Source organism: Mesorhizobium sp. LSHC412B00 (genome assembly GCF_000503035.1).
Classification (GTDB): domain Bacteria; phylum Pseudomonadota; class Alphaproteobacteria; order Rhizobiales; family Rhizobiaceae; genus Mesorhizobium.
The window spans coordinates 1-55,932 of sequence record NZ_AYWB01000018.1; the positions used below are offsets into that span (position 1 = coordinate 1).

Here is a 55,932-nt window from a genome sequence, read left to right on the forward strand (position 1 = left end):
ATCAACATGGATGATCTGCGCGAGCACAAGAAGCTCGCTCTACGCCAAGCCGCATGACCAGTTTCATGATCGCCCCATTTTGCAGAACTTGACGCACACAACCAGTCAGCGGTACGCATGGTAGGTTACCTGCTATGCTGTGATCCTGCCCCCCCTGATTCCACCGTACAAATGTCTGGAATCCTTCGTCTGGTTCACTTCCGGGAGCCCCCTTGAAAATCGGCATCGACGGCAGGAACCTCGGATCGGCCACGGATGGAATCGGCAGGTTTGTCCACAAGTCGATCGAGGCCTTGTCGGCGCTCGGTGCCGAGGTATCTGTCTATGCTCCGGCCCAGATCAACGCCAACTACGAGTTGCCGCCCGGCGTCGTCTTGCGCACTGCCAGCTTCAAAGCCCTGCCCGGGCGCGTGCTGTGGGGGCAAGCCATCCTGCCCTCATGGGCCGCGCGCGGCCGGCTGGATGTCTTCTGGGGGCCGGCTCACCGGTTGCCCCTTCGACTGGATGAGCGGATCGCTCGGGTGGTCACCATTCATGATCTTGTCTGGGTGCACGCGCCGGAAACCATGCGCGTCCAAACCCGGATGGGCGACCGCATCATGATGAAGCCGGCATTGAAGAGCGCCGATGTCGTGGTTACGGATTCGGCGGCTATGGCCACTGACTTGGTGGCCGAGTTTCCCTGGCTGAAATCGCCGATCAGGACCGCCCCCCCAGGTACGACCGCCCTGCCCGCTCCATCTGGCCTTTCAAGCCTAGAGCCTCTCGGCATCACCAGCCCCTACGCGCTGTTCGTCGGCACGCTGGAACCCAGAAAGAACCTGCGCAATTTGATAAACGCGTACGGTTTGTTGCCGGCAAGCACGCGGCTGCACTGCGATCTGGTCATCGTCGGCGGCAGCGGCTGGAAGCAGACCAGCCTGGCCGACGAGGTGCGGCTTGCCGGGCTCGAGAAAAATGTCATCTTCACCGGCTTTGTCGACGACGCAACGCTTGCCACGCTCTATTCAAACTGCCTTTTTCTGGCGATGCCGTCGCTCTATGAAGGTTTTGGCTTTCCGATCGTCGAGGCGCAGTCTTTCGGCAAGCCGGTGCTGACCTCGAACACATCGTCGATGCCGGAAGTCGCTGGCGACAGTGCAATTCTTGTCGACCCCAACGATCCCGAGGCAATGGCCAGCGCGTTCGGCCGGCTTTGCGTCGACGCGCAATTTCGGCAAAAAATCGCGGCAGGCGCGCGCCGGAATGCGGAGCGCTTCACCTGGGAAAATCACGGGAAGGGCATGCTTGGCATTTTTGAGCAGGCCATCGGGCAGAGACGAAAGACCTTCGCTTGAAAGTCCTGCACTTCTTCAAGACCTACTGGCCGGATACATTTGGCGGCATAGAGCGGACGATCCATGCCATCGCGCAAAGCACTGCAAGGCACGGCATCGAAACGGAAGTGCTGTCGCTGAGCCGCAATCCGCGCGAGGCCACGCAGCGCCTGGACGAACACATGGTCACAAAAGCCAGGCTGGATTTCGAAGTGGCCTCGACCGGGTTTTCACGGGAGGCTTTCCGCACGTTCAAGGCTCTCGCCGGCAAAGCCGACCTGATCCACTATCATTTTCCATGGCCGTTCATGGACATCGTGCATTTTCAATCCCGCCACGGCAAGCCGAGCGTCGTCACTTATCATTCCGACATCGTCAAACAGAGGCTCGTCCTGCCTTTCTACCGACCGTTGATGATGCGTTTCCTTGGGGACGTCGATGCGATCGTGGCGACGTCGCCGAACTATCTGGAGTCGAGCCCTGCCCTCAGGGCATTTAAGGCCAAGTCGGAGATCATCCCCATCGGCATCGACGAAAATGCCTATCCTGCGCCAACCGAGGCCGACAACAACTGGTGCCGATCGACAGTCACGGAACCGTTCGTGCTGTTCGTCGGTGTCCTGCGCTACTATAAGGGGTTGGATGTCCTGATCCAGGCCGCGGACCGGATCCGCTGCAAGATCGTCGTCGCCGGCTCTGGGCCCATTGAGCGGCAACTCAAGGCTCAGGCCGAAACGCTGCGCCGCGACAATCTGATTTTCCTTGGCGACGTTGCCGAGCCGCGCAAAATGGCGCTGCTTCACAGCTGCCTCGGGTTTGTTTTTCCCTCGAACCAAAGGTCGGAAGCATACGGGCTTTCGCTCGTCGAGGCCGCGATGTGCGGCAAGCCGATGATTTCGTGCGAAATCGGAACAGGCACAAGCTATGTGAACGAAGCCGGTATAACCGGGCTGGTGGTTCCGCCTTCGAACCCGGCGCGCCTTGCCGAAGCCGTCAACCGGTTCGTCGATTCACCGGTCGACATGGCCAAATGGGGCCGCGCTGCGCGGGACCGCTACATCAGCCTCTTCACCGCCGACAGAATGGGTACGTCCTATGCCGATCTTTATCACCAACTCGACAGCCGCCGACGCTGAAAGCGGCCTCGCTTCTGCAAGGACCCGTGGGGGCATCACCTTTCACGTCTAGGCATACCGACCACCCCCGCCAAGGCGTTTGCAACGTTCTGTAGCGATTATTCTGTAGCAAGATGAGCCCGCTCTCGTTCTCTCTGAAGATCTTTGATGCCCAATGACCTACCTGGAAAGGCGATCTTGCCGGCCATGTTTAGTCGCAAGGCGCGTCGATGTCGTAGTCGGAAAACTTTGGCACGATATCTCTCTCGCGGCATTATGAGCTCGCCATAAAGTCTGATTTCAGTGACGATCTTGATCTTGCCTAGGCGACCGGACGCTGTTGAGCGATCGACGTTTTTTCCAGCTCACGGCAACCACTTTTGGCCCTATGCCGACACATGACTAAAAACTTGTCCGGGGTCACTTCAAAAAAGCATGCAAAATCCGTATTTTCCTTTTAATATCATTATGATAGCTATACTCTCCGTAAAAAGCCGTACCCGATTTTACATTCTTTTATTCACGTAAAATTCGGTGGAAAAAACCTCCGGTTTCAGGGCTGCTTGGGCAGCAGCGACCATACCGCCGGCACCAGGCTGGCGGCGAGCGCAACCTTGATCAGGTCGCCGAGGACGAACGGCAAAACGCCGAACTGCCACGCCTTTTCCGCGCCGATGAGGGTGGCCAGCCAGGCAAAGCCCATGGCCATCATGACGATTTCGGCGACCAGCATGGCGTTGAACAACTTGATCGGGTGGCGGTCCCAGCCGCGGTCGGCGGCCCAGCCGACAATGGCCGCCATGACGACGAAGCCGGCGAGATAACCGCCGGTGCCGCCGATCATGTAGGCGATGCCGATGCCCTTTTCAGGCGTGCTCTGGAAGACCGGGAAGCCCATGGCGCCTTCGGCCATGTAGAGAAGCAGGGTAGCGACGCCAAGCCGCAGGCCAAATGCGGTGGCGATCAGCAGGACGGCCAGCGTCTGCATCGAGATGTCGACCGGCCCGAGCACGACTTTCGTCTTGGCCGACAGGGTCAAAAGCAGCGTTCCGGCGATCGCCAGCAAAAGCTGGGTTGCCAGGCGCTGCGCGCCCTCCTGGGGCAAAGCGAGAGAAACAAGCGGGCGCATCGTCGTTGCAAGTGCCATGGTCTTCCCCAATCCGGATTGCCGCAGATCGCGGCCTTGCGTTTTTCTATATTGGCTTCCGTGTTATGCGGCAATCAGTTTTGCCGTCTTCCTGAACAGAGATTCAACGACACCGCCATGGCGCTCAAATTCGACACCAGCTTCGATCCGGCCTATGGCGAGGGCGTCACCGTTGCGCCGGACGTCTTGCGCGTTACCGCCAAAAACCCCAGCCCGTTCACCTTTCACGGCACCAACAGCTACATCGTCGGGCGCGATACGCTGGCGGTGATCGATCCCGGCCCCGATGACGAGGCGCATTTCCAGACGCTGCTCAACGTGATCGCAAACCGGCCGGTCAGCCATATCTTCGTCAGCCACACGCATCGCGACCATTCTCCGCTGGCCGCCCGGCTGAAAGCGCACACCGGCGCTATTGTACTGGCCGAAGGCCCGCACCGCCCGGCAAGGCCGCTGCGGATCGGCGAGATCAACCCGCTCGACGCCAGCGCCGACACGGTTTTCGTCCCGGAGATCGCGTTGCCCGACAATGCGCTGGTCGAGGGCGATGACTGGACGATCCGGACGGTGCTGACGCCGGGCCACACCGCCAATCACGCGGCATTTGCGCTCGAAGGCACCGGCATCCTGTTTTCAGCCGACCATGTGATGGCGTGGGCGACATCGATCGTGGCGCCGCCGGACGGAGCGATGGCCGACTACATGGCCTCGCTCGACAGGCTGATCGCGCGCGGCGATCGCCTGCTGCTGCCCGGCCATGGCGGCCCGGTGACCGCGCCGCGCAGCTTCATGCGCGGCCTCAAGACCCATCGCAAGATGCGCGAACGGGCGATCCTCGAGCGGATCCGCGACAGCGACCGGACGATCCCGGACATGGTCAAGGCTATCTACCGGGACACCGACCCACGCCTGCATGGCGCCGCCGGCCTGTCGGTGCTTGCCCATCTCGAAGACCTGGTGGCGCGCGGCCTGGTTGCTACCCAGGGTGACCCGGCCATCGACGGCGTTTTTGTGCCGGTGGGGTAGAGAACTATTCAGCCGGCGCGGCACCCACCTGCCCCGCGACCTCCCGGTCGAGCTCGGCCAGAAACTCCACAATCCGCGCGGCGTTGTCGCCGAGGTCGTAGCGGCCGTAGCGGGAGGCTGAGCGCATGTCGACGACGATCGTGTCGCCGTCATTGCTGACCCGGATGGCGACGTCGGCGGGCAGGCCGACGACGAAGCTCCTGGCCACCGCCGATATCGTCACCTCGTCCTGACCGTCCGTCACCGGGTATGGCGCGGTGAGTTGCCAGTCGCGGCGGTCGAGCACGGTTTCGACGGCGTCGACGACGGTCTCGAACGGCAGATTGTAGCTGTGCCCGGTGACCAGCGAATAGGCGTCGGCCTGCAGGCGCGCCTCGCCGGGCGTTGGCGGCGAAAGCACGTTCATGTCCTTGGTGCGGTCGCTGGTGTCGAGCACCGGCGGATTGTCAAGGTCCGTCGAAATGTCCCTCAGGGGCGGCGTGGTCGCCGCCAAATAGGTGGCAAAGCCGTAGGGCGTCAGCACCAGCAGCGCCAGCAGGGCGCCGACCGAGAGGTCGCGGCCGCCACGGTCGCCGAAATGCCACAGCCTGGACAAAGCGAGGCCCGCAAACAGCAAAGCGAATGCAGCCAGCAAGGCGACGATCGCCAGCACCCACAGGAAGGCCGGCGTTTCCACCAGTTCGAAATGATGGCCGGCCAGCACGGTCAGCAGCAGGACCAGGGCAAAAGCGCCCGTGCGCCGCGACCAGCCGGCCGCCTTCGATGTCTGCCGCTCGTCAATTTCCATTGTCTTCAGCACCGCCCCAACCCGCACAGACGCTTAGAGCAAAGGATGCTCAAATTGAACATCCCCTGCCCTAACGTTTTTGCCGCCGGTAGCTTGAAGGTCAAGGAAACGCACGGTCCCGGTCAATCCGTCGGCAGGCGGTAGTCGCTGAACTGCTTGCGCAAGGTGATCTTCTGGATCTTGCCGGTGGCGGTGTGCGGGATTTCACTGACGAAAGCGACGTCGTCGGGCATCCACCATTTCGGCACCTTGCCGTCCATGAACGCCAGTATATCGGCCTTGCTCGGCTCCTTGCCGGGCTTGGCGACCACGACCAGCAAGGGCCGCTCGCCCCATTTCGAATGATGGACGCCGATCGCCGCGGCCTCGGCGACATCGGGATGGCCGACGGCGAGGTTCTCCAGGTCGATGGTCGATATCCACTCGCCGCCCGACTTGATGACGTCCTTGGCGCGATCGGTGATCTGCATGTAGCCGCCGGAATCGATATGGGCGACATCGCCAGTGTCGAACCAGCCGTCCTTGTCGAACTGCTCGGCGCCGACGCCGCCATAATAGGCGCTGGCGACGGCTGGACCGCGCACCTTCAGCCGGCCGAAGGTCTTGCCGTCCCAAGGCAGTTCCTTGTCGTCGTCATCCGTCACCTTCATCTCGACCCCGAAGGGCGGGTAGCCCTGCTTGCCCTGGATATCGAGCCGGTCCTCGCCCTCGAGCGCTTGATACTGCGGCTTCATGGTGCACAGCGTGCCGAGCGGCGACATTTCGGTCATGCCCCAGGCGTGGATGACTTCGACACCATAATTGTCCTGGAATTTCCTGATGATGGCGCGCGGGCAGGACGAGCCGCCGATGACGACTTTGCTGAGATAGGGAAGGTTCTTGCCGGTCTCTTCCAGATGCTGCAGCAGCATCATCCAGACGGTCGGCACGGCGGCGCTGAAGGTCACCTTCTCGGTGTCGAGCAGCTCGTAGATCGAGGCGCCGTCCATCTTGCAACCGGGCATGACCAGCTTGGCGCCGATCATCGGCGCGCTCTGGCCAAGGCCCCAGGCATTGGCATGAAACATCGGCACGACGGGGAGGATCGTGTCCCGCGCGGAGAGGCCCATGGCGTCGGGCATGGCGGCGATCATGGCATGCAGCACATTCGAGCGGTGGCTGTAGAGCACGCCTTTGGGATCGCCCGTCGTGCCGGAGGTGTAGCACATGCCGGCTGCGGTGTTTTCGCCGAAAACCTTCCAGGCGAAGTCGCCATCGGCCTCGTTCAACCAGTCCTCATAGGCAACCACATTCGGCAGCGTCGTTTCAGGCAGATGCGCCTTGTCGGTCAGGACGATCACCTTTTTCAGCGATTTGACGGCGCCGGCGATCTTTTCCAGCAGCGGCATGAAGGTCAGGTCGACGAAGATCCCTCTATCCTGCGCATTGTTCATGATCCAGACGATCTGCTCGGGGAACAAACGCGGGTTAAGCGTATGGTAGATGGCGCCGATGCCCATGATGCCGTACCAGGCCTCTATGTGGCGCGCCGTGTTCCAGGCCAGGGTCGCGATGCGGTCGCCGAGCACAAAGCCATCGCGCTCCAACCGTTGAGCGACCTTGAGCGCGCGGGGATGAACTTCAGCATAGGTGGTGCGAACGACAGGACCTTCGATCGAGCGCGAGACGATCTCGCGCGTCCCGTGCTGCCGCTCGGCATTGTCGATCAGCTTGTGGCAGAGCAGCGGCCATTCCTGCATCAGTCCGAGCATCTGGTTCCTCCCATTGCTTCCTCGTTTTTCCCGTCTTTTGTTCCATTGTGGGACGAACGGACGGATTGTCCAGCCATGACGTCTCCAACCGTTAACGGCTGAAGCAAGCAGTGATCGAAAGGCGGGGAAAACCGCCACAATCCGGCCATCGTCGACGTTAAGGTTCGTTAACGGGGTAGGGTGCGGATTGGCGACTGAAAGAGGTTCGCATGGACACGCAGCTCGACGACAAGCAGATCGACGGCAAGCAGATCGACGACAGGCAGATCGGCGACAGGCAGATCGACGACAGGCAGATCGACGACAGGCAGCTGGATGACAGCGGGGCCCAAGACGTGCAGTTGGACGATATTCAACTCGACGACAAAGAGCTTGAAGACACGCTTGCCGCAAGTCTGGCCGATCTCGTGCCGGAGGCCAACAAGGTCTCCGAAGACGAATTTGTCGAGGTGGTCGGCGGCGCCCTGGAAGCGGTCGGCGGCACGCTGCTGTTCAAAATGTGCGTCCAGAACGAAGGCGAAGGCCAGCATGTCGCCGCCGCATCGATCGGCGACGGCGGCAATCGCCAGTTCCTGCTGCTCACCTTGCCGACCGGCGGCGGCCCGCTGAAGGTCGAGACGACGTCAAGAAGCACCAACCCGGTAGCCGGTATTGCCGCGGCCTATGCCGGCCTCATGGACGTGTTCAAGACCGCAGCCTGAGCATTCCACGCGGGATCGTTTTTAGTGATCGGAAGGCCAGCTCTGGCCTACTGGCGAAGGCTTGCGCAACGAGTTCTCCAGACACATTTTAGGGACATGGGAAGCAACCCCGCACTCTCTCAATCGGACTGTGCTCCCAATGGAACAAGGAGAACCCCGCATGGACCAGATCGCCAACCCCGCCCCCGGCTTTCGGAGCAATCCCGGCAAGGTCATCACCCTCGAACCCTATCGGGGTACCGTGGTCGTGCGTGCCGGCGATACGGTGATCGCCTCATCGAGGCGGGCGAAGCTTCTGTCCGAACCGCCCTACCCCCAGGCATTCTACATCCCCTTCGAAGACATCGACTTCACCCAGCTCGGCAAAACCACCCTGTCGACCCACTGCCCCTACAAGGGCGACGCCAGCTACTGGAGCGTGCTGCCGGCCGGCGAGACCGGCAAGGACGCGATGTGGGGCTATGAGCAGCCCTTCGACGAAATGGCTGAGATTCGCGACCACGGCGCCTTCTATCCCAACAGGGTGACGATCGAAGCAGCACCGGCCTGAGCAAGCGACTCAAGCCGCCGTTGCTCGCTTCGTCATCCCAGGGTCTTGGCGACGGAGCTTCGCTCCTGTTTCACCCTGGGATGACGAAGTTTAGAGGCCTCGGCTAATCTCAAACGTCGGCGACGTCAGTCCAAAGGCGATGAAACTGCCTGCCGCCGCCCAATCCTAATCAGTCGTCCCGTCGTTGCCGACACCGTCGGCGTCATCCAGCCGCACGAACATCAGCCCCTTGGCCTTCAGCGCGAGCAGACCTTGCACGACGCCCTCGCCGGCGGCGTGGGTCGGCTGGTTGATGTGGGCGATGATGACATCGCCATCCTTGGCGGCGGCGATGCGCCGGGCAGTTTCTTTTGCGCCGAGCAACGAGCCGCCATCGCCGTTGATCGAAAAGCCGGCGACCTTGAAGCCAAGCTTGCGGATCATGGCGATAGCCGACGGGCTGTATTCGGCGGTCGCGCCGCGAAACCATTTCGGCGCCGGCTCGCCGGTGCCAGCGAGAGCGGCAGCGCCCGATTCGACTTCGGCCTGCACCGCTTCCGGGCTGCCGGCGCTGCGGATGCCATAGATCTTGCGCAGCGTGTCGACGGCCGGGATGTGATGGCCGCCATGGTTTTCCAGTTCGAACAGGTCCGGATGCGCGCGCATGATCTCGACGGCGGCGGCGTTGCGCTTCAGCCAGATACCGGTGACGAAGATCGTCGCCGGAATCCGGTTCTCCACAAGCGCCGACAGGATCCTCGTATCGGTCTGGCCGCCGCAGGCGTCGAGCGTAAGCGCGACGCGGCCGACACTGCTACCGTCCTCAGCCTTCAGATGCAGCGTCGGCTCGACAAGCGGCGCGGCCTGGGCCGAGGACACGGCCAGGATAGATAGCGCCAAGGCGCAAAACAGCTTTTGCAAGGGAGCCTGTCGTCTGAGAATCGGCGCTGTCATAGCCGCATCCCAGGACCCGCAACAAGGCGGAAATTGGGATAGTGGCCGTGAGAAAGCTGATATCCCGACAATGTGACCGCCGCGCACCGTCAGACGGCGTGTTCCAGTTCCACATGCGTGCGTGACAGGACTTCGCGCACGGCCGCGACGACCGGTCCGACCTCGAGGCGCCAGACGCAGCAGGCCTTGCTGGGATCGAGCGGATTGCACAGGCTGCCCGCCACGCAATTGCACGGCATGGATGGCTGCAAGGCGAGGCTGGGCACGCCGACCGGTCCCCAGACGGCCGGGCTGGTCAGGCCGAAAAGGCCAACAACCGGCGTTCCGGCCGCTGCTGCCATGTGCATGGGGCCGCTCTCATTGCCGACAAACAGCCGCGCCTGCTGCAACACCGCCAGCAGCGTTTCCAGCGACAGCGCGCCGACGAGGTTGACGATCGACGCGGCACTGGCGAGGATCTGCTCGGCCGGCTTGCGCTCGTCAGGGCCGCCGACGAGTACGAAATCCAGTCCGGTTTCGCGCGAAATCGTGTCGATCACGGCGGCAAAGCGTTCATGCTGCCAGCGCCGGCCGTGAAAACTGGCGCCGGCATGCACCGCGACAAAGCCGTTTGGCCGCAAATGGTGTTTGTCCAGCAATGCCTGGGCCCTCGCCGTCTCCATCGGCAATGGCCGAATCGACGGCACCCGCACGCGCAGGCCGACGCCGAGCGGCTCGAGCGGCGAAAGGTAGCGGTAGAGATAGTGACGTTCGCCAAAACCGAATGGCTCGGCAAAGACATTGGCGGGCTGGCGCTCATGCCAGCGCAGCGGCCTTTCCGGAGGATTGTAGCCGATGCGGGTGCTGGCGTTGAGGAACCTGACGATGAGCCGCGATGTCTTTGAATCGGTCAGGTCGATGGTCAGGTCGAAACGGAATTGGCGCAGCTGGCTGATCATCGAATAGAGTTCGCGTCCACGCTCCAGCGGGGTGCCGCGCATGGCGGCGCGGCGGAAGGTCACGACTTCCGAGGCGATGCCGTGGGCGGTCACAAAACTGGCCAGGCGCGCCTCGCAGAGAAAGACGATCCTGACACCGGGATATTCGAGCTGCAGGTTCTTGGCGAGCGTGGAGGACAGAACAACATCGCCGATGAACTTGGTCTGGATAATCAGGATCGAGCGGAAGGGTCTGGGCGAAATCTGTAACATCTTTTTCTCGGCACCGGGCGGGTTGGGGGGGCCGTGAAATTGGGCGGAAACGATGTCGGGATTGCGTGTTGAGCCGCGCACATCAGCGTGAATTTGCTTACAAAATCGTAAGCTTAGCGCCAAACGGCCACCCAGGGGTGGCCGTTTCATCGATACCGAAAGGACTATGTCGAAATCAGGATGCCGCGGCGCTCTTTTTGGGGCGCGGCACTGCTGTTTTGGGAATCTGCACCGCGGCTTGGGCTGCGGCCAATCTTGCGATCGGCACCCGGTAGGGCGAGCACGACACATAGTCGAGGCCGACCTCTTCGCAGAAGCGGATCGAGGCCGGATCGCCGCCATGTTCGCCGCATATGCCGAGCTTGATGTCGGGCCGCGTCGCCCTGCCCTTCTCGGCAGCCATGCGCACCAGTTCGCCGACGCCCTCGATGTCGAGCGAGACGAACGGGTCCTGCTCGATGATGCCTTTCTGCCGATAGGTGTCGAGGAAGGATGCCGCATCGTCGCGCGAGATGCCGAAGGTGGTCTGGGTGAGATCGTTGGTGCCGAAGGAGAAGAACTCGGCCGTAGCGGCGATGACGTGGGCGCGGATCGCCGCGCGCGGAAGCTCGATCATCGTGCCGGTGAGATAGTCGATCTTGACGCCGGTCTCGTCCATGACAGCCTTGGCGACCGCATCGATGCGCGCCTTGACGTAGTCGAGCTCCTTCACCAGGCCGACCAGCGGCACCATGATCTCGGGAACGACCAGCGCGCCGGCTTTCTTGCCGGCCTCGACGGCTGCCTCGAAAATGGCGCGCGCCTGCATCTCGGCGATCTCGGGATAGGAGACGGCGAGACGGCAGCCGCGATGGCCGAGCATCGGGTTGAACTCGTGCAAGGCTTCGGTGCGCTGCCTGAGCTTGTCGGGCGAGACGTTCATGGCGGCGGCGACCTCCGCCACCTCCGCTTCCGTCTTGGGCAGGAATTCGTGCAGCGGCGGATCGAGCAGCCGGATCGTCACCGGCAGGCCGGCCATGATCTCGAACAGTTCGAGGAAATCCGAGCGCTGCATCGGCAACAGCTTGGCAAGTGCGGTGCGGCGGTCCTTCTCGGTATCGGCCAGGATCATCTCGCGCATGGCGACGATACGCTCGCCGTCGAAGAACATGTGCTCGGTGCGGCAGAGACCGATGCCTTCGGCGCCGAAGGAGCGCGCCATGCGCGCATCGAGCGGCGTCTCGGCATTGGTGCGCACCTTCATGCGGCGCACCGCATCGGCCCATTCCATGATGGCGGCGAAATCGCCCGACAGTTCCGGCTGCAGCATCGACACGGCGCCCTTCAGCACCTGGCCGTTGCTGCCATCGATGGTGATGATGTCGCCCTTGCGGAAGGTCTGGCCCATCGACATCAGCGTGCCGGCCTTGTAGTCGACACGCAGCGAGCCGGCGCCCGAAACGCAAGGCTTGCCCATGCCGCGCGCGACCACGGCGGCGTGGCTGGTCATGCCGCCGCGCGTGGTCAGGATGCCTTCCGAAGCATGCATCCCATGAATGTCTTCGGGGCTGGTTTCGATGCGCACCAGGATTGCCTTGCGACCTTGCGTCTTCAGATCCTCGGCATCGCTCGAGGAGAAAACAATCTCGCCGGTCGCCGCGCCCGGAGAAGCCGGCAGGCCGACGCCGATGACATCGCGCGCGGCCTTGGGGTCGATGGTCGGATGCAACAGCTGATCGAGCGAGGCCGGATCGATGCGGGCGACCGCCTCCTCCGTCGTGATCAGCTTGTCGCGCGCCATTTCGACGGCGATCTTCAGCGCCGCCTTGGCGGTGCGCTTGCCGGAACGCGTCTGCAGCATCCACAATTTGCCGCGCTCGATGGTGAATTCGAGATCCTGCATGTCGCGGTAGTGCTGTTCCAGGCGGTCGGAGATGTCGACGAAGGAGCGGAACGCGTCCGGCATCAATTTCTGCAGCGACGGCTTGTCCGAGCCGGCGGCGATGCGCGCCGCCTCGGTGATGTTTTGCGGCGTGCGGATGCCGGCCACGACATCCTCGCCCTGCGCGTTCACCAGGAACTCGCCGTAGAGCATCTTTTCGCCGGTCGAGGGGTTGCGAGTGAAGGCGACGCCGGTGGCCGACGTCTCGCCCATGTTACCGAACACCATGGCCTGGACATTGACCGCCGTGCCCCAGCTTTCCGGGATATCGTGCAGGCGCCGGTAGGTGATGGCGCGGTTGTTCATCCAGCTGGAAAACACCGCGCCGATCGCCCCCCACAGCTGCTCGTGCGGGTCCTGTGGAAACGGCCTGTCGAGCTCCTCCTCGACCTTGGCCTTGTAGAGGGCGATGACGCTCTGCCATTCCTGCGCTGTCAGTTCGGTGTCGAGCTCGTGGCCGAGGCTCGCCTTCTGGTCCTCCAGGATTTCCTCGAACACTTCGTGGTCGAGACCCATGACGACATCGGAATACATCTGGATGAAGCGGCGGTAGCTGTCATAGGCAAAGCGGGCATCGCCGGAATCGGCTGCCAGCGCCTCGACCGTCTCGTCATTGAGGCCGAGATTGAGCACGGTGTCCATCATGCCCGGCATCGAGGCCCTGGCCCCGGAGCGGACCGAGACCAGAAGCAGCTTCGACGGATCGCCGAAACGGCGCCCGGTCAGTTGCCCGATATGGTCCAGCGCCTTGACGACATCGGCCTGCAACGCGGCCGGATAGCTGTTGCCGTTGGCGTAATAGGCGTTGCAGACTTCGGTGGTGAGGGTGAAGCCCGGCGGCACGGGCAGGCCAAGACTGCACATCTCGGCCAGATTGGCGCCTTTGCCACCGAGAAGGTTGCGGTCGCCCGCACGTCCTTCCGCGGCGCCATCGCCGAAGGTGTAGACCCATTTGGTCATGCTCGCCCTCCAAGTTCTCGGAAGATTAGAACCCCGGGGCCAAGACCCGGTTCCCCCCGCGCTCCGACCCGAGCGTTATTATGCTGCAGTGCGAAAGGCAAGGCGTGGCCGGCCAGGCGCGCCAACTACAATCGATTAAGGAAAGCCGCATCAAAAAGACTTGCCGTATCGCTGCCCAGGATATAGAACATATAGGGAACAAGTTGGGAGCAGCGTGATGAAACTCAACGGAAAACTCGACTATCTCGAACTGCCCGCGACCGGCGCGACGCTGGACAGCGTCAAGGCTTTCTACAGCGCCGCCTTCTCGTGGTCGTTCACCGATTACGGGCCGGCCTATTCAGCCTTCGGCGAAGGGCTCGATGGCGGCTTCCAGGCCGATGCAGGCGAGGCTCCGGCGAAACCATTGCCGGTGCTCTATTCGCAGGATCTGGAAGCAACCCTCGACGTTGTCGAAAGCGCCGGCGGCACGATCGTCAAGCCGATATTCTCGTTCCCGGGCGGCAGGCGGTTCCATTTCACCGATCCCGCCGGCAACGAGTTGGCGGTCTGGGGCGAATAGCGCTTCCCCGCGCGAAGCGGTGGATCAGTTTTGCACAGTGGCCAACTCGGCATTGAGCTTTCGTGCCGCTCGTCTTATAAGGCCGCGCGCAACGGGCAAAGCTCGCTTGCTGGGGCGTCGCCAAGTGGTAAGGCATCGGTTTTTGGTACCGACATTCCCAGGTTCGAATCCTGGCGCCCCAGCCAAATCACATGCCTTTGGAATCAATGATTTACCGACCTTGTCGATGGCTGCCGTCAGGAGCTATCTGACTCCCACGCGACCCCGACTCCGTTGACAGAGCCGGGGCCGTGCGGAGAGGATCAGTAATCGTTGTCGTCCTGGATGACGACGGGATGATGCCGATGATGTCGATAATAGCGATGATGGCTGCGCTCGATCGAGCCGGTCACGATGACCGTATCCCGGCGATGATGTCTGCGGCCGTGGTCGTAGAAGGCAACCGTGCCGTGTCTGCGGTGATGAAGGCGTTGACCCTGGTCATTGATGACCTTTACGCTCCTGTGATGATGTCGATGGTGGGTCGTGATGACCACGTCAGCTTCGGCTGCCGGAGCTATCGTCGGCATGGCAATGAACAGCGCCAAGGCGCTCACGATCATTGTTTTCATTGTAATATCTCCACCTGCTAATTATCCCTTCGCGGGGATAACCGCGTCCCATACCTTTGGTTCCGAGTAGCGTCGTCGGTCCACGGGCGCGATCAGTGACGGCTGCTCCCGTGCAACACGGCGTATCGAAAGAAGAAGTTGCGACAGCAGCTCCTGTTGGCAACTTCTGGCAAAGGCGCTCTTTCAAGCCGACCACCAGGGTTACGCCACTCGACAAAGCAGCGCTGCACAGGACCCTTCTATGTCGTCGCGTTCGATCTCCTGATCTGTGACGGGAAACACTTGTCTTGCGAGGAAGACCATCGGCACAATTTGTGAGATTTACGAGACCAATCAGGCCATTTCAGATCCCATAGGTCGGGCCGTCTCAGATCCCGTAAGAAAGTGCAAGGTAAACCACCGGCGCCAAGATCAGCAGAACCGCGATTCCGATAACCACTGCGATTGCCAGGCGCTCTGTTCGCCTGACAAGCTCAGCGACCTTGTCGTCGTCAGCCGATGGTATGAGGTCAAGAACGGAAGAAACTTCCGCAGGACTGTCGTTGTCGTTTGCGGGTCGGGTTGCGCCGTCACGCACAGATCTCTGGACAAAGGTCACTGTTAGCCTCGCTATTGAAACGCACGCCGTGGCGGTGTCACGACAATCGGGTGCCCGCTAACCTCTCAGGAATGGCGGGCACCCGATTGACCACCGATGAAGGGACTCATGCTCGGCAGCCCGGTTCCAATGTATCGGGAGGGCATAGGTTGCCCGCCTTCAGGCCTATGGCTCCGACGTCAGGACTTCAGTCATACCCTGTTCGGACCTTGGTCTGGCAATCGACGAAGCGATGGCCGCCATTTTGTTTCGACGCAGAAAATGCGGGAACATTAGTAGGCTCTTACGAGTTCACTCCCAGCAACTAATTCGGGAGAGATACGGTGAACAACATAATCTGGCTCATCGGAGCAGTCGTTATCGTGATTGCGATACTGAGCTTCCTGGGCTTCCGATAAACGTGGCAGCTGAATTGCGGTGGGAGCCTATTGCCATCTGCGCCTTGTAGGCATCGCTTTCGCGTTGGCCGGGCGCTTTGCATGTGGGCTTTGGCGTTCGCTCTCAGGTGGCGCTTAAATTCCTTCTCTTCGAACCTTACAGAATGCGCGTCGCAAGCAGGTCGCAAGGGCGACGGTCCTGTTGCAACAGTCGGATCGAGGCCATCGCCGACGAAATCAACAAAGCATGCTGCGTCAGCTCGCCTCGCGCATCGCCTCGGCGGCCTGCAGATCGACCGACACCAGTTGGCTGACGCCCTGCTCGGCCATGGTCACGCCGAACAGGCGGTTCATGCGCGCCATGGTGATCGGGTTGTGGGTGATGATGACGAAGCGCGTCTCGGTGGTCGCGGCCATTTCGTCCATAAGGTTGCAGAAGCGTTCGACATTGTGATCGTCGAGCGGCGCGTCGACTTCGTCGAGCACGCAGATCGGCGCCGGATTGGTCAGGAACACGGCAAAGATCAGCGACATCGCCGTCAGTGCCTGCTCGCCGCCGGACAGCAGCGTCATGGTCTGCGGCTTCTTGCCGGGCGGACGTGCCAGGATTTCGAGCCCGGCTTCGAGCGGGTCGTCGGATTCGATCAGCTGCAGTTCGGCCGTGCCGCCACCGAACAGATGCGAGAACAGCCGCTGGAAATGGCCGTTGACCACCTCGAAAGCGGCAAGCAGCCGTTCGCGGCCTTCGCGGTTCAGGCTCTGGATCGCTTGCCTGAGCTTGCGGATCGCCTCGATGATGTCCTCGCGCTCGGAGACGATGGTCTCCAGCCGGTCCGACAATTCCTTCTGCTCTTCCTCGGCGCGCAGATTGACGGCGCCGAGCCGCTCGCGCTCAACCTTCAGCCGGTCGAGCTGGCGCTCGATCTCGGCCATTTCCGGCATCGGGCTGTCGGCTTCCAGGCCAGTATGGCGAATGACCAGATGCGGCGGCGTGTTCAGCGTTTCCTGGATGCGCGCCTCGACCTCGAGCCGGCGCTCATCGGCGGCGGTCAATCGCTCTTCGGCGCGGACGCGGGTTTCGCGGGAATCGGCCAGCGACTGGATGGCCGCGGTGGCGGCCTTGTCCAGCTCGGCCTGCTTGTTCTCGGCCTCCTGCAAACGGTCGGCGGCCGCCTTGCGCAAGGTCTCGGCCTCGGTCAGCTGCGACAGCAGCGCGCGCCGCCTGGCGTCGATCTCGTCGGGGGCGTCGGCCAGCGTTTCGCGCTCGGCCTCGGCCTCGGCCCTGCGCTCGCCCAGCGAGGCAATCTGCGTCGAGGCGTTTTCGGCCCGCTGCAACCAGTTGCTGCGCTCGGCGCCGATGGCGTCGAGCCGGCGCGTGCGCGCCTCGGCTTCGCGGCGCAGGCCTTCATGGACGGCGCGCGCGTCGGCCAAGGTTGCGCGATCGCGGCTGACATTGGCGGCGGATTGTTCAAGCTGCAATTGCAGGTCGCCGAGATCGGGGGCGTCCTGCAGCAGCATTTCGGCCTCGGCGAAGGCGGCGGCCGTTTCTTCATGGCTGTCGACGATTCGCGCGCGCGCCTCGTCCAGGGCGGCGCGGCGGCTTGCCAGCTCGCCACCGGCCTTTTCGGCCTCGGCCAGCGCGCTGCGGGCGGCGTCCAGGCCGTGCTGGGCATCGCGCCCGGCCTGGCGGGCGTTGCGTTCGGCCTCGCTCGCCTGGCGGAGTGCCTGTTCGGCCTGGGCAAGGGCGGCTTCGGCCTCGCGCACGATCTGCGTCGCCTGTACCGCCTCGGCATCGAGCTCGGCCAGCCGGTTCTTCTGCGCCAGCCTTTGCGCGGCCGCGGTCGGTGCATCGGCGCTGGCGGTCAGCCCGTCCCAGCGCCACAGCGCGCCGTCACGGCTGACCAGCCGCTGGCCGGGGGCAAGCAGCGTCTGCAGGCGTTTGCCGTCGGCGGCATCGACGATGCCGATCTGCGCCAACCGGCGGGCAAGCTGCGAAGGCGCGCGCACCACGCTGGCGAGGCTCTTGATGCCTTCCGGCAAGGCCGCATCGCCTGGTTGAACCTGGCTTTCGCCCCAATGCACCGGCGCGCTGCGGTCGAGCGGCACGTCGAGGTCCTCACCAAGCGCAGCGCCAAGCGCCGTCTCATAGCCACGTTCGACGCTGAGCTGCTCAAGCACCGACGGGAAAAGATCGCCGCTGGCGGCATTGAGGATCTTGGCCAGCGTGCGCGCTTCGGTCTCGATGCCGGCGAGCTCCGACCTGGCGTCCTGCAGCGGCGGACGAGCGGCACTCTCGGTGGCGCGCGCCTCGGCGACCGCCTGTTCGGCAGCAATGGCGCCGGCCTCCGCTTCCTCCAACCGGGCGAGCGCGTCCTCGACCAGAGCACGTTTTTCGGCCGGGTCAGGCAAGCCCGCAACCTTCGACACAATCTCGGACAATTCGCGGTCGACGTCGGCCAGCTGGCGGGCAAAGCGGTCGCGGCGTTCGGCGTTTTCGCGCAGCGTGCGTTCGATCTGATTGCGCGCGGCGGCGGCCTCCGCTCGTTCTGCGGTCAGCGCAGCGAGCTTTGCTTCGCTCTGCGACAGCGTTGCGCCGGCCTGCTCGAAAGCGGCCCGCGTCGTGGCCTCGCGTTCGGCGGCGCCGGCATTTTCGGAGTTGAGCGTGGCTTCTTCCTCGCGCAGGCGCTCAAGAATATCCGCATTGTCGCGGACCATGCGCTCCTCGCGGGCGATGTCGCCGTCGAGCTGCTGCAGCCGGCGCTCGAGTTCGGCCTGGCGGGCGCGGATGCGGCCTGCCTCCTCCTCGATCTGCGCCTTGGCGATCGACAGCCGCTGGAAGGCGGCGGCAGCCGCGGCCTCGGCGTCACGCAGATCGGGCAGCCGGTGGGCGCCGATGCCTTGCTCCCGGGCGGCAGCCATCTGGGCGGCGGCGCGGTCGCCGACCAGAGCTGTGGCAACCGCCAGCGCCGACCGCGCATCGCCCTCCTGGGTCTTGGCCAGCGTCCAGCGCAGATGCAAGAGCGTGGCTTCCGCCTTGCGGATATCGGCCGACAGGTTCTTGAAGCGCGATGCCTGGCGCGCCTGGCGCTTAAGGCTTTCGATCTGGCTCTCCAGTTCGCCGACGACATCGTCCAGCCGTTCCAGATTCTGTTCGGCCGCCTTCAGCCGAAGCTCGGCCTCATGGCGGCGGGTGTGCAGGCCGGAAATGCCGGCGGCTTCTTCGAGCAGCGCGCGGCGCGCCTGCGGCTTGGCCTGGATCAGTTCGCCGATGCGGCCCTGTCCGACCATGGATGGCGAGCGCGCGCCGGTCGACTGGTCGGCGAACAGAAGCTGCACGTCCTTGGCGCGGGCTTCCTTGCCGTTGATGCGGTAGAGCGAGCCGGCTTCGCGCTCGATTCGGCGCGACACTTGCAATTCATCGGCGTCGTTGAAGGCGGCGGGCGCGGTCCGGTCGCTATTGTCGAGGAACAGCGTGACTTCGGCGGTGTTGCGGGCCGGGCGCGTTCCCGAGCCGGAAAAGATCACGTCGTCCATGCCGGACGCGCGCATGTTCTTGTATGAGCTTTCGCCCATCACCCAGCGCATCGCCTCGACAAGGTTCGACTTGCCGCAGCCATTCGGCCCGACAATGCCGGTCAGGCCGCGTTCGATGACGAACTCGCCGGGTTCGACGAAGGACTTGAAGCCGAGGAGGCGAAGGCGCGAAAACTTCATTCGCGCCTGCCTGGAAGGCACAAAGGTGCGCTGACGCCGAAGCGCAGTCGCTCCGGCGCCGCCTGGACGTCAGAGCAGAGGGTCGATGATGGCCGATATTTCCTCAATCGACATCGCACCTTTGTAGGTTTTCCCGTTGATGAAGAAGGTCGGTGTCGAGTCGACCTTGAATTCATCGGCGCCGCGCTTCTGGACTGATCTCACATCGTCCAGAAGTTTCTGGTCCGTCAAGCAGGCCTCGAAGGACTCCTGTGTAAAACCGGCGAGCTTGGAGATCTGCAGCAGCGCATCCTTGGTATTGTTGACGCCCACCCAGTTGGCCTGCTGCTTGAACAGCACGTCGACCATCGGGAAATAATTGTCCTTCGAACAGCGCGCCAGCATGAAACCGGCCTCGGCGCTCGGATCGAACGGGAATTCGCGCAGGATGTAACGCGCCTTGCCGGTGTCGATGTATTTGGTCTTCAACTCAGGGAAGGTGGTCGCGGCGAAATGCGCACAATGCGGGCAGGTCATCGAAGCATATTCGACGATGGTGACCTTGGCGTCATCCTTGCCGAGCTGCTTGTCGGGCAAAGCGCCGGGCTTCAGCAGTTCGGCCATGTCGACATTGCCGGAAGACTCCGGGACCTTGACGGCGGCCGGAGTGGCAGGCGTCGAAGCAGGCGCGGGAGCCGCAGGCTTCACATCCGCTGCTTTGGCATCCTCGCCTGAATCGCTGCATGCGGCGAGCATAGCCACTGCCGGAATGACGGCCAGCGAAGACAGGAGGTTTCTGCGGGACAAGCTACGGTTCATGCGAATCACCTGACTGTGGTTTGATTTTGCAACGCAAAGGCTAGAAAAGGCGAGAGTTGGCGGGAATTAAGGCATCGCCGTCCCCATTCCAATCGCCAAACTCTACATGCAGGATCACGAATGCGCGAGATAGATGACGCGTTCATGACCGACTGATTACCGGTTGATTACCTTGGCAGCTTCCTTTGGCCAAGAATTGTGGCGCCAAGACGCTCCAGCGAGGCGCGCAAGCCTTCATCCTCGATCTTGCCGACGGTATCCGACAATTTGGCCTTTTCGACAGAAGTCAGTGCTCTCGGCGTCGGTTTCGGCCGGGCTTTGTCCCTCAGCACCGGCTTTTGCACGATCCGGATCCTGCCGATCGCGTTGAAGCCGAGAAAGGCATTGACGCGGTTGATGATCTCGCCGGTCTCGTGCTGTAGGTGCAGCGCGGCCATGCCCTCGCAGGCGATGACCAGCACCGCCGGCTCGAACGGATCGTCCTCATGCATGCGGCGCGGCCACTGGATTTTTTCGGGGCGCGAATGGCCGGCGAGCCTGGGGCCGGCGATCTCTTCCCATGACTGCACCAGCCCGATCGAAATGCCGGCCCGCTTGCGCAGCACGGGGTCGAGGATCGCGGTCGCGAGATCGCTCACCGGAACGGGATTGCCGTAAGGCGTTCTCCCTGCCATGTACGTTCTCCAGCCACGCTCCTCACCAGCCTAGAGCCAGCCCGCGATCAATGGCACTGCACGAACAGACCCGCAAGGCCGCATCCGAACCAACTCTATCAGGAGAGATCGCCGCGCGTCTGCTTGCCTGGTATGACGCGCACCATCGCGAACTGCCGTGGCGGATCACGCCGCACGCGGCGGCCGGCGGTGCACGGCCGGACCCCTATCGCATCTGGCTGTCGGAAGTGATGCTGCAGCAGACCACGGTCGAAGCGGTAAAATCCTATTTTCGCGCCTTTGTCGAGAAATGGCCTGATGTGAAGGCGCTGGCGGCTGCGCCGGCCGAGGATGTGATGAAGGCCTGGGCCGGGCTCGGCTATTATTCACGGGCGCGCAACCTCAAGGCCTGCGCCGATCTGGTTGCGAGCCAGGGCGGCCGTTTTCCCGACAAAGAAACGGGATTGAGGGAATTGCCGGGGATCGGCGCCTATACGGCGGCGGCGATCGCGGCGATCGCCTTCGACCGTCCGGCGGCGGTCGTCGACGGCAATGTCGAACGTGTCATCTCGCGGCTCTACTCGATCGCAACGCCGCTCAGCGAGGCAAAGCCCGAGATCCGCGCGCTCGTCGAAAGACTGGTTCCGCAGACAAGGCCGGGCGACTTCGCCCAGGCAATGATGGACCTTGGCGCCACGATCTGCACGCCAAGACGGCCGCGCTGCATGCTGTGCCCGGTGCGCGAGGATTGCAGCGCCATCCTGTCCGGCGACCCCGAGCGCTTTCCGGTCCGCCTGCCCAAGGTCGACAAACCACTCAGGCGGGGTGCCGCCTTCGTCGTCGAGCGAGGCGACGGCGCCATCCTGCTGCGCAAGCGGCCTGACAAGGGCCTGCTCGGCGGCATGACCGAGGTGCCGACCACAGGTTGGACAGCCCGGATAGACGGCGCAACCACTTCGGAGGCAGCGCCCTTCGCTGCGGACTGGCGGCGCGCCGGAGAGATCGCGCATGTCTTCACCCATTTCGCGCTCGAGCTCGAAGTTTTTCACGCTCAAGTGAAAAGTGATGCGCCGGAAGGGCATTTCTGGTCGCTGGCCCATGACATTTCCGGTGAAGCGCTGCCGACGGTCATGAAAAAGGTCATCGAAGCAGCGATACCGGGCGCAACCAAAAAACACCGCCCAATTGACTAGCATTCGCTTTGAAAGGCCAGAAATGACTGAAATCCGCCATATCGTGTTCGACATCGGCCGCGTCTTGCTCCACTACGATCCGAACATTCCGTTCAGCCGCCTCATTCCCGATGCCGAAGAGCGCAAGTGGTTCTTCGACAATGTCTGCACGCATGACTGGAACATCGAGCAGGATCGTGGCCGGACGTGGGAAGAGGCGGAAGCGCTGCTGATCGCGGATTACCCGGATCATGCTGAAAACATTCGCAATTTCCGGCGCTATTGGAACGACATGGTGCCGCATGCCTATGAGGACAGCGTCGCCATCATGCTCGGCCTGATCGAGAGCGGCCGCGACGTGACCATGCTGACGAACTTCGCCGCCGACACGCTTGCCGAGGCAAGACTGCGCTTCGATTTCCTTAGCCGCCCGCGCGGCGTGACCGTGTCGGCCGATATCCGTGAGATCAAGCCCGACCGCGCCATCTACGACCATCACGTGGTCGCGTTCGGCCTGGAGCCCTCCGCCACGCTGTTCATCGACGACAGCCCCAGGAATGTCGACGGAGCCAGGGCGGCTGGCTGGAATGCTGTGCTGTTCACAGATGCAAAAACGCTCAAGGCGGACCTTGAGCGGTATGGCATCGCGACCTGAGCTACGCAGAGGGGTCGAGGTAGCGCTTTATGGCGCCCCCCTCTGCCCTGCCGGGCATCTCCCCCACGAGGGGGGAGATTGGCAGCCTCGCCGACGGCTCTTTCTTACAACGTTGAAGGTTGGCGAAAACAATGAAGCGCGCGATCTCCCCCCTCGTGGGGGAGATGGCCGGCAGGCCAGAGGGGGGCGCCGTAGGGCGCCGACCTTTATGTGGTAGCGTCAGGCCCCTGCCCGCTCCATGCCGAGCCTGGCGATGCGGCGCAGTTCGTCGATCGGGGTCAGGCCGCCCGAGCGCTCATAGTGCCAGAAGGTCCAGCCGTTGCAGGCGTCCAGGCCCTGCACTTCGGCGCCGATCTTGTGGATCGAGCCGGCGCTGTCACCGATGGCAACCGTGCCGTCGGCGCGTACCTTGGCCGACCAGCGCTTCTTGGCATCGTAAAGCGTGGCGCCGGGCTGCATAAGCCCGGTATCGATGAGGCTGACAAAGGCGACGCGCGGCTCGGCGCGCTTGCCGGTGAGCACGGCGAGATCGGCGCTTTCCAGCGGCCGCACCGCATCGATGCGCTCGTTGGCGGCGTCGATATAGGCCTGTTCGCGCTCGATGCCGACGAAATGGCGGCCAAGCCGCTTGGCCACGGCGCCGGTGGTGCCGGAGCCGAAAAACGGGTCGAGCACGATGTCGCCCGGCTTGGTCGAGGCCATCATGATGCGGGCGAGCAGCGCTTCCGGCTTCTGCGTCGGATGCAGCTTGTCGCCATTGTCGTTCTTCAGCCGCTCGCCGCCAGTGCAGATCGGGAACAGCCAGTCGGAGCGCATCTGGATGTCGTCGTTCGATGCCTTCATGGCTTCGTAATTGAAGGTATAGCCCTTGCCCTTCTGGTCGCGCGAGGCCCAGATCATGGTCTCATGCGCGTTCTGGAAGCGGCGACCGCGGAAATTCGGCATTGGGTTGGTCTTGCGCCAGACGACATCGTTGAGAATCCAGAAGCCGAGATCCTGCATCTTGGCGCCGACGCGGAAGATGTTGTGGTAGGAGCCGATGACCCAGATGGTGCCATTCGGCTTCAGCACGCGGCGTGCCGCCAGGAGCCAGGCGCGGGTGAAGGCGTCATAGGCCTCGAAACTCTCGAACTGGTCCCAGTCATCGTCGACGGCGTCGACCTTGGACTGGTCGGGCCGGTGCAAATCGCCGTCGAGCTGCAGATTGTAAGGCGGATCGGCGAAGATGACGTCGATGGATTTTTCCGGCAGCCGATCGAGCGCGGCGACACAATCGCCCTTGAGGATCGTGTCCAGCCACTCGGATTGCTGGGGGGCGTGGGAGAGGTCGGCGACAAGACGCACGGCAGACATTTTTACACCCAAGGCACGCGTTACTGTTTACTCCCCGTTATGGTTACCGATCAGCGTAAATATTCGGTGAAGGACGCAACGGGCCAAGCAGCCCTGACGTCGTCAATTTGCGCAGCCCGGCCCGTTGGTGTATGTCGCGCCGCTTGAGCCTTGCCGGGCCTCTCATCACCCTCCCTCGTTCGGATTGCCATGCCCCAGCCAGACCTTGTCATCTTCGATTGCGACGGCGTGCTCGTCGATTCCGAAATCATCGCAGCCCGCGTCGAGGCCGAATTGCTGACCTTGGCCGGATATGAAATCTCGGCCGAGGAATACGCCGAAACCTATGCCGGACTGACCTTCAAGGACATCATGATGCGGGTCGAGGCAAAATCCGCGATCCCGTTCCAGGCCTCGATGATCGACCGGGCCGAAGAGCTGGTTGACCACAAACTGCGCAGCGACGTGCGCGCCATCGACGGCGTGCGCGAGGCGGTCGCCGCGGTCACCGCGCCGCGCTGCGTCTGCTCGAACTCACGCTTGGAGCGGATCGAGTTCATGCTGGAGAAAGTGGCCCTGCTGCCGTTCTTCGCCGGCCGGATTTTTTCAGCGCTGGAAATACCAAGCAAGAAAACCAAGCCCGCGCCGGATGTGTTCCTGATTGCGGCGGAGCAACTCAACGCCAATCCGGCAAACACCTTCGTCATCGAGGATTCGGTGCACGGCGTTACCGGCGCCAGGGCCGCTGGCATGCGCGTGATCGGCTTCACCGGCGCCGCGCACAGCTATCCCGGCCATGCCGATGTGCTGACCGAAGCCGGCGCCGAAACCGTCATCCGCCGCTGGGCCGAACTGAAAAGTGTGATTGCCGCTCTGTCGGAGTGGTCGGACGCCTGAACCGATCAGTCCTTGGCTTTGGCCGACTGAGCCGGTTTCTTCTTAGCCCTGTTGTAGGCAATCGCGGCGCGGACGAGCGCTTTCAGCGCATCCGCATCGATCACGTCGCCCTCCGACACATCGATGGCGCGCCACACCTTGCCGTTGAGCCCGTTGTTGAACAGCCTGTCGGGATCCGGCAGGCTGGCGCCGTGAGAAAAGGTCAGCTTCACCTTGTCCTTGTGAGCGTTGCCGACGGCGATCATGCCGTCGCGTGACCATACCGGGCTGCCCATCCACTTCAACTCCTCGATGATTTCCGGGTCGGCGTCGAGGATGGTCTTGCGCAGGCTGGCCAACGTCTTGCCCCGCCAATCGTCCAGCTCCCGGATTCGGGCATCTATCCGCTCGGAGGCAGAGGCGCCTCCCTCATCCTTGCTCGACATGCTGATCTTCATGGTCTGCCTCCGTTCGCATCTTATTGCCGGGCATTCGGCTGGCCTGCTTCACCCAGGAGGCGAAGCGGGCTTCGTCGATCTCTTCGCCTTCATGGATGTCGAGATAGCGCACTTCCTTTTGCCTGGAACCGCCGGGAGGCACAGGATCGAGCGACGTGCCGCGAAAGAAGGCGACTTTGACGTATCTGGTGAAGCAATGCAGGCTGAGGAACCAACCCTCGCCCTCGATGCCATAGAACGGTGAGTTCCACTTCACCGCCTTGTAGACGCCGGGGACGGCGCTGACGATAAGTGCGTCGATCCAGCGCCCGACATCGCTTTTCCAGCCCGGCATGGCAGCAATATATGCCTGCACCGGAGCGTCCCCATAGGCCTTCGGGATCTGCGGGTTGCCGCCCGAAAGCAGGACCGGCTTTTCCGGCTTGTCTGGGGCCGGTTTTGCGACCTTCGATTTTCCCGGCGCCTTGGCCATGTCCTACCCTTGCGCGCCCTGCTCGCCACGCGATCTCGCGACGTAAGGCAGCACGAACATATAGAGGCCGCTGAACAGCAGCAGGAATAGCGGCAGCAGCGGCGAATAGACCACCCAGGCCGGAGGTTGCCCGAACGCCATGGTGATGAAATTGGCTGCCACGGTCAGCGTGAAGATGATCGACAGCCAACGATGGGTTTGACGTATCCATTTGCTCAAGTTCATTGCAACTTCCTCTTGAAACCAGCGCCTACCAACGCGCCAGTTGGGTGATCTGGATGAGATTGCCGCAGCTGTCGTTGAGCTGGGCGATAGTCGAGCCGGTCACTTCTGTCGGCGCCATGGCGAACGCACCGCCGCGTCCCTTGATGCGCTCGTAATCACCCTTGACGTCGTCGGTGAACAGCATGAGCGCGGGCTGCCCCTGCTTGAAGATGGCCTGCTGGTAGGCCTTGGCGGCCGGGTTGTCGTTGAGCGCCAGCTGTAGCTCGGCTCCCTCGGGCTCATCGGGTGAGATGACGGTCAGCCAACGAAAAGGCCCATTGCTGAAGTCGACCTTCACGGCAAAGCCCAGCACGTCGGTGTAGAAGCGCAGTGCGTTGTCCTGGTTGTCCACATAGACGCTGGTCAGCTTGATCTTCATCGATTTCCTCCTTTTTGCATTCGGTGCCCCGCGATCAGGGCATGGTACCGGCAGGCTTCAATCCGGCTTCGCCAGGACCTGCTCCAGCTTGGTGAGGAATTGCTGCCACCCGGCCCTGGCGCCGCCATAGGCCTGCTTCTGGCTCGGATGGAAGCCCGACTGCTCGACGCGCAGATGGGTTCCCGAGCTCGTGGGTGTGAGCGTGAACGTCACCACGCTCTTCAGATTGTAGGCGGCATCCTCATGCGCAAAATCCCAGCTGTAGGACAGCGTCCTGTTTTGCTCGATGGCCAGCACCTCGCAGTCGAGCACGCCGCCCCAGTCGCCGCGAAGATTGAAGCTGTGGCCGACGACAGGCTTGAAATCGTTCTTCATGAGCCATTCCTCAATCAGATGCGGCTGCGTCAACGCGCGCCAGATCTTCTCCGCCGGCCAGGATATTTCACGTTCGACGACGACGGTGCGCAGCTCGGGATTGCTCACTGGTCCATCCTTTTCAGCAGGCTCTCGAGATCATCGAAGCGGCTCTCCCAGAATCCAGTCATTTGAACTGTCCAGTCGGTCAGCGGGCCAAGTGCCGCGGGCTGGGCGCTGTAGTGGGTCTGGCGTCCGGCGTGGCGGTCACGCACCAGGCCGGCCAGCTTCAGGACGCCGAGATGCTTCGACACCGCTGGTTGCGAGACCCCGGACTGCGCCGTCAGCGCCCCCACGGTCTGCTCACCTTGGCGGCACAAGCGCTCGAAGATGGCCCGCCGAGTCGGGTCGGCAAGCGTTCTGAACAAAGTATCGTGGGCGTCCGGCATCGGGATCAATAACCTGCGAGCTATTGATTGACGTATAACCGCCGGGATATGGATGAGTCAAGTGCGCTGGCGGAATGGATCGAGATTAAAGCGCAGACGCGACCTGCCGCAGGCGCACGCCTGCAGGATTACGATCGGATCGTTTGGATCTTTCAAAGAGTTGACCGGCACCGTCGCAGCAGCGACGGCGCCCAGGCGCTTAGTTCGTCGCGGGAGCGCGCTTCTTTTTCTTGCCGGACTTCTTGTCCGCCGCCGCCGGCGCGGTGTCGTCATAGCCGGCATAGACAGTGTAATCCCGGGCGGAGGGTTCGGGCACGACGACGTTGGGATCGGTGAACACGAATTGGGTGGCGGTCGAGGGATCGCTGACCTGGATCTGATAGGGGTGAATTTGCGAATAAAGCACGTCGGGGCCGTGCATGACGGCAATGCGGATCGGCATGGTGATGGTGCCGGGGGCGAACAGCGGTCCCGGCACGATCTTGCCGGCAACGCCAACCTTCATCGTCAACTGGCCGTTGGCACGGCTGCAATCGCGGCTCACATCGCTGATCGAGGCCTGGTAGATGATCTTGGCCGGATCCTTGTTCGGATCGACGATGGAGCCGTCAGGCGCCGTCTGCGCGGCGGCAGCGGCCTCGGCATCCTGTGCCGCATCAGCCTTTTTCTTTCTCGGCTGCGGCGCGCCCTTGGCGTAGGTATTGAAGTAGGCGGTGCCATCGCGCACCGTCACTTTCGGGCAGTAGGCCTGCAACTGGCTGGCGAGAACCTTGGGATCCTGCGGCGGTATTGGCGCATTCGGGTCGGTCTTCTTGCCGAAACCGAGATTGAGGATGCCATTGTCGCTCGATTGGCAACCGGCGGCGGCAAGCATAAAGCCGGTGAGCGCCAGACCCGCGACAAAGCGACGGTTGAACTTGTGAAACGCCATGAAACTGCACTTCCCTCTCGCAAAGTTGGTGACGTATAGCAACGCCACGGCAAAAATGCGACTGAGCCGGCTCGGAAAATTAACCAATTGCCGTGGATGAACCGGCGGCAGCAATGGACCTTGACGATGCGCTATGTGAGTACCCGCGGGGATGCACCCGTGCTTGGATTTGCCGACGCGGTGCTGGCGGGGCTGGCCCGCGACGGCGGGCTTTATGTGCCGCAGACATGGCCGCAGTTTTCGGCAGCCGAGATCCGCGCCATGCGCGGCCTGCCCTATGCGGACCTCGCCATCCGCGTGCTGACGCCGTTCCTCGGCGGCGAGATCGCCGCACCCGTCTTCGAGCGCCTGGTGCGAGAAGCCTATGCCACCTTCCGCCACCAGGCCGTCTGCCCGCTGGTGCAGACCGGCGCCAACACGTTCATCCTTGAACTCTTCCACGGTCCGACGCTGGCCTTCAAGGACGTTGCCATGCAGCTGCTTGCCCGGCTGATGGACCATGTACTGACTGAGCGCGGCCAGCGCGCAACCATCGTCGGCGCGACCTCGGGTGACACCGGCGGCGCCGCCATCGATGCCTTCGCCGGCCGCGACCGAACTGACATTTTCGTGATGTTTCCGCATGGCCGCGTCTCGCCGGTGCAGCAGCGGCAGATGACGACATCGACGGCCACCAACGTCCAGGCGCTGGCCATCGAAGGCAATTTCGACGATTGCCAGGGCCTGCTGAAGGATATGTTCAACGATCATGGTTTTCGTGATCGCGTGTCGCTGTCGGGCGTCAATTCGATCAACTGGGCCCGCATCATGGCCCAGATCGTCTATTATTTTTCCTCGGCGCTTTCGCTCGGCGCGCCGGACAGGCCGGTCTCCTTTACCGTGCCGACCGGCAATTTCGGCGATATTTTCGCCGGTTACGCCGCCAAGAAGATGGGCCTGCCGATCGAGCGGCTGATCGTCGCCACCAACGACAACGACATATTGGCGCGCACTTTCGCGACCGGTGAATACCGCACCAAGGGTGTGTTTGCGACGACGTCGCCATCGATGGACATCCAGGTATCGTCGAACTTCGAGCGACTGCTGTTCGAGGCCTGCGACCGTAACGCAGAGACGGTGCGGCGTTACATGGCCGGCCTCAAGCAATCCGGCGCCTTCACCATCGAGACCGCAGAAATCGACCGGATGCGGTCCGAATTCGACGCCGGACGCGCTGATATGGACGAGGTTGCCGCCACCATCCGTTCAACGCTCGAATCCAGCAATTATCTGCTCGATCCGCACACGGCCGCGGCCGTGCATGTCGCCGCCGGCAAGGCTGACGGTGCAGTGCCGATGGTGGTGCTGGGCACGGCGCACCCGGCCAAGTTCCCGGCCGCGGTCGAAGCCGCCTGCGGCGTGTCGCCGGCCCTGCCCGCATGGCTGGGGTCCTTGATGTCAGCCGACGAAAAGTACACGGTACTTCCATCCGACCTGAAAATGGTGGAAGATTACGTGAGCCGCCACTCAAGGGCAGCGCGTTAGGGAGTACTTGCCATATGGGTGTTGAGGTAAGCCGTCTGTCGAACGGCCTGACAGTCGCCACCGAAACCCTTCCAAGCCTCGAATCCGTTGCCCTTGGCGCCTGGGTCAAGTCCGGCGCCCGCAATGAGCGTGACGACGAGCACGGAATGGCCCATCTGCTCGAGCATATGGCCTTCAAGGGTACGAAAAGGCGGACGGCCTTCGAGATCGCCTCGGAAATCGAGGATGTCGGCGGCGAGATCAATGCCGCCACATCAGTCGAGACGACGTCCTATTACGCCAGGGTGCTGTCCGACGATGTGCCGCTGGCGGTGGATATCCTTGCCGATATCCTGCAGGAGTCCGAATTCGACCCAGAGGAACTGGAGCGCGAGCAGCATGTGATCCTGCAGGAGATCGGCGCCGCGCACGACACGCCCGACGACATCGTCTTCGACCGTTTCACCGAGACCGCCTTCCGCCACCAGACGATCGGCCGCTCGATCCTCGGCACGCCGGAAACCGTCAAATCCTTCACCTCCAAACAGCTGCATGATTTCATAGAGCGCCAGTATGGCGCCGAGAAGATGGTGATCGTGGCGGCAGGCGACATTAAGCACGACAATTTCGTGCGCGAGGTCGAAAAGCAGCTCGGCGGTTTCCGTAGCAAGTCCGACAGCACGATGCCGCAATATGCGCAGTATGTCGGCGGCGATTTCCGCGAGGATCGCGACCTGATGGACGCGCAGATCGTGCTNCCGCAATATGCGCAGTATGTCGGCGGCGATTTCCGCGAGGATCGCGACCTGATGGACGCGCAGATCGTGCTCGGCTTCGAAGGCCGAGCCTATCATGTGCGCGATTTCTACGCTTCGCAGGTGCTGTCGATGATCCTCGGCGGCGGCATGTCGTCCCGGCTGTTCCAGGAGGTCCGCGAAAAGCGTGGCCTGTGCTATTCGGTCTATGCCTTCCACTGGGGTTTTTCCGATACCGGCATCTTCGGCGTTCATGCCGCGACCGGGCAGAGCGACATTGCCGAACTGGTGCCGGTCATTATCGACGAGCTGCAGAAGGCCGGCGAGAATATCCTTCAGGAAGAGCTCGACCGCGCCCGCGCGCAATATCGCGCCGGCCTGATCATGTCGGCTGAAAGCCCGGCCAGCCGCGCCTCGCAGATCGCCAGGCAGCTGCTTCTGTTCGGCCGGCCGATCGCCAAGGAGGAATTGATGGAACGGCTGTCGGCGCTGACCGTCGAGCGGCTGACCGACCTTTCGTCCCGGCTGTTTTCGACCAAGCCGACGCTGACCGCGGTTGGACCGGTGGGTACGCTCGCGCCCTATGAGGCGATTCTCGATTCGCTTGCGGGCACGCACACCACGGCCCGCAAGCTCGCCGTCTAAGCCTTCAAGCGCCGGTGTTCGCGCTCCCTTTCTTTCGCCGTGACCTGCCGGCACTGAAAGGCGACCGGGTCATGCTGCGCGTGCCCTACACCAACGACTATCGCGAATGGTCAGCGGTGCGCGGCGAAAGCCGTGCCTTCCTCGAACCGTGGGAGCCGCGCTGGACGCCCGATGAACTCGACCGCACCGCCTGGCGGCTGCGCATCGGCCGCTACCGCGAAGACTATGCGCAGGGGACAGCCATCGCCTTCTTCATCTTCGAGAAGGCGAGCGGCAAGCTTGCCGGCGGCATTACGCTCGGCAATATACGCCACGGCGTCTCGCAAAGCGGCCATGTCGGGTACTGGATCGGGGAGCGGTTTGGCGGCCGCGGCCTGATGACCGACGCGGTCAAGGTGGTCTGCCGCTTCGCCTTCGATACGCTGAGGTTGCACCGGATCGAAGCTGCCTGTATTCCCGACAATATCCGGTCGATCCGCGTGCTTGAAAAAGCCGGATTCCGGCGCGAAGGACTTCTGCGATCCTACCTCAGGATCAACGGCATCTGGCAGGACCACTACCTCTACGCCCGGATCGCGGACGATCCACCGGGCGCTGGAACGAAGGACTGATTTTTGACGAATTTCCTGCGAAACGGGTCGCTGTTGGCCTTTGTTCTGGCGGCTGTCGTCACGCTTTGCGCGGCGCTACCGGCCTTCGCCGTCGAACCGATCAAGATTGCCCGCGACGACGTAGCGCTCGACCTGTCGCGCGCCGTCCAGATCTACGTCAATCAGGGCGAAAACTTCCAGGTGTCGACCGCGCCCGGTCCCGACGGCATCGTGCGGCGCATCGAGGTCGAGGCCAATGACGCGCGCTCGAGCGGCGACTGGGCGGTGTTCGCGCTCGCCAACACCACCGACCAGCAGCTCGACCGGCTGATCGTGGCGCCGCATTTCCGGCTGGTGAATTCCGGCATCTTCTGGCCCGATCTCGGCGCCACCCGCATCGCCGCGATCACCCCCAGCGAGGGATTCGCGCTCGACCGCCAGTCAAGCTCCGACGCCGACGTGTTCCGGGTGACGCTGAACCCGGGAACGGTGATCACCTTCATCGCCGAACTCGCCTCGCCGAAGCTGCCGCAGGTCTATCTATGGGAGCCGGAAGCCTACAAGGACTCGGTCAATTCCTATACGCTGTTCCGCGGCATCGTCATCGGCATCGCCGGGCTGCTGGCGCTCTTCCTGACCATCCTTTTCGTCGTCAAGGGAACCTCGATGTTTCCGGCGACAGCCGCACTTGCGTGGGCGGTACTTGCCTATATCTGCGTCGATTTCGGCTTTCTAAACAAGATCATAGAGATATCGCCCGGGAACGAGCAGATGTGGCGGGCGGGAACGGAGGTGGCGCTTGCGGCGACCTTCGTGGTGTTCCTGTTCGCCTATCTCAACCTCAACCGGTGGCACGGCCATTTCAGCTATGGCGCGCTGGTCTGGATCCTCGGCCTGGTGCTGATTGCCGGTGTGGCCATCATCGATCCGGCCGTCGCCGCCGGTATTGCCCGGCTGTCCTTTGCCGCCACCGCGCTGACCGGGCTCGGCCTCATCATCCTGCTCGGTCTTCGTGGTTACGACCGTGCGATCATGCTGGTGCCCAGTTGGGTGATGGTGCTGCTATGGCTGTGCGGGTCGTGGATGGCGATCACCGGCATGCTCGACAACGACATCGCCCAGCCGGCATTGGGCGGCGGGCTGATCCTGATCATCCTTTTGATCGGCTTCACCGTCATGCAGCATGCCTTTGCCGGCGGCGCGCTGCATCAGGGCCTGTTCTCCGATCTCGAGCGCCAGGCGCTGGCCGTGGCCGGCTCCGGCGACACGGTGTGGGACTGGGACGTGCTGCGCGACCGCGTCGTCACCAAGCCCGACGTCAGCATCCAGCTTGGCCTGGCGCCCAACAGCCTGGGGGGTGCGGCCCGCAACTGGCTGCCGGTGCTGCATGCCGACGACCGCGACACGTTCCGCACCACCCTCGACGTGGTGCTCGAACATCGGCGCGGCCGGGTCTCGCAGAATTTCCGCCTGCGCGGCGCCGACGGGCACTACCACTGGTTCTTGCTTCGGGCGCGGCCGGTGATCGGCTCGGACGGCGAAGTGATTCGCTGCGTCGGCACCATGGTCGACGTCACCGAGCAGAAAAAGTCCGAGGAAAGGCTGCTGCACGATGCCGTTCACGACAATCTGACCGGCCTGCCCAACCGCGAACTTCTGATGAACCGGCTGGAAGCCATCATCTCGATCGCGCGCACCGAAGAGAAGGTGCGCCCGACCGTCTTCGTCATCGACATCGACCGTTTCAAGCAGGTCAATGACGGGCTTGGCATCTCGGCCGGCGACACCATCCTGCTCACCATTGCGCGCCGTTTGCACCGGCTGTTGAAACCGAAGGATTCGCTGTCGCGCTTTGCCGGTGACCAGTTCGCCCTGATGCTGCTCTCCGAACAGGAACCCTCCCGCATCGCGGCGGTGGCAGACGCCATCAAGCACGCCATCAACAACCCGATCACCTTCGCCAAGCGCGAGATCGTGCTGACTGCCTCGATCGGCCTGATCACCTGGACCTCGGCGCAGACTTCGGCAGAAGACATGGTCAAGGACGCCGAGCTTGCCATGCACCAGGCCAAGCGCTTCGGCGGTGACAGGATCGAGCCGTTCCGGCCGGCCTTCCGCACCGTCGGCACCGACCGGCTGCAATTCGAATCCGATCTGCGCCGCGCCATCGAGCGGCGTGAGTTCACCCTTGCCTACCAGCCGATCGTACGGCTGGAGGACGGCAGCATTGCCGGCTTCGAGGCGCTGCTGAGGTGGGACCATCCGCGCCGCGGCATGATCCCGCCGGGCGATTTCATCCCGGTCGCCGAAAGCTGTGGCCTGATCGTGCAGCTTGGGCTGTTTGCCATGCAGCAGGCGGCCGAAGACCTCGCCGGTTGGCAAAAGCAGATCGGCGACACGCCGCTGTCGGTGTCGGTCAATCTGTCCAGTCGCCAGCTGATCCGCCGCGACCTGGTCAGCGATGTCCGCTCGGTCATCGCGCGCGCCAATCTGAAGCCGCGCTGCTTCCGGCTCGAACTTACCGAATCGCTGGTGATGGACAATCCAGAGCAAACCTCGCATGTGCTGACCAAGCTCAAGCAGCTCGGCATCGGCCTGTCGCTGGACGATTTCGGCACCGGCTATTCCTCGCTCGCCTATCTGACCCGCTTCCCCTTCGACACCATCAAGATCGACAAGAGCTTCGTCGACGACGCGACGCCGAAGCGGGCGGTGCTGCTCAAATCCATGGTCAACATGGCGCATGAACTCGGCCTGTCGGTGGTGGCCGAGGGCATTTCCGACGAAAGCGATGCGCTGGAACTGCGCCAGATGGGCTGCGAATATGTGCAAAGCTTCATGTTCGGCGCGCCGATGCCAGGCGACCAGGTGCTGAAGGCGTTGAAAGAGCAGTACCCGATGACGCAGGCGTGACGGGTGAGGCATGCGTCGTGCAGGCGCGTGGTTACATTGGAATGAACCCCGAAAATTAGCTGAAGCGACCGCGCCTTCGTCATCCTAGGGCGAAGCAAGGAGCGCAGCGACGCGGCGCAGACCCTAGGATGACGAAAGTGGCGGGCGGCTTCGGCTAGTCGCGAAGGTTCGGCGGAACGTCGGCGAGGCGAGGCCTCAGGCGTGCCCCGCGGCCAGGCTCAAATGCGCCAGATCAATCCCGATCGATGCCAGGATGCGGTCGTATTTGCGCTCGATGTCGGCGTCGAACAGAAGCTCCGGCGTGGCCGGACAGGTCAGCCAGCCATTCTCGGCGATCTCGGTTTCCAGCTGGCCGGCGCCCCAGCCGGAATAGCCGAGCGCCATCAACGCGCGCCGCGGGCCGCGGCCGGACGAGATGGCGCGCAATATGTCGACCGTCGCGGTCAGGCAGATATCGTCGGAGACGGTGAGCGAGGATTCCACCCGGTAGTCGCCCGAGTGCAGGACGAAGCCGCGGCTACGGTCGACGGGGCCGCCATTGCGCACGACGAAGTCGCGAGCCTGCGCCGGCAGCCTGATCGCCTCCTGCTCGTTCATGATGCCGAGCTGCACCAGAAGATCGGGAAACAGCATCTGTTGCGTCTGGTTGATGATCAGGCCCATGGCGCCTTCATCGCTGTGCGCGCAGATGTAGATGACCGAGCGCGTGAAGCGATCGTCCTTCATGCCGGGCATGGCAATCAGGAACTGGTCGTCAAGAAAGCCGCGTCCACCGGCTGTCTTTTTGTGGCGCAACAAGTCCATGCACTGGAGCGTAACGCGTTTCCGGGACGCCGAAAAGATGCGCCGCGTGCGATTCGGCCAAAGCCCAACGGTTGAAACAACGGAGTCTTGACTGCGAACTTCACTCGGCCGATTGCTTGAAGCCAACTGTTCCTTGCCCGAAGGTCACGCAAATATGATACGCAGAGCGCCATGAAAACATTGCGCGGCCATGAACTGACGATCAAATCAACGCCATGCAAAGCTTGAAAATCCTGCTGCTCGGCGCCGCCATCGGATGCGGAGCAGCTATTCCCGCCGCCGCCTCGTCTTCCGACTGGTACAACAGCGAAGGCGGTAAGGTGCGGCTGGTGACATCAGGCAAGGCCGACGAGGCCGGTCGCATCCATGGCGTGCTCGACATCGCGCTCAAGCCCGGCTGGAAGACCTATTGGCGTGATCCGGGCGACGCCGGCGTGCCGCCGCAGATCGACGTTTCGGCCAGCACCAACATCACCGATGCGGCGTTTTCCTTCCCGCCGCCGCAGCGCCATGACGACGGCTACGGCAAATGGGCCGGCTACGACCATCCGGTCTCGCTGCCGGTGACGTTCACTTTGTCGTCGCCTGGGGATGCGGCCGTCATCGACGCCGACATCTTTCTTGGCATCTGCGAGACGATCTGTATTCCGGTGCAGACGCGGCTGAGCGTCGATCCCGCCGCCGATCCCGACAATGCCGAGGATGCGGCGCTGGTGAAGGCTGCACTCGCCACCTTGCCCGCGCCTGCCAAGCCCGATTTCGGGATCAAGGTGCTGCCGGGCGACCATGAGACGCTGATCGTCGAGGCGACTTTTCCCGGCGATCCGGAGGCGGCGGATTTATTCGTCGCCGGGGGACGCGATTATATGTTCGGGGCGCCTGCACGCAGCGAAAAGGACGGCCGGCTGGTATTTACCATTCCGATCCTCGACCGGCCGTCGACGACACCGACCGATGGCGAGTTGTATTACACCCTGACAAGTGCCGAAGGCGCAGTCGAGGGCGTTCTGCCGTTCCCCTGATACCGAACCCGATCAGGGCTTTCCCTTGATCCAGGCCTTGTCGGCGGTTGCGGGAGATGCCCGATTTCGCTATCGCAAGAAACCTTCCCTGCTTTTCACACGAGGACCATCATGACGATTGCCGTTGGCGACAAACTGCCCGATGCGACCTTCAAGGAAATGACCGCCGACGGCGCCAAGGTGATCACCTCGGCCGAGATTTTCGCGGGCAAGAAGGTCGTGCTGTTCGGCGTTCCAGGCGCCTTCACGCCGACCTGCAGCAACAATCATCTGCCGGGCTATCTCGAGAACCACGATGCCATCCTGGCCCGCGGCGTCGACACCATCGCCGTCGTGTCCGTCAACGATGTCCATGTCATGGGCGCCTGGGCGAATTTCACCGGCGGTCAAGGCAAGATCCTCTATCTCGCCGACGGCAATGGCGACTTCGCCAAGTCGATCGGCCTCGACTCCGACTATTCCAGCGGCGGCATGGGATTGCGCTCGAAGCGCTTCTCGATGATCGTCGACAACGGCAAGGTCACGGCGCTCAATGTCGAGACCAAGCCAGGAGTCGACACGTCGGGTGCCGCTCACATTCTGAGCCAGCTCTAAACCGCGGCCGCCTCGGCTCATGAGCGCCATGGCCTGACGACCACGCGCTTCCGGCCGGATTGCCTGCTTTGGGGGACATCGACGATGTTTGACATCATCTGNATCATCTGGCGCAGCATTGCGATCGGCATCGGCGCCACCGTGCTGATGGATCTTTGGGCGCTGTTCCTGCATCTGGCGCTCAGTCAGCCGCGACCGAACTGGGGGCCGCCCGGCCGCTGGGTCTGGCACCTTAGGGAAGGCAAGGTTTTCCACGACGATATCGCCCAAGCAGCACCCTATGCGCATGAGCAGGCGCTGGGCTGGGCTTTCCACTATGTCACCGGCATCGTCTACGGCTTCATCCTGGTGGCGCTGGTGGGCACGGCATGGCTGGACGCACCGACCTTTCTGCCGGCCTTCATCCTCGGCATGGTCACCATCAGCGCCGGCTGGTTCCTGCTAGCGCCGGGCATGGGCGCCGGCTGGGCTGCCTCAAAGCGCCCCAACGCGATGCAGATCCGCGCCTTCAACGTGATCTCGCACACGGTGTTCGCGCTCGGCCTCTACGGCACGGCCCTGCTGATCCGCTGAGGACAGGTTCTATTCGCGCGGCTTCATCGCGGCAACGGTATCGATGATCTCCTGACATCCGCTTTAGCGCGGCGCCAGACTAGCTATCGGCCGCCAGCCGTGGACGACGCGGCGCGTGCCGACATCATAGGCGAAGTAATTACCACCGCCGGCCGGCTGATCCGCCTCGCGGCTGATTGCGCGGCCGCTGAGCGAGAGCAGCAAGAGCGTTCCTACGCCGCCATGGCCGACGAAGGCAATGTCGCCGCCATCCGCAGCACCCAGCACCGTTTCGACCTCGCTGACAATGCGTTGTTGGGCATCGATGGCCCGCTCCCAGCCGCGGATGCTTTTGTGCGGGTTGGCGAAGAACTGGTCGGCGACCGCCTCGAACTCCGGCGGCGGCAGGAAGCCGGTTGCCGACCGATCGTTCTCGTGCATGCGCTCCCGCACCTCGACCGCGAGGCCGAGGTGTTTGCCAAGGATCTCGGCGGTTTCGATCGCCTTGCGTTCGGCCGACGAGACGACCCGCCGGATCGACCCGACCCATGGCTGCTCGAGCATGGCTGATGCTCGAGCCCGTCCGATCTCGGACAGCCCCCAGTGCGGCACGGGAACGTTGGCATCGATCTGAACCTGGGGATGGGCGATGTAGTATACGATCGGCATGAGTGAGGTCTCCTGCCGGTAGCTTGAGCTCAATAGCTCTGGGTCGAGCGCCGTGCCCGTGGCGCCGCAGGCTGCTTCTCGGATGCCGCCGGCTTCAGCGCCGCTTTCGGCGCCGCAGGTTTGGCTGAGCCCCTCTTGAACGGCGCCATGCCTTCCCTTGCGAGTTCGTCGGCGCGTTCGTTCTCGGTGTGGCCGGCATGGCCCTTGACCCAGTTCCAGGTCACCTTGTGGCGCCGATTGGCCTCATCCAGCGCCTGCCACAGTTCACCGTTCTTGACCGGCTTCTTGTCAGCGGTCTTCCAGCCGTTTTTCTTCCAGCCGTGGATCCATTTGGAGATACCGTCCATGACATATTTGCTGTCGGTGTGAAGCTCGACGGCGCACGGCTCCTTCAGCGCATTCAGCGCCGAGATGGCGGCCAGCAGCTCCATGCGGTTATTGGTCGTCTCGGCCTCGCCGCCCGACAATTCCCTGGTCTTGCCGTTGAAGCGCAGGATGGCGCCCCAGCCGCCGGGACCGGGATTGCCCGAGCAGGCACCGTCGGTGAAGATTTCAACCTGCTTGGTCATGTCAGTCCGTATTCCGAAGGCGACTTGATCGCGCGGTGGAAGCGCATGCGGCGGATATATTCGGTCGGATCGCGCTTCATGACCAGCCCGCCCTCGGGAACGGTCAGCCAGTCATAGAGCCGAGTCAGCATAAAGCGCAGCGCCGAGCCGCGCGAAAGCATCGGCAGCGCTGCTTTCTCGCCATCGCTCAAAGGCCGCACGCTCTGATAGCCGGCCAGCAGCGCCGTGCCTTTGGTCAGGTTGAAGGAGAAATCCTTCTCGAAACACCAGGCGTTGAGACAGGTGGCGACGTCATAGGCGTAGAGGTCGTGGCAGGCGAAATAGAAGTCGATGAGGCCGGACAGTTTCTCGCCGAGGAAGAAGACATTGTCGGGAAACAGATCGGCATGGATGATGCCTGCCGGCAGGCCCTGCGGCCAATGGCGTTCGAAATCCGCGAAATCCGCGTCGACCTCGGCCGCCAGTCCCGGCTCGACCTCGTCGGCTCGGTCGCGCGAGGCATTCCAGAGTTTGCGCCAGCCCTCGATGGCCAGTGCGTTGTCACGCGTCATCGCAAAATCCTGCCCGGCCAAATGCAGTGCGGCGAGGGACTTGCCGACCTCCGCGCAATGCGCCGCTGTCGGCCGCCGCAGCGACAGGCCTTCGAGGAAGGTGATGATGACCGCGGGCCGGCCGGCCAGCGTGCCGATGACGGTGCCGTCATGCGCGGTCACCGGCAGCGGACAGGAAATGCCTTTGCGGGCGAGATGGCCCATCAGGCCGAGGAAGAACGGCAGGTCGGCCTTGTCGACGCGCTTCTCGTAGAGCGTCAGTATGTAAGAGCCGCTTGAGGTGTGCAGCAGGAAATTCGAATTCTCCGTGCCTTCGGCGATACCCTTGTAGGACAAGAGTTCGCCGACTGGATATGCCCTCAGGAACGCGCCGAGTTCGCCCTCATTGACGTCGGTGTAGACCGCCATGGCCTGTTCACGCGGCTCCGTTGACGAAGGCCATGTCGGCCCGCGTCAGTTCTACATCGCGCAGAACCCGCATGACTGGAAAATCCTCCGTTTCGGTGGCCGTGATCGCCAGGTCGATGTTCACCTCGAAGCGCTGGCGGAAGGCGTCGATGATCTCGTCGACGATGATCTCCGGCGCCGACGCGCCGGCAGACAGGCCGAGCGTCGAGATATTTGTGATGTCATTCCACGGAATTTCGGCGGCGCGCTGTACGAGAAGCGACATGGTGGCGCCGGCGCGCTCCGCCACTTCGACAAGACGGCGCGAATTGGAGGAATTGGGCGCACCGACGATCAGATAGAGATCGGCGCCGGCGGCGGTTTCCTTGACCGCTTCCTGGCGGTTGGTGGTGGCGTAGCAGATCGATTCGGCGGCCGGTGCATGCAGTTGCGGGAAGCGCTCCTGCAGCACCCGCAATATGCCGGCAGTGTCTTCGACCGACAACGTTGTCTGGCTTACGAAGCCGAGCGCTTCCGGGTCGGCGGGGGCAAAGGTCCCAGCGTCGGCTTCGGTCTCGATCAGCGTGACGGCGCCTTCAGCCAGTTGGCCCATGGTGCCGATCACTTCGGGATGGCCGGCATGGCCGATCAGAAGCACATGGCGGCCGAGCCGCTGATGGCGCATCGCCTGCTTGTGCACCTTGGACACCAGCGGGCAGGTGGCGTCGAGATAGAAGAGCTCGCGTGCCTTGGCGTCGGCCGGCACCGATTTCGGCACGCCGTGGGCCGAGAAGACAACCGGCGACTTGCGGTGCTCGGCCGGGATTTCCGAGAGTTCCTCGATGAAAACCGCGCCAAGGCTTTGCAGGCCCTCGACGACATAGCGGTTGTGCACGATCTCGTGGCGGACATAGACCGGCGCGCCGTATTTCTTCAACGCCAGCACGACGATCTGGATCGCGCGGTCGACACCGGCGCAAAAGCCGCGCGGCTGGCAGAGCCGGATCGTCAGCGGTGGTTTTGTGGCGGTCTGCAGCATGATTCCAGATCGGTTGATCGTATCGTGACGCGAAATGAGGTGTGCACCCCTGCCCTGTCAAGGGCAGTTGAGATCAGGTTGAATGGTCAACTTGATCTAACTCTTTGTTGGAGCATGATCTTGTCCGAAAACCGGTTCCCACTTTTCGGGATGATGCTCTGGATCATTCAGTCTTTGCCGGGCGGCGCAGCCTGATGATCAGAACCGCGGCAAGAGCCGCCGCCAGGCCATACCAGGTGAAGGCATATTGCAGATGAGAGTTCGGCAGGTCGATGATGGTGACGCCGCCGACCGGCAGCCCGCCCGGGTTCGGCGTCTTGTCGGCGTCGATGAAGATCGGCACCAGCACGGCGCCGGCCGGCAGGCCGGCACTCGCCGCCATGACATCACGATCCTTCCAGTAGAAGATGTTCTTGGCCACGTCATTGTCGGGCAGCATCATCGACGGCTTGCCCGGCAGCGGGTTGCGCGCCAGGCCGGTGACCGTGACCTTGCCGGTCACCTGCCCTTGCGGCCGCTTGGCGGCATCCTTGAGATCATAGGGAACGAAGCCGCGGTTGATCAGGATATAGCGGCCATCGTCGAGGGCCAGCGGGGTGTAGACGTTGAAGCCGGCGTCGCCGTCCCAGGTGGCGTAGAAATGCCGCTCGCCGGAGTGCAGGAACGTCCCGCTGACGGTGACCGGCGTGTAGTCGACATCACCGGTTGCGGCGAATTCCTTCTCGACGTCCGCCAGCGGCTGCGGCGCTGAATGGGTGCGCTGGTCGATGGTCTGCAGAAGGGCTTCCTTCCAGTACAGGCGCTGCACCTGCCATGTGCCAAGCCCGAGCAGGATGACGAACACCACCAGGCCGAGGCCGAGCAGCAATGCCGTCTTCGGCCGCGAGCGGCCGGCGGGCTTGGTCAGTGCCTCGTTCATTGCCCCTGGTCCAGGCGGCCTTCGGCCGCCTTGTTGGCGTATTGAAGCGTCAGCAGCACCCCCTTGATCAGCCTCAGCGCCGTCAGGCACAGCGCCACGGCCAGCGGTATCCAGATGATGAAATGCAGCCACAGCGGCGGGCTCAGCTTCACCTCCACCCACAGCGCCAGCCCAACGACGATGAAGCCGATGATCAGGATGACGAACACCGCCGGGCCGTCGCCGGCATCGGCGTAGGAATAGTCGAGGCCGCAATTGTTGCAGCGCTTGCCGACGGCGAGGAAGCCGGAAAACAGCCGTCCTTCGCCGCAGCGCGGGCAGCGTCCGTGCAGGCCGGCCGAGATCGGCTCGATGGGTGGCCAGATCGCCCTGTCTTCACTCATGGATAGTCATGCTTTATGGCTCGATTTCGATCAGCGTTCCATCCGGCACCATAGTCCAGATTTCGTCCATGTCGCAGTCGGTAACCCCAATGCAGCCATCGGCCCAGTCGACCAATTGAAGCAGCCAGCCCGACCAGCCGAATCCGTTGGCCATTGATGGGCGCCGAAAAGAAGAAAGGCGACCGCGTTGCCGCGACCGCCCTTCTGATTTGTCGGTTCGGTGAAAGCCGTCAGTGGCCTTCGATCACCGCGCCGACCGATCCCCAGACGTAGATCGATGCGAACAGGAACAGCCAGACCACGTCGACGAAGTGCCAGTACCAGGCAGCCCCCTCGAAGCCGAAATGCTGCTTGGGCGTGAAGTCGCCTTTCCAGGCGCGGATCAGGCAGACCAGCAGGAAGATGGTGCCGATGATGACGTGGAAGCCATGGAAGCCGGTCGCCATGAAGAAGGTGGCGCCGTAGATGGAATCCTTGAAGCCGAACGGAGCGTGCATGTACTCGTAGGCCTGCACCATGGTGAACAGCATGCCGAGGCCGACGGTCAGCACCAGGCCGTTGATCAGGCCCTTGCGGTCGCCATGGATGAGCGAATGGTGCGCCCATGTCACCGTGGTGCCCGACAGAAGCAGGATGATGGTGTTGTAGAGCGGCAGATGGAACGGATCGAGGACTTCGAGACCCTTCGGCGGCCAAACGCCGCCAGTGAAAGCGGTGCGGGCGTAATTCTGCACTTCGCTCGGAAACAGGCTGGCATCGAAATAGGCCCAGAACCAGGCAACGAAGAACATCACTTCCGAAGCGATGAACATGATCATGCCGTAGCGCAGATGCAGCGACACGACGCGCGTATGGTGGCCCTCATGCGCTTCCTTGATGGTGTCCGACCACCAGGCAAACATCGTGTAGAGGACGATGACCAGGCCGATGAAGAACAGCCACGGATTGGCGATGTTGTGGCCGAAAATTGGAAAATCGCCGTTCTTGAGATACTGCATCAGGGCGACGCCGCCGACTGCAGTCACCAGCGCGCCGATCGACCCCAGGAAGGGCCACGGGCTCGGGTTGACGAGATGGTAGTCGTGTTGTGGTTTTGCGTGCGCGTCTGCCATATCAACCCCCGAGATTTGCTTCGGTATCTGAAACTTTGCTGCTGCTGTTCGGCGTCGATGACGCCACCGGCTTGTTCTTTTGGACCGGGAACATGGTGTAGGACAGGGTGATCGTCTTCAAGTCCTTCAGTTCCGGCACGTTGACGATATCGGGATCCACATAGAACACGACCGGCATGTCCAGCGTCTCGCCGGGCTTCAGCGTCGTGTCGGTGAAGCAGAAACACTCGACCTTGTTGAAGTAGGGGCCCGCCAGTTCCGGCTGCACGTTGAAGGTGGCGCGGCCGGTAACGGCGCGGTCGAACTTGTTGGTGGCGCTGTAATGCGCCTGCGTGGTCTCGCCGATCTTGATGGTGACCGAGCGGGCGACCGGCTGGAACTGCCAGGGAATGCCGTTGGTGTTGGCGTCGAAGCGCACGGTGATGTCGCGGTCGAGGATGCGGCCGGCATATTGCTTTTCGGCGCGCTGCGTCGTGCCGCCATAGCCGGTGGCCTGGCAGAACATCTTGTAGAGCGGCACCGCGGCGTAGGCCATCCCGATCATGCCGCCGAAAAAGGCGACGCAGACGGCGGCGACGACGCGGTTGGTGTTCTTCTTCCTGGGATCGGTCACGGTCTGGCGGGTCATCATCGGCCTCATCCGGTATGGCCGAATTTCACGATGGTCGCGACGTAGAAGATGACGACCAGAATCGCCAGCGCGACGCCGATCGCCGCCGAACGGTTGCGCCGCGCCTTCTTCTGGCTTTCGGTCAGCGTGACCAGTTCAAGCTTCTTGTCGATCATGGTCATGCTCCACCGATGGCCAAAGCGCGACCGACGACACAGTCGGCAAGATAGATGGCGAAGATGGCGAAGAGGTAGAGCAGCGAATAGGCGAACAGAGCCTTGGCCGGCTTCATGACGCGGTCGCTATCGGTCATGCACAGCACTTTCCAGGCATACCAGACGAAGCCGGCGCCGAGAGCCACTGATGCGACGCCATAGAAGGCGGTAGTGAAACCGAGCACCCAGGGCAGCACGCCGATCGGCGCCAGGATCAGGGCGTAGGCAAAGATCTGGCGGCGGGTCGAGGCCTGGCCGGCAACGTTCGGCATCATCGGGATGCCGGCCTTGGCGTAGTCGTCGGACTTGAACAGCGCCAGCGCCCAGAAGTGCGGCGGCGTCCACAGGAAGATGATCAGGAACAGGACGAGGCTTTCCAGGCTCACCGTTCCGGTCACCGCGGCCCAGCCGATGACCGGCGGGATGGCGCCGGCGGCGCCGCCGATGACGATGTTCTGCGGCGTCGAGCGCTTCAGCCACATCGTGTAGACGACGGCGTAGAAGAAGATGGTGAAGGCAAGCAGCGCCGCCGACAGCCAGTTGACCAGCACGCCCAGCGTCATCACCGACAGCACCGAAAGCACAAGGCCGAAGCTCAGGGCTTCGCCGGGCAGGATGCGGCCGGAGGGTACCGGGCGGCCGGCGGTCCGGCTCATTACTGCGTCGATGTCGGCGTCGTACCACATGTTGAGCGCACCAGAGGCGCCGGCGCCGATGGCAATGGCCAGGATGGCGATCACCGCCAGCAGCGGGTTGATGGTCACGGGTGCAGCGACCATGCCGACAAAGGCCGTGAACACCACCAGCGACATGACGCGCGGCTTCAGCAGGGCGAAGAAATCGCCCGACGTGGCTTCCGACATGCGAAAGCCCGCTTCGTCAATCATTGGGTCGTCGACAAGGGCCATGCGTACATAAGTCCAATCATTCCGTTGGCCGAAAACCGCCGGCGGGCCGGCGGTTTCGTATTCGGGCTGCCTTACTTGATCTTCGGCAGTTGTTCCCACTGGTGGAAGGGCGGCGGCGAAGGCAGCTGCCATTCGAGCGTCGTTGCACCCTCGCCCCACGGATTGGCGCCGGCGACGCGCTTCTTCTGGAAGGCCTCGAACACGCCATAGAGGAAGATCACCACGCCGACGGCCGATATATAGGAGCCGTAGGACGACACCATGTTCCAGCCGGCGAACGCGTCGGGATAGTCGATGGTGCGGCGCGGCATACCGGCGAGGCCGAGGAAATGCTGCGGGAAGAAGATCAAATTGACGCCGACGAAGGTGACCCAGAAGTGGGTGTTGGCGATCACCGGCGAGTACATATAGCCGGTCATCTTGGGGAACCAGTAGTACCAGCCGGCGAAGATGGCGAAGACCGCGCCAAGCGACAGCACATAGTGGAAGTGGGCAATGACGAAATAGGTGTCATGCAGCGAGCGGTCGAGGCCCGCATTGGCGAGCTGGACGCCGGTGACACCGCCGACCGTGAACAGGAAGATGAAGCCCAGCGCCCACAGCATCGGCGTCTTGAACGAGATCGAGCCGCCCCACATCGTCGCGATCCAGGAGAAGATCTTCACGCCTGTCGGCACGGCGATGACCATGGTGGCAAAGACGAAATAGCGCTGCGTGTCGAGCGACAGGCCGGTCGTGTACATGTGGTGCGCCCAGACGATGAAGCCGACGGCGCCGATCGCGACCATGGCGTAGGCCATGCCGAGATAGCCGAACACCGGCTTCTTCGAGAAGGTCGAGACGATGTGGCTGATGATGCCGAAGCCCGGCAGGATCAGGATGTAAACTTCGGGGTGACCAAAGAACCAGAACAGATGCTGGAACAGGATCGGATCCCCGCCGCCATCCGGGGCGAAGAAGGTGGTGCCGAAATTGCGGTCGGTAAGCAGCATGGTGATGCCACCGGCCAGAACCGGAAGCGACAAGAGCAGCAGGAAGGCGGTGATCAGAACCGACCAGGCAAATAGCGGCATTTTGTGCAGCGTCATGCCCGGCGCGCGCATGTTGAAAATGGTGGTGATGAAGTTGATGGCGCCGAGGATCGAGGACGCGCCGGCAATGTGGATCGACAGGATCGCCAGATCCATGGCCGGCCCGGGCTGGCCGGAGGTCGACAGCGGCGGATAGAGCGTCCAGCCGCCGCCAACGCCATAGGCGCCGGGCGCGCTCGGCATGAAAGCCGAAGCGATGAGCAGCAGGAAGGCCGGCGGCAGCAGCCAGAACGAGATGTTGTTCATGCGCGGGAAGGCCATGTCAGGCGCGCCGATCATGATCGGCACCATCCAGTTGGCGAAGCCGCCGATCAGCGCCGGCATGACCATGAAGAAGATCATGATCAGCGCGTGCGCGGTGCCGAAGGCGTTGTACATGCTCTTGCCGCCGTCGATGGCGGCATCGCCGTTCATGCCATAGACCATCTGCGCCAGACCGGTGAAGATCTGGATGCCCGGCTCCTGCAGCTCCATGCGGATGACGACCGAAAGCGCGCCGCCGACGATGCCCGCGAAGATCGCGAAGATCAGGTAGAGCGTGCCGATGTCCTTGTGGTTGGTGGAGTACACCCACCGGACCCAGCCATGATAGGGCTTGTGGTCGTGGTCGTCGTGAGCTGCAGCTTCTGCCATGGTCGGCTCCGTTCCCTAATTCTTGCTAACCCGCGGCATCAATTGCCGGCGGCCGCTACCTTGTTGGTACCGTCGACCTCGGCCATCAGCGCCTTGTTGGCGCCGGGGAGGTCGGTCTTGGCTGCTGCCAGCCAGGTCTTGTACTGCGCATCGGATACGACGCGGACGGCGATCGGCATGAAGGCATGGTCCTTGCCGCAGAGCTGCGAGCACTGGCCGTAATAGATGCCTTCCTTTTCCGCCTTGAACCACGTCTCGTTGGTGCGGCCGGGAACCGCGTCCATCTTGATGCCGAAGGCCGGAACGGCAAAGGAATGGATCACGTCGGCTGCGGTAACCAGGACGCGCGTCATGGTGTTGACCGGCACGACCAGCTCGTTGTCGACCGCCAGCAGGCGCGGATAGACCTTGCGGTCTTCCTTGCCGATCGCGGCGCGGTCGGCGTCCTGCAGGATGGCCGAGTTGAAGGAGAGCGTGTTCTCGGTCTGGTACTCATAGTCCCAGTTCCACTGATTGCCCGTTACCTTGACGGTCAGCTTGGCCTCTTCCGGCGGCGTGTACTGCGCCGTCAGCAACTGGAACGAGGGAATGGCGATGAACAGCAGGACGACGACCGGCCCGACTGTCCAGATGATCTCGATCAGCGTGTTGTGGCTGGTCTTGGACGGAACCGGGTTTTTGCTGGCGCGGAACCTGAAGATGCACCAGGCGAGAAGCGCCAGAACCAAAGCAGTGATCGGGACGACGAACCACATCGTGTAGTTCCCGAACCACTCGATCTGCCGCATCATGTCTGTCGCCGGCGGCTGAAAAGTCATCTCCCACGGCTGCGGCTGGGCCGCATGGGCGGAGGCACCGGCGAAAAATGCGGCGGCGGCGCCTGCCGTTGCCATCAATTTGGCGCTTGCTGGGAATTTTCTCATCGCCCTCTTCATCTCCCGGTTCCTCGCGATCGCGACGCAAGAATATCGAACAATGCCGGGATGGGAATCCCGGACAGTCCCAAGGGTGGTTCAAACCATACTCTATTTCCCTCCGCAAGAAAGGAGCGGGCGAAACCGTGCGGCATTTTTGCGCGCAAGTGCTGCCGCGCTGTTTCGACGGCCTCGTGGCCCGCGCGGGTCGTCGACAGACAGGCTATGCGGGCTTGTGTCCGGAATGCGCCCGACGGTCGCAATTCGGGCGAATTTGCTAGGGAAAAGCGCATTATTGCGCCTGCCGGGGCTGACCGGCGGTCGCCCTATCCTTTACTTGGCCTTGGCGCGGCTTAAAGTGCCGTGATTCGCAATGGAGCCGTCATGACCTCTTGGCTTTCGAGAAACGCCTGGCATTCGAAGAGCGCCTGGCATTCGAAAAGCGCTTGGCTTTCGAGAAGCGGGGCGAAGGTCGTTTTTCTCGCCGCCCTGATCGGTATCGGCTCGTCCGCAACCGGCGTCGCCAATGCAGCGCAGCCCAGCGGCACGGTCAAGTCAACGCATGGCGCGTGGTCGATCATCTGCGACACGCCGGCCGGCGCCACCTCGGAACAATGCGTGATGATGCAGAACGTCGTTGCCGAGGATCGCCCGGAAATGGGACTGTCCGTCGTCGTCCTGCGCACCGCCGACAACAAGGCTGAGATCCTGCGCGTGCTGGCGCCGCTCGGCGTTTTGCTGCCCAATGGCCTGGGCCTCAATGTCGACGGCAAGGATATCGGCCGCGCCTATTTCGTGCGCTGCTTCCAGGACGGCTGCTATGCCGAGGTCATTCTCGAAAAGCCGCTGCTCGACACGCTGAAGACCGGGACGTCGGCCACCTTCATCGTCTTCCAGACGCCGGAAGAAGGCATCGGCATCCCTGTCGACCTCAAGGGCTTCGCCGACGGTTTTGCCGCCCTGCCCTGAGCTTGATGCTTGCGAAACCGTCTTTCCTGACGCACAATTCCCACGGGTTGATTGTTGGCTGTGGGGGTCATCATGCGTGCTTTTTCTTTGCTTTTTTCGACCGGTCTGATCCTGACCGGCGCCGTTTCCGTCGCCTTTGCCGAGGATACCGAAATCATCACGGCGCCCGATCCGGCCGTCATTTTCGAGCTTGCGAAAGGCTATGGCTCGGCCAAGATGGACAAGGATGACGGCGGTGATCCGATGATCTCCGGCCGGCTCCAGGGCATGAAATATGTGATCTACTTCTATGGCTGCGAAAACCATGAGAAGTGCAAGTCTATCCAGTTCTCCTCGGGCTATACCGACCCCTTCACGGCCGACCAGGCCAATGAATGGAACAAGAAATACCGCTGGGTGAAGGCCTTTTCCGGTGACGGGTCGAACTTCAAGATGGATGTCATGTTCAGGGGCGGCGTTACCCGCTCCTATCTGCTGCGGATCGTCATTGCGGATTGTGCAGGCGCGTCTTCGCGCCTACATCGTGGCAACACCATTCCTCCTGTGAGCGGACCTGCCATGAACAGCCTGACCGGCCAATTCGACATTTCAGATGATCGCATCAAGCGGATCGTCGCCGACACACTGAACGGCGCCGACGACGGCGAACTGTTCCTCGAATACAGCGAGAGCGAAGCGCTGATGTTCGACAATGGCAGGCTGAAGACCGCCAATTTCAACACCGACCAGGGTTTTGGCCTGCGCGCCGTGGCCGGCGAGGCCAGCGGCTACGCTCATTCCAGCGATCTTTCGGAGGCGTCGCTGCTGCGCGCCGCCGACGCCGTCTCGACAGTCAGGGGCGGCTATTCCGGCACGCTTGCCGCGGCACCCGCGCGCACCAACCGCCATCTCTATGGCGAGGAGAACCCGATCCCCTCGCCCTCCTTCGAGGTCAAGGCCAAGCTGTTGCAGGAAATCGACGCATGGCTGCGCGCCGAGGACCCGCGCGTGCGCCAGGTGACGGCCTCGCTCGCGGCGTCCTGGCAGCATGTCGAGATCGTGCGCGCCGACGGCCAGATCGTGCGCGACATCCGCCCGCTGGTCCGCATCAACGTTTCCGTCGTCGTCGGCGACGGCGACCGCCAGGAAAGCGGCTCCTATGGCATGGGCGGGCGCAAGGCGTTCGGCGAGTTCCTGGTCGAGGACGCCTGGAAGCATGCGGCCAGGGAGGCGCTCAGGCAGGCGCTGGTCAATCTCGAAGCCATTCCCGCGCCGGCCGGAACGTTCGACATCGTTTTGTCCAGCGGCTGGCCAGGCGTGATGCTGCACGAAGCCGTCGGCCATGGGCTGGAGGGCGACTTCAACCGCAAGAAGACCTCCGCCTTTGCCGGCCTGCTCGGCCAGCAGGTCGCCGCCAAGGGCGTTACCGTGGTCGATGACGGCACCATGCCGGAGCGGCGGGGTTCGCTGACCGTCGACGATGAAGGCACGCCTTCGGCCCGCAATGTGCTGATCGACGACGGCAAGCTTGTCGGCTACATGCAGGACCGCCAGAACGCCCGGCTGATGGGCATGAAAGCCACGGGAAACGGCCGGCGCGAAGGCTATGCGCACCAGCCGATGCCGCGCATGACCAACACCTATATGACGGCGGGCGACATGGAGCCGGACGAGATCATCGCCTCGGTCAAGAACGGCATCTATGCCGTATCCTTCGGCGGCGGCCAGGTCGACATCACCTCGGGCAAGTTCGTGTTCGGCTGCACCGAGGCCTACATGATCGAAAATGGCAAGGTGACGCAGCCGATCAAGGGCGCCATGCTGATCGGCAACGGACCGGACGCCATGCACCGCGTTTCGATGATCGGCAACGACATGAAACTCGACACCGGCATCGGCATGTGCGGCAAGGCCGGACAAGGCGTGCCGGTCGGCGTCGGCCAGCCGCATCTCAGGATGAACCAGATGACCGTCGGCGGCACCAGGGTTTGAGCGAGGAGACGTCGGCGGGCTTGAATAGTTCCCCTCACAGGGATATCTTACCTTTGTCTTACACAAGGGTAATACCGCAATGGGTGCAATAGAAAAGCTTATAACGACCGTCTCGACCAAGGGACAAGTCATCCTGCCCAGCGCTATCCGCAAACGGAGGGACTGGGGCGCGGGCACGCGCCTGCAGGTCGAAGACACACCGGACGGTGTACTTTTGAGACCGGCGCCTGCCTTTGCCCCGACACGACCAGAAGATGTCTTTGGTGTCCTGCCGCACAGTGGCAGACCGAAGACCTTGGAGGAGATGGACGCAGCCGTCCTTGCTGAAGCACGGCGGCGCCATGCTCGCGATTGATACCAACGTTGTCGTCAGGTATCTGACGAACGACGATCCCGAGCAGTCCCCGCGAGCCCGGCGGCTGATCGACGGTCAGCCCGTTTTCGTCGCCGTCACGGTGATCCTGGAGGCTGAGTGGGTGCTGCGCAGCGGCTATGGTTATGATCAGGCCTCGATCGTCAATGCACTGCGGGTGTTCGGCGGGCTTCCCACTATCGAGATAGAGGATGCTGCGATGGTCTCTTCCGCGGTCGATCTAGCCGAGACGGGAATGGATTTCGCCGATGCGCTCCATCTGGGCAAGTCCTCGCACTGCTTAGCATTTGTGTCCTTCGACCGTAAGTTCATCAAGGCCGCACAAGCGGCCGGGTACGAAAGCGTTCGCGAAGGCTAGTTTGCCAGCCGGCTACGTCTTGCGGGGGGCGGCAAACTCAAGCACGGCCTTGTGAAAATCGGCGGATTAACGTCGCCGTTTCGGCTTCTCCAGCAGCGCCACTGCCTCGACATGCGGCGACCACAGGAACTGGTCGATGGGCGTGACGCTCTTCAAGATGTAGCCGCCGTCAATCAGGATGCGCAGGTCGCGTGCCAGCGTCACCGGATTGCAGGAGACGGCGGCGACGAACGGCACATCCGAGCGGGCGATCTGCTTCGACTGGTCCTCGGCGCCGGCGCGCGGCGGGTCGAAGACGACGCCATCGAAAGCATTCAGCTCCTTGAACGTCAGCGGCCGCCGGAACAGGTCGCGGCGTTCGCCGGTTACCCGCTTCAGGCCGGTGGCGAAGCGCGATCCGCGGTCGAGCGCCGAAAGGGCTGCCGCGTCGCCTTCGACCGCGTGGACTTCGGATTTGGCCGCCAGCCGAAGCGCAAAGCTGCCGCAGCCGGCGAAAAGATCCGCGACTTTCCTGGCACGCTTCAGATGTCCGCCAACGAGATCGGCCATCGTCTGTTCGGCGGCTTGCGTTGCCTGCAGGAAGGCGCCAGGCGGTATGGCGACAGCGACGGTGCCGAACATGACCACCGGCTTTTTCGGCTCGATGACAATCTCGTCGTCGATCGAAAGCCGGGCAAAGCCATTGGCCATGATGAAGTTGGAGGCGACCCGGCGCTGGTTCTCGCCCAGCTTGCCCGACTCATAGACAGCGACGTCAAGCCCCGAGCCCGTCACAGTGACCGCCATCCGGAACGATTTGGTGGTGGCGCAAACCAGGTCGGCGACCGACCTCAAGCGATCGAGCGCGGCAACGATCTCCGGCAGCGAGATCGGACATTCCTCGATGGGGATGATTTCCGGCGACAGATGGCGATGGAAGCCAAGCAGCATGCCTGTGTCGGCGCGCCTGGCGGCAAGCACGACGCGGCGGCGTGTGTGTGGCGCACACGGCACCAGGGCGCCGATGTCGCCGGCAATGCCTTTCAAGGCATGCACGACCTTGTCGCGTTTCCATTGCTGGTAAGCGTCGGCTTGCAGATGCTGGACGGCGCAGCCGCCACATTCGGTGAAATGCCGGCAGGCCGGATCGATACGCAGCGGCGACGTCTCCAATACCGCCATCAGCATGGCGCGATCCCTCTCGCGCGCGGCGGTGACGGTCTCGCCGGGCAGGGTGAAGGGAATGAACAGCTCGCCGGTTTCCGTCTCGGCGACGCCGTCGCCCTGCGAACCCAGTCTCTTGATGGTGAAGCCCGTGCTCATCGGTCCTTGGTCCCGGCATCCTTGGTCCCGGCATCCTTGATCCCGGCAAGCAGGAATTCGCGGTTGCCGTCCCCGCCTTCGATCGGCGACATGTGCAAGCCCAATGTACGCCAGCCAGGGACGCCTTCGAGCCATTCCTGCAGCAAGCCGGCCACACGGGCGGCGTCATAAGGGTCTTTCAAAAGACCGCCCTTGCCGATCGCCTCGCGGCCGGCCTCGAATTGCGGCTTGACCAGAAACACCGCACGAGCGCCGTCCCGTGCCAATGCCAACGCCGGTGGCATCGCCAGTTTCAACGAGATGAAGCTTACATCGGAGACGATGAAATCGGGGATACGGCCGCCGAGATCGGCAGCCGCGAGCTCGCGAGCGTTGAGGCCCTCGATCACGGTGACGCGCGGGTCGGACGAGACACCGGGATGCATCTGGCCGTGGCCGACATCGATGGCAGTGACATGGGCCGCGCCGCGTTCGAGCAGCACCTGGGTGAAGCCGCCTGTCGAGGCGCCGATATCGAGGGCTTCACTGCCCGCGGGATCGAGACTGAAATGGTCGAGCCCGGCGATCAGCTTCAGCGCCGCGCGTGAGACATAACCCTGCGCCGGGTCGTCGATGACGATGAGACAGTGCGGCAGAACCGTCTGGCCGGGCTTGCGGGCGACCACGCCGTCGACCGTCACGGTGCCGCGCTCGACCGCGTCGCGGGCGCGCGAGCGGCTCGCAAACAGGCCGCGCTGGACGAGCAATTCGTCGAGCCGCTGGCGTGTGCTGGCTGGCAGAGGGGAGTTCATCGGCCTTCATGGCGAAAGCCGGCCGCGAAGGCAAGGACATTGGCATGGGAGGACGTCGAGACCCGGGCCGCAAGCCAGTCCGCCCGGTTGAATATCGCAGCCAGTCCGGCAAGATGTAGAGGCTCAGGCAATGCGGAGGAAGACGAATGCTGACGGGAACCTGCCATTGCGGCGCCGCCCACTGGACCCTGGAAGGCGATCCCGGCCCGATCACGGCCTGCAATTGCACGCTTTGCCGCCGCTATGGCACGCTCTGGGCCTATGACTTTGTCGACGAGCGTATCCGGCTTGCGGGGCCTGTGCAGTCCTACACCCGCGCCGGGAAGGAGACGCCGTCGCTAGAAATCCTGTTTTGCCCGACATGTGCCTGTGTGCTTGCCTGGCGCGGTTTGCGCCGCAGCGACAGCGGCCGCACGCGTATCGCCGTCAATGTCAGGCTGGCACCGCCGAAGGCGGTCGCCGACCTGCCGATCGACCATTTCGACGGGCTGGACACTTATGACGACCTGCCGCGCGATGGGCGCTGCGTGCGCGATATGTGGTTTTAGAAGATCGTCCGTGAGACCTGCCGTTCAACGGCTGGCATCAGGGCGTCGCTTCCGTCATCTGAAGCCTGCTTGCGCGGACGCTCGACAGCAACGACTGGTGCGTCCGGCACGACGACAAGCTGCGGCACCTGCTTGTAGGAAAAAGCGCCCCTGATATCGCCCATCTTGCGGGCGACGATGCCTGCCACCGCCTGTTCGAGCTTGCGGTCATAGCGCGTCTCGGCCATGGCCGGCGCGGCGATGACGGCCAAAAGGGCCGCGCCGCACAGAAGCGTTCGCATTGTTTTTAACTCCCTGCCTGGCTCTCGTTCTAGCAGGGGGGCGTTGAAAAACGGCCAAAAGACACGGTAAGCAAAACGCCAAAAGGAAGCGTTAACATAGGGTTGCAGCCGGTAACGGCTTCAGCTGCGTGAGGTTTTGATTCAGGCGCGCTGCGCGCGCGCGGAATGGCCGAGCGCGACGAACACGGTGCGCACGATGCCGGCCGCGTCGAGCCCGGCATCGGCATACATTTTTTCCGGCTTGGCGTGGTCGGTGAACTCGTCCGGCAGCACCAGCGGCCGAACTTTCAGACCGCTTTCCAGCAAGCCTTCATGGGCGAGGAACTGCAGCACGTGGCTGGCGAAACCGCCGACAGCGCCCTCTTCCACCGTCACCAGCACTTCGTGCGAGCGGGCGAGACGGCGGATCAAATCCTCGTCCAGCGGCTTGGCGAAACGGGCGTCCGCAACCGTCGTCGAAAGCCCTGCCGCGCCGAGTTCCTCGGCCGCCAACAGACAGTCCTGCAGTCTTGTGCCAAAGGACAGAAGCGCCACCTTGGTGCCTTCCCTGACGATGCGGCCCTTGCCAATTTCGAGCACCGAGCCGCGCTCCGGCATGTCGACGCCGACGCCATTGCCGCGCGGATAGCGGAAGGCGATCGGGCCTTCGTCATAATAGGCGGCGGTGCGCACCATGTGGCGAAGCTCCGCCTCGTCGGCAGCCGCCATCACCACGAAGCCCGGCAGCGTCGCCAGGAAAGTGGTGTCGAAAGCGCCGCAATGAGTGGCGCCGTCGGCGCCGACGAAACCGGCGCGGTCGATCGGAAAGCGCACCGGCAGTTTCTGGATCGCCACGTCGTGGACGACCTGATCGTAGGCGCGCTGCAGGAAGGTCGAATAGATGGCGGCGAAGGGCTTGTAGCCCTCGCTGGCTAGGCCGGCGGCGAAGGTCACGGCATGTTGCTCGGCAATGCCGACATCGAAGATCCGGGTCGGAAACGCTTCGCCGAACAAATCGAGGCCGGTGCCGTTCGGCATGGCGGCGGTGACGGCGACGATACGGTCATCCAGGCGAGCTTCCTGGACCAGGCTTTCGGCAAACACCTTGGTGTAGGCCGGCGCATTGGCCGGGGCCTTGGTCTGCGCGCCGGTGATGACGTCGAACTTGTTGACGCCGTGATATTTGTCGGCCGCGGCCTCGGCCGGTGCGTAGCCCTTGCCCTTCTGGGTCACGACATGGATCAGCACCGGGCCGTCGGCATGGTCGCGGACGTTCTTCAAGACCGGGATCAGATGCTCGAGATTGTGGCCGTCGATCGGGCCGATGTGGTAGAAGCCGAGCTCCTCGAACAGCGTGCCGCCGGTGACGTAGCCGCGCGCATGCTCGACCGCCCGCTTGATGGCGCGATCGGCGCGTTTGCCGAGATAGGAGGTCAGTTTCTTGCCGAAATCGCGCAGGCCAAGATAGGTCTTGCCCGACGCGAGCCGCGCCAGATAGGCGCTCATCGCGCCGGTCGGCGGGGCGATAGACATGTCGTTGTCGTTGAGGATGACGATCAGCTGGGCATCGAGCGCGCCGGCATTGTTCATGGCTTCATAGGCCATGCCGGCAGACATGGCGCCGTCGCCGATGACGGCAATGACATTGTTGTGGCCGCCGGAGAGGTCGCGCGCCATGGCCATGCCAAGGCCGGCGGAAATGGAGGTCGAGGAGTGCGCGGCGCCGAACGGGTCGTATTCGCTCTCGGCGCGACGGGTGAAGCCGGACAGGCCGCCTTCTTGCCTGAGCGTGCGGATGCGGTCGCGGCGGCCGGTCAGGATCTTGTGCGGATAGGCCTGGTGGCCGACATCCCAGATCACGCGGTCTTCCGGCGTGTTGAAGACATAGTGCAGCGCCACCGTCAGTTCGACGACACCGAGGCCGGCGCCG

General features: G+C 63.0%; 57 protein-coding genes, 1 tRNA gene and 1 pseudogene (1 of these 59 only partly in view). 23 read left to right on the plus strand and 36 right to left on the minus strand.

Features of this window, described 5'->3' with window-relative positions; translation table 11 throughout:
• The first annotated feature begins 212 nt into the window (after positions 1–212).
• Together X757_RS140720 and X757_RS140715 are read left to right on the plus strand one after the other, a co-directional pair.
• A complete protein-coding gene (locus X757_RS140720) occupies positions 213–1,337 on the plus strand; it encodes a glycosyltransferase family 1 protein (protein ID WP_023703209.1) in 1,125 nt (374 codons plus the stop codon).
• On the plus strand, positions 1,334–2,452 hold the full coding sequence (locus X757_RS140715) for a glycosyltransferase (RefSeq protein ID WP_023703208.1): 1,119 nt from the start codon (positions 1,334–1,336) through the stop codon (positions 2,450–2,452). Before X757_RS140720 ends, X757_RS140715 begins: the two co-directional genes overlap by 4 nt.
• A gap of 532 nt (positions 2,453–2,984) precedes the next feature.
• Here X757_RS140715 and X757_RS140710 read toward each other — a convergent pair.
• The gene (locus tag X757_RS140710) at positions 2,985–3,578 is read right to left on the minus strand and encodes a biotin transporter BioY (RefSeq protein WP_023684601.1); all 594 of its coding nucleotides are present in this window, start codon (positions 3,576–3,578) and stop codon (positions 2,985–2,987) included.
• Between the two features lie 117 nt (positions 3,579–3,695).
• On the opposite strand from X757_RS140710, the gene X757_RS140705 reads away from it, so the two are divergent.
• Positions 3,696–4,604, plus strand: a complete 909-nt coding sequence (locus tag X757_RS140705) for an MBL fold metallo-hydrolase (RefSeq protein ID WP_023727460.1) — start codon at positions 3,696–3,698, stop codon at positions 4,602–4,604.
• 4 nt (positions 4,605–4,608) lie between these two features.
• On the opposite strand, the gene X757_RS140700 is transcribed toward X757_RS140705, so the two are convergent.
• Both X757_RS140700 and X757_RS140695 read right to left on the minus strand, forming a co-directional pair.
• A complete protein-coding gene (locus X757_RS140700) occupies positions 4,609–5,391 on the minus strand; it encodes a DUF1499 domain-containing protein (protein ID WP_023727461.1) in 783 nt (260 codons plus the stop codon).
• Positions 5,392–5,513: 122 nt separating this feature from the next.
• Positions 5,514–7,142 (minus strand): fatty-acid--CoA ligase, encoded by a 1,629-nt coding sequence (locus X757_RS140695; RefSeq protein WP_023727462.1) that lies wholly within the window; start codon positions 7,140–7,142, stop codon positions 5,514–5,516.
• A gap of 341 nt (positions 7,143–7,483) precedes the next feature.
• Here X757_RS140695 and X757_RS140690 point away from each other — a divergent pair, with 341 nt between their 5' ends.
• Positions 7,484–7,843 carry a hypothetical protein gene (locus X757_RS140690; RefSeq protein WP_023727463.1) on the plus strand — a complete coding sequence of 120 codons (360 nt, stop codon included), beginning with the start codon at positions 7,484–7,486 and terminating at the stop codon, positions 7,841–7,843.
• Between the two features lie 160 nt (positions 7,844–8,003).
• Positions 8,004–8,393: a DUF427 domain-containing protein gene (locus tag X757_RS140685; protein WP_023727464.1), complete on the plus strand. Its 390-nt coding sequence runs from the start codon at positions 8,004–8,006 to the stop codon at positions 8,391–8,393.
• Between the two features lie 165 nt (positions 8,394–8,558).
• Here the strand turns inward: X757_RS140685 and X757_RS140680 are convergent, their stop codons facing one another.
• The 3 genes from X757_RS140680 to ppdK all read right to left on the minus strand — a co-directional run bounded on the left by X757_RS140680 (position 8,559) and on the right by ppdK (position 13,397).
• Positions 8,559–9,326 carry a polysaccharide deacetylase family protein gene (locus X757_RS140680; RefSeq protein WP_031251581.1) on the minus strand — a complete coding sequence of 256 codons (768 nt, stop codon included), beginning with the start codon at positions 9,324–9,326 and terminating at the stop codon, positions 8,559–8,561.
• Between the two features lie 89 nt (positions 9,327–9,415).
• The gene (locus X757_RS140675) at positions 9,416–10,516 is read right to left on the minus strand and encodes a glycosyltransferase family 9 protein (protein WP_023727466.1); all 1,101 of its coding nucleotides are present in this window, start codon (positions 10,514–10,516) and stop codon (positions 9,416–9,418) included.
• 175 nt (positions 10,517–10,691) lie between these two features.
• Positions 10,692–13,397, minus strand: coding sequence for a pyruvate, phosphate dikinase (gene ppdK / locus X757_RS140670; RefSeq protein ID WP_023727467.1), 2,706 nt, complete (start codon positions 13,395–13,397; stop codon positions 10,692–10,694).
• A 217-nt stretch (positions 13,398–13,614) separates the two neighbouring features.
• On the opposite strand from ppdK, the gene X757_RS140665 reads away from it, so the two are divergent.
• Positions 13,615–13,959 carry a VOC family protein gene (locus tag X757_RS140665; RefSeq protein ID WP_023727468.1) on the plus strand — a complete coding sequence of 115 codons (345 nt, stop codon included), beginning with the start codon at positions 13,615–13,617 and terminating at the stop codon, positions 13,957–13,959.
• Between the two features lie 110 nt (positions 13,960–14,069).
• A tRNA-Gln gene (locus X757_RS140660) sits at positions 14,070–14,144 on the plus strand.
• A 117-nt stretch (positions 14,145–14,261) separates the two neighbouring features.
• Here X757_RS140660 and X757_RS140655 read toward each other — a convergent pair.
• From X757_RS140655 to X757_RS140640, 4 genes are all read right to left on the minus strand, one after another.
• Positions 14,262–14,570 carry a hypothetical protein gene (locus X757_RS140655; RefSeq protein ID WP_023670691.1) on the minus strand — a complete coding sequence of 103 codons (309 nt, stop codon included), beginning with the start codon at positions 14,568–14,570 and terminating at the stop codon, positions 14,262–14,264.
• A 1,230-nt stretch (positions 14,571–15,800) separates the two neighbouring features.
• Positions 15,801–19,259, minus strand: coding sequence for a chromosome segregation protein SMC (gene smc / locus X757_RS140650; RefSeq protein ID WP_023727469.1), 3,459 nt, complete (start codon positions 19,257–19,259; stop codon positions 15,801–15,803).
• Between the two features lie 69 nt (positions 19,260–19,328).
• Positions 19,329–20,057 (minus strand): DsbA family protein, encoded by a 729-nt coding sequence (locus X757_RS140645; protein ID WP_023692056.1) that lies wholly within the window; start codon positions 20,055–20,057, stop codon positions 19,329–19,331.
• Between the two features lie 167 nt (positions 20,058–20,224).
• Positions 20,225–20,731 (minus strand): DUF721 domain-containing protein, encoded by a 507-nt coding sequence (locus tag X757_RS140640; protein ID WP_023727470.1) that lies wholly within the window; start codon positions 20,729–20,731, stop codon positions 20,225–20,227.
• Positions 20,732–20,781: 50 nt separating this feature from the next.
• Between X757_RS140640 and mutY the strand changes: the two genes are divergently transcribed.
• The gene (mutY, locus tag X757_RS140635; protein ID WP_023727471.1) at positions 20,782–21,903 is read left to right on the plus strand and encodes an A/G-specific adenine glycosylase; all 1,122 of its coding nucleotides are present in this window, start codon (positions 20,782–20,784) and stop codon (positions 21,901–21,903) included.
• 22 nt (positions 21,904–21,925) lie between these two features.
• A complete protein-coding gene (locus X757_RS140630; protein ID WP_023668391.1) occupies positions 21,926–22,537 on the plus strand; it encodes an HAD family phosphatase in 612 nt (203 codons plus the stop codon).
• 219 nt (positions 22,538–22,756) lie between these two features.
• On the opposite strand, the gene X757_RS140625 is transcribed toward X757_RS140630, so the two are convergent.
• Complete coding sequence (locus X757_RS140625) at positions 22,757–23,890, minus strand: site-specific DNA-methyltransferase (RefSeq protein ID WP_023727472.1); 1,134 nt, start codon at positions 23,888–23,890, stop codon at positions 22,757–22,759.
• Between the two features lie 189 nt (positions 23,891–24,079).
• Between X757_RS140625 and X757_RS140620 the strand changes: the two genes are divergently transcribed.
• Complete coding sequence (locus tag X757_RS140620) at positions 24,080–24,766, plus strand: HAD family phosphatase (protein WP_023727473.1); 687 nt, start codon at positions 24,080–24,082, stop codon at positions 24,764–24,766.
• A gap of 5 nt (positions 24,767–24,771) precedes the next feature.
• Here the strand turns inward: X757_RS140620 and X757_RS0134950 are convergent, their stop codons facing one another.
• From X757_RS0134950 to X757_RS140590, 7 genes are all read right to left on the minus strand, one after another.
• Entirely contained in the window at positions 24,772–25,203 is a 432-nt protein-coding gene (locus tag X757_RS0134950) for a DUF1801 domain-containing protein (RefSeq protein ID WP_245275122.1), read from the minus strand.
• On the minus strand, positions 25,175–25,675 hold the full coding sequence (locus tag X757_RS140615) for a DUF1801 domain-containing protein (protein ID WP_023727474.1): 501 nt from the start codon (positions 25,673–25,675) through the stop codon (positions 25,175–25,177). Before X757_RS140615 ends, X757_RS0134950 begins: the two co-directional genes overlap by 29 nt.
• Positions 25,676–25,678: 3 nt before the next feature.
• On the minus strand, positions 25,679–25,900 hold the full coding sequence (locus X757_RS140610; protein ID WP_023668396.1) for a hypothetical protein: 222 nt from the start codon (positions 25,898–25,900) through the stop codon (positions 25,679–25,681).
• 25 nt (positions 25,901–25,925) lie between these two features.
• Complete coding sequence (locus X757_RS140605) at positions 25,926–26,318, minus strand: VOC family protein (RefSeq protein WP_023716120.1); 393 nt, start codon at positions 26,316–26,318, stop codon at positions 25,926–25,928.
• A gap of 57 nt (positions 26,319–26,375) precedes the next feature.
• Positions 26,376–26,801, minus strand: coding sequence for an SRPBCC domain-containing protein (locus X757_RS140600; RefSeq protein WP_023727475.1), 426 nt, complete (start codon positions 26,799–26,801; stop codon positions 26,376–26,378).
• Positions 26,798–27,121: a helix-turn-helix transcriptional regulator gene (locus tag X757_RS140595; protein ID WP_023668399.1), complete on the minus strand. Its 324-nt coding sequence runs from the start codon at positions 27,119–27,121 to the stop codon at positions 26,798–26,800. Before X757_RS140595 ends, X757_RS140600 begins: the two co-directional genes overlap by 4 nt.
• 199 nt (positions 27,122–27,320) lie before the next feature.
• Entirely contained in the window at positions 27,321–28,052 is a 732-nt protein-coding gene (locus X757_RS140590; protein WP_023668400.1) for a hypothetical protein, read from the minus strand.
• Positions 28,053–28,178: 126 nt separating this feature from the next.
• Between X757_RS140590 and thrC the strand changes: the two genes are divergently transcribed.
• The 4 genes from thrC to X757_RS140570 all read left to right on the plus strand — a co-directional run bounded on the left by thrC (position 28,179) and on the right by X757_RS140570 (position 34,458).
• Positions 28,179–29,576, plus strand: coding sequence for a threonine synthase (thrC, locus tag X757_RS140585; protein WP_023709657.1), 1,398 nt, complete (start codon positions 28,179–28,181; stop codon positions 29,574–29,576).
• Positions 29,577–29,590: 14 nt separating this feature from the next.
• On the plus strand, positions 29,591–30,955 hold the full coding sequence (locus tag X757_RS140580; protein WP_023727476.1) for a pitrilysin family protein: 1,365 nt from the start codon (positions 29,591–29,593) through the stop codon (positions 30,953–30,955).
• Positions 30,956–30,969: 14 nt separating this feature from the next.
• Complete coding sequence (locus tag X757_RS140575; protein ID WP_023698526.1) at positions 30,970–31,566, plus strand: GNAT family N-acetyltransferase; 597 nt, start codon at positions 30,970–30,972, stop codon at positions 31,564–31,566.
• A gap of 3 nt (positions 31,567–31,569) precedes the next feature.
• Complete coding sequence (locus X757_RS140570) at positions 31,570–34,458, plus strand: EAL domain-containing protein (RefSeq protein ID WP_023727477.1); 2,889 nt, start codon at positions 31,570–31,572, stop codon at positions 34,456–34,458.
• Positions 34,459–34,653: 195 nt separating this feature from the next.
• Here the strand turns inward: X757_RS140570 and X757_RS140565 are convergent, their stop codons facing one another.
• Positions 34,654–35,262 (minus strand): YqgE/AlgH family protein, encoded by a 609-nt coding sequence (locus X757_RS140565; RefSeq protein ID WP_023668405.1) that lies wholly within the window; start codon positions 35,260–35,262, stop codon positions 34,654–34,656.
• Between the two features lie 215 nt (positions 35,263–35,477).
• Here X757_RS140565 and X757_RS140560 point away from each other — a divergent pair, with 215 nt between their 5' ends.
• From X757_RS140560 to X757_RS140550, 3 genes are all read left to right on the plus strand, one after another.
• The gene (locus X757_RS140560) at positions 35,478–36,284 is read left to right on the plus strand and encodes a protein-disulfide reductase DsbD domain-containing protein (protein WP_023727478.1); all 807 of its coding nucleotides are present in this window, start codon (positions 35,478–35,480) and stop codon (positions 36,282–36,284) included.
• A gap of 111 nt (positions 36,285–36,395) precedes the next feature.
• Complete coding sequence (locus X757_RS140555; RefSeq protein ID WP_023668407.1) at positions 36,396–36,878, plus strand: peroxiredoxin; 483 nt, start codon at positions 36,396–36,398, stop codon at positions 36,876–36,878.
• Positions 36,879–36,962: 84 nt separating this feature from the next.
• A complete protein-coding gene (locus tag X757_RS140550; RefSeq protein ID WP_023727479.1) occupies positions 36,963–37,451 on the plus strand; it encodes a DUF2938 domain-containing protein in 489 nt (162 codons plus the stop codon).
• A gap of 63 nt (positions 37,452–37,514) precedes the next feature.
• Here the strand turns inward: X757_RS140550 and X757_RS140545 are convergent, their stop codons facing one another.
• The 13 genes from X757_RS140545 to coxB all read right to left on the minus strand — a co-directional run bounded on the left by X757_RS140545 (position 37,515) and on the right by coxB (position 47,451).
• Complete coding sequence (locus X757_RS140545) at positions 37,515–38,099, minus strand: histidine phosphatase family protein (RefSeq protein WP_023727480.1); 585 nt, start codon at positions 38,097–38,099, stop codon at positions 37,515–37,517.
• Between the two features lie 29 nt (positions 38,100–38,128).
• Positions 38,129–38,668: a ribonuclease HI gene (gene rnhA, locus X757_RS140540; protein ID WP_023727481.1), complete on the minus strand. Its 540-nt coding sequence runs from the start codon at positions 38,666–38,668 to the stop codon at positions 38,129–38,131.
• Positions 38,665–39,627: a homoserine kinase gene (locus X757_RS140535; protein WP_023727482.1), complete on the minus strand. Its 963-nt coding sequence runs from the start codon at positions 39,625–39,627 to the stop codon at positions 38,665–38,667. The genes rnhA and X757_RS140535 overlap by 4 nt, the downstream gene beginning before the upstream one ends.
• A 7-nt stretch (positions 39,628–39,634) precedes the next feature.
• Positions 39,635–40,645 (minus strand): 4-hydroxy-3-methylbut-2-enyl diphosphate reductase, encoded by a 1,011-nt coding sequence (ispH, locus tag X757_RS140530; protein WP_023692071.1) that lies wholly within the window; start codon positions 40,643–40,645, stop codon positions 39,635–39,637.
• A 163-nt stretch (positions 40,646–40,808) separates the two neighbouring features.
• Entirely contained in the window at positions 40,809–41,564 is a 756-nt protein-coding gene (locus X757_RS140525) for an SURF1 family protein (protein WP_023727483.1), read from the minus strand.
• The gene (locus X757_RS140520) at positions 41,561–41,947 is read right to left on the minus strand and encodes a DUF983 domain-containing protein (protein ID WP_023727484.1); all 387 of its coding nucleotides are present in this window, start codon (positions 41,945–41,947) and stop codon (positions 41,561–41,563) included. The genes X757_RS140525 and X757_RS140520 overlap by 4 nt, the downstream gene beginning before the upstream one ends.
• 13 nt (positions 41,948–41,960) lie before the next feature.
• Entirely contained in the window at positions 41,961–42,101 is a 141-nt protein-coding gene (locus X757_RS1000000167135) for a hypothetical protein (protein WP_023727485.1), read from the minus strand.
• Positions 42,102–42,177: 76 nt separating this feature from the next.
• Positions 42,178–43,059: a cytochrome c oxidase subunit 3 gene (locus X757_RS140515; protein ID WP_023727486.1), complete on the minus strand. Its 882-nt coding sequence runs from the start codon at positions 43,057–43,059 to the stop codon at positions 42,178–42,180.
• A 1-nt stretch (position 43,060) separates the two neighbouring features.
• Positions 43,061–43,687 (minus strand): cytochrome c oxidase assembly protein, encoded by a 627-nt coding sequence (locus X757_RS140510; protein ID WP_023727487.1) that lies wholly within the window; start codon positions 43,685–43,687, stop codon positions 43,061–43,063.
• 8 nt (positions 43,688–43,695) lie between these two features.
• Entirely contained in the window at positions 43,696–43,845 is a 150-nt protein-coding gene (locus X757_RS140505) for a hypothetical protein (RefSeq protein WP_023698516.1), read from the minus strand.
• A 2-nt stretch (positions 43,846–43,847) separates the two neighbouring features.
• Entirely contained in the window at positions 43,848–44,792 is a 945-nt protein-coding gene (locus tag X757_RS140500; protein WP_023668419.1) for a heme o synthase, read from the minus strand.
• Positions 44,793–44,863: 71 nt separating this feature from the next.
• Positions 44,864–46,516 carry a cytochrome c oxidase subunit I gene (gene ctaD / locus X757_RS140495; protein WP_023668420.1) on the minus strand — a complete coding sequence of 551 codons (1,653 nt, stop codon included), beginning with the start codon at positions 46,514–46,516 and terminating at the stop codon, positions 44,864–44,866.
• A gap of 38 nt (positions 46,517–46,554) precedes the next feature.
• Positions 46,555–47,451, minus strand: coding sequence for a cytochrome c oxidase subunit II (coxB, locus tag X757_RS140490; RefSeq protein WP_050485823.1), 897 nt, complete (start codon positions 47,449–47,451; stop codon positions 46,555–46,557).
• Positions 47,452–47,814: 363 nt separating this feature from the next.
• Between coxB and X757_RS140485 the strand changes: the two genes are divergently transcribed.
• From X757_RS140485 to X757_RS140475, 5 genes and pseudogenes are all read left to right on the plus strand, one after another.
• A complete protein-coding gene (locus tag X757_RS140485; RefSeq protein WP_023668422.1) occupies positions 47,815–48,399 on the plus strand; it encodes an invasion associated locus B family protein in 585 nt (194 codons plus the stop codon).
• Between the two features lie 72 nt (positions 48,400–48,471).
• Positions 48,472–48,864 (plus strand): annotated as a pseudogene (locus tag X757_RS1000000169470) (YbjN domain-containing protein); the annotation flags it as partial.
• Positions 48,865–48,957: 93 nt separating this feature from the next.
• The gene (gene tldD, locus X757_RS140480; protein ID WP_023727488.1) at positions 48,958–50,370 is read left to right on the plus strand and encodes a metalloprotease TldD; all 1,413 of its coding nucleotides are present in this window, start codon (positions 48,958–48,960) and stop codon (positions 50,368–50,370) included.
• Between the two features lie 79 nt (positions 50,371–50,449).
• On the plus strand, positions 50,450–50,725 hold the full coding sequence (locus tag X757_RS1000000167140) for an AbrB/MazE/SpoVT family DNA-binding domain-containing protein (protein ID WP_081725433.1): 276 nt from the start codon (positions 50,450–50,452) through the stop codon (positions 50,723–50,725).
• Positions 50,712–51,101 carry a type II toxin-antitoxin system VapC family toxin gene (locus X757_RS140475; RefSeq protein WP_023727489.1) on the plus strand — a complete coding sequence of 130 codons (390 nt, stop codon included), beginning with the start codon at positions 50,712–50,714 and terminating at the stop codon, positions 51,099–51,101. The genes X757_RS1000000167140 and X757_RS140475 overlap by 14 nt, the downstream gene beginning before the upstream one ends.
• A gap of 66 nt (positions 51,102–51,167) precedes the next feature.
• Here X757_RS140475 and X757_RS140470 read toward each other — a convergent pair whose 3' ends face one another.
• On the minus strand, positions 51,168–52,403 hold the full coding sequence (locus X757_RS140470) for a class I SAM-dependent RNA methyltransferase (RefSeq protein ID WP_023668426.1): 1,236 nt from the start codon (positions 52,401–52,403) through the stop codon (positions 51,168–51,170).
• Positions 52,400–53,194, minus strand: coding sequence for a TlyA family RNA methyltransferase (locus X757_RS140465; RefSeq protein WP_023702017.1), 795 nt, complete (start codon positions 53,192–53,194; stop codon positions 52,400–52,402). The genes X757_RS140470 and X757_RS140465 overlap by 4 nt, the downstream gene beginning before the upstream one ends.
• 146 nt (positions 53,195–53,340) lie before the next feature.
• Here X757_RS140465 and X757_RS140460 point away from each other — a divergent pair, with 146 nt between their 5' ends.
• Positions 53,341–53,742 carry a GFA family protein gene (locus X757_RS140460; protein ID WP_023727490.1) on the plus strand — a complete coding sequence of 134 codons (402 nt, stop codon included), beginning with the start codon at positions 53,341–53,343 and terminating at the stop codon, positions 53,740–53,742.
• Here the strand turns inward: X757_RS140460 and X757_RS140455 are convergent.
• Entirely contained in the window at positions 53,739–54,023 is a 285-nt protein-coding gene (locus X757_RS140455) for a hypothetical protein (protein ID WP_023727491.1), read from the minus strand. The two genes, X757_RS140460 and X757_RS140455, sit on opposite strands and share 4 nt — an antisense overlap.
• Positions 54,024–54,164: 141 nt before the next feature.
• Positions 54,165–55,932, minus strand: the 3' portion of a protein-coding gene (dxs, locus tag X757_RS140450) for a 1-deoxy-D-xylulose-5-phosphate synthase (protein WP_023727492.1). The gene runs 146 nt beyond the window's last position; only the last 1,768 of its 1,914 coding nucleotides appear in the window; the start codon falls outside the window, past its right edge; it ends in the stop codon at positions 54,165–54,167.

Coding starts and splice junctions, on each gene's coding strand:
- X757_RS140710 (WP_023684601.1), bottom strand. CDS start 3,578: ATGGCACTTGCAACGACGATGCGCCCGCTTGTTTCTCTCGCTTTGCCC.
- X757_RS140705 (WP_023727460.1), top strand. CDS start 3,696: ATGGCGCTCAAATTCGACACCAGCTTCGATCCGGCCTATGGCGAGGGC.
- X757_RS140700 (WP_023727461.1), bottom strand. CDS start 5,391: ATGGAAATTGACGAGCGGCAGACATCGAAGGCGGCCGGCTGGTCGCGG.
- X757_RS140695 (WP_023727462.1), bottom strand. CDS start 7,142: ATGCTCGGACTGATGCAGGAATGGCCGCTGCTCTGCCACAAGCTGATC.
- X757_RS140685 (WP_023727464.1), top strand. CDS start 8,004: ATGGACCAGATCGCCAACCCCGCCCCCGGCTTTCGGAGCAATCCCGGC.
- X757_RS140680 (WP_031251581.1), bottom strand. CDS start 9,326: ATGACAGCGCCGATTCTCAGACGACAGGCTCCCTTGCAAAAGCTGTTT.
- X757_RS140675 (WP_023727466.1), bottom strand. CDS start 10,516: ATGTTACAGATTTCGCCCAGACCCTTCCGCTCGATCCTGATTATCCAG.
- ppdK (WP_023727467.1), bottom strand. CDS start 13,397: ATGACCAAATGGGTCTACACCTTCGGCGATGGCGCCGCGGAAGGACGT.
- X757_RS140665 (WP_023727468.1), top strand. CDS start 13,615: ATGAAACTCAACGGAAAACTCGACTATCTCGAACTGCCCGCGACCGGC.
- X757_RS140655 (WP_023670691.1), bottom strand. CDS start 14,570: ATGAAAACAATGATCGTGAGCGCCTTGGCGCTGTTCATTGCCATGCCG.
- smc (WP_023727469.1), bottom strand. CDS start 19,259: ATGAAGTTTTCGCGCCTTCGCCTCCTCGGCTTCAAGTCCTTCGTCGAA.
- X757_RS140645 (WP_023692056.1), bottom strand. CDS start 20,057: ATGAACCGTAGCTTGTCCCGCAGAAACCTCCTGTCTTCGCTGGCCGTC.
- X757_RS140640 (WP_023727470.1), bottom strand. CDS start 20,731: ATGGCAGGGAGAACGCCTTACGGCAATCCCGTTCCGGTGAGCGATCTC.
- mutY (WP_023727471.1), top strand. CDS start 20,782: ATGGCACTGCACGAACAGACCCGCAAGGCCGCATCCGAACCAACTCTA.
- X757_RS140630 (WP_023668391.1), top strand. CDS start 21,926: ATGACTGAAATCCGCCATATCGTGTTCGACATCGGCCGCGTCTTGCTC.
- X757_RS140625 (WP_023727472.1), bottom strand. CDS start 23,890: ATGTCTGCCGTGCGTCTTGTCGCCGACCTCTCCCACGCCCCCCAGCAA.
- X757_RS140620 (WP_023727473.1), top strand. CDS start 24,080: ATGCCCCAGCCAGACCTTGTCATCTTCGATTGCGACGGCGTGCTCGTC.
- X757_RS0134950 (WP_245275122.1), bottom strand. CDS start 25,203: ATGAAGATCAGCATGTCGAGCAAGGATGAGGGAGGCGCCTCTGCCTCC.
- X757_RS140615 (WP_023727474.1), bottom strand. CDS start 25,675: ATGGCCAAGGCGCCGGGAAAATCGAAGGTCGCAAAACCGGCCCCAGAC.
- X757_RS140610 (WP_023668396.1), bottom strand. CDS start 25,900: ATGAACTTGAGCAAATGGATACGTCAAACCCATCGTTGGCTGTCGATC.
- X757_RS140605 (WP_023716120.1), bottom strand. CDS start 26,318: ATGAAGATCAAGCTGACCAGCGTCTATGTGGACAACCAGGACAACGCA.
- X757_RS140595 (WP_023668399.1), bottom strand. CDS start 27,121: ATGCCGGACGCCCACGATACTTTGTTCAGAACGCTTGCCGACCCGACT.
- X757_RS140590 (WP_023668400.1), bottom strand. CDS start 28,052: ATGGCGTTTCACAAGTTCAACCGTCGCTTTGTCGCGGGTCTGGCGCTC.
- thrC (WP_023709657.1), top strand. CDS start 28,179: ATGCGCTATGTGAGTACCCGCGGGGATGCACCCGTGCTTGGATTTGCC.
- X757_RS140565 (WP_023668405.1), bottom strand. CDS start 35,262: ATGGACTTGTTGCGCCACAAAAAGACAGCCGGTGGACGCGGCTTTCTT.
- X757_RS140560 (WP_023727478.1), top strand. CDS start 35,478: ATGCAAAGCTTGAAAATCCTGCTGCTCGGCGCCGCCATCGGATGCGGA.
- X757_RS140555 (WP_023668407.1), top strand. CDS start 36,396: ATGACGATTGCCGTTGGCGACAAACTGCCCGATGCGACCTTCAAGGAA.
- X757_RS140545 (WP_023727480.1), bottom strand. CDS start 38,099: ATGCCGATCGTATACTACATCGCCCATCCCCAGGTTCAGATCGATGCC.
- rnhA (WP_023727481.1), bottom strand. CDS start 38,668: ATGACCAAGCAGGTTGAAATCTTCACCGACGGTGCCTGCTCGGGCAAT.
- X757_RS140535 (WP_023727482.1), bottom strand. CDS start 39,627: ATGGCGGTCTACACCGACGTCAATGAGGGCGAACTCGGCGCGTTCCTG.
- ispH (WP_023692071.1), bottom strand. CDS start 40,645: ATGCTGCAGACCGCCACAAAACCACCGCTGACGATCCGGCTCTGCCAG.
- X757_RS140525 (WP_023727483.1), bottom strand. CDS start 41,564: ATGAACGAGGCACTGACCAAGCCCGCCGGCCGCTCGCGGCCGAAGACG.
- X757_RS140520 (WP_023727484.1), bottom strand. CDS start 41,947: ATGAGTGAAGACAGGGCGATCTGGCCACCCATCGAGCCGATCTCGGCC.
- X757_RS1000000167135 (WP_023727485.1), bottom strand. CDS start 42,101: ATGGCCAACGGATTCGGCTGGTCGGGCTGGCTGCTTCAATTGGTCGAC.
- X757_RS140515 (WP_023727486.1), bottom strand. CDS start 43,059: ATGGCAGACGCGCACGCAAAACCACAACACGACTACCATCTCGTCAAC.
- X757_RS140510 (WP_023727487.1), bottom strand. CDS start 43,687: ATGACCCGCCAGACCGTGACCGATCCCAGGAAGAAGAACACCAACCGC.
- X757_RS140505 (WP_023698516.1), bottom strand. CDS start 43,845: ATGATCGACAAGAAGCTTGAACTGGTCACGCTGACCGAAAGCCAGAAG.
- X757_RS140500 (WP_023668419.1), bottom strand. CDS start 44,792: ATGGCCCTTGTCGACGACCCAATGATTGACGAAGCGGGCTTTCGCATG.
- ctaD (WP_023668420.1), bottom strand. CDS start 46,516: ATGGCAGAAGCTGCAGCTCACGACGACCACGACCACAAGCCCTATCAT.
- coxB (WP_050485823.1), bottom strand. CDS start 47,451: ATGAAGAGGGCGATGAGAAAATTCCCAGCAAGCGCCAAATTGATGGCA.
- X757_RS140485 (WP_023668422.1), top strand. CDS start 47,815: ATGACCTCTTGGCTTTCGAGAAACGCCTGGCATTCGAAGAGCGCCTGG.
- tldD (WP_023727488.1), top strand. CDS start 48,958: ATGAACAGCCTGACCGGCCAATTCGACATTTCAGATGATCGCATCAAG.
- X757_RS1000000167140 (WP_081725433.1), top strand. CDS start 50,450: ATGGGTGCAATAGAAAAGCTTATAACGACCGTCTCGACCAAGGGACAA.
- X757_RS140475 (WP_023727489.1), top strand. CDS start 50,712: ATGCTCGCGATTGATACCAACGTTGTCGTCAGGTATCTGACGAACGAC.
- X757_RS140470 (WP_023668426.1), bottom strand. CDS start 52,403: ATGAGCACGGGCTTCACCATCAAGAGACTGGGTTCGCAGGGCGACGGC.
- X757_RS140465 (WP_023702017.1), bottom strand. CDS start 53,194: ATGAACTCCCCTCTGCCAGCCAGCACACGCCAGCGGCTCGACGAATTG.
- X757_RS140460 (WP_023727490.1), top strand. CDS start 53,341: ATGCTGACGGGAACCTGCCATTGCGGCGCCGCCCACTGGACCCTGGAA.
- X757_RS140455 (WP_023727491.1), bottom strand. CDS start 54,023: ATGCGAACGCTTCTGTGCGGCGCGGCCCTTTTGGCCGTCATCGCCGCG.